At 58.9% G+C, this 55,856-nt stretch carries 53 protein-coding genes (2 of these 53 cut by a window edge); 23 read left to right on the top strand and 30 right to left on the bottom strand.

Annotation, left to right across the window (positions count from 1 at the left end):
* The 5 genes from extJ to hcp form a co-directional block, all read right to left on the bottom strand.
* Positions 1-170: the 5' portion of a selenite/tellurite reduction operon protein ExtJ gene (gene extJ, locus ACZ46D_RS09675; RefSeq protein ID WP_464927233.1), read on the bottom strand. It extends 64 nt beyond the left edge of the window; only the first 170 of its 234 coding nucleotides appear in the window; the start codon lies at positions 168-170; the stop codon falls past the left edge of the window.
* Positions 171-289: 119 nt separating this feature from the next.
* A complete protein-coding gene (locus ACZ46D_RS09670) occupies positions 290-796 on the bottom strand; it encodes a TlpA disulfide reductase family protein (protein ID WP_464927232.1) in 507 nt (168 codons plus the stop codon).
* A gap of 123 nt (positions 797-919) precedes the next feature.
* Positions 920-1,678, bottom strand: coding sequence for an ATP-binding protein (locus ACZ46D_RS09665; RefSeq protein WP_464927231.1), 759 nt, complete (start codon positions 1,676-1,678; stop codon positions 920-922).
* A gap of 13 nt (positions 1,679-1,691) precedes the next feature.
* A complete protein-coding gene (locus ACZ46D_RS09660) occupies positions 1,692-2,423 on the bottom strand; it encodes an HD domain-containing protein (protein ID WP_464927230.1) in 732 nt (243 codons plus the stop codon).
* 61 nt (positions 2,424-2,484) lie between these two features.
* On the bottom strand, positions 2,485-4,116 hold the full coding sequence (gene hcp / locus ACZ46D_RS09655) for a hydroxylamine reductase (RefSeq protein WP_464927229.1): 1,632 nt from the start codon (positions 4,114-4,116) through the stop codon (positions 2,485-2,487).
* 398 nt (positions 4,117-4,514) lie between these two features.
* Between hcp and plsY the strand changes: the two genes are divergently transcribed.
* Both plsY and ACZ46D_RS09645 read left to right on the top strand, forming a co-directional pair.
* A complete protein-coding gene (gene plsY, locus ACZ46D_RS09650; protein ID WP_464927228.1) occupies positions 4,515-5,138 on the top strand; it encodes a glycerol-3-phosphate 1-O-acyltransferase PlsY in 624 nt (207 codons plus the stop codon).
* Positions 5,125-5,460 (top strand): DnaJ domain-containing protein, encoded by a 336-nt coding sequence (locus ACZ46D_RS09645; protein WP_464927227.1) that lies wholly within the window; start codon positions 5,125-5,127, stop codon positions 5,458-5,460. Before plsY ends, ACZ46D_RS09645 begins: the two co-directional genes overlap by 14 nt.
* 239 nt (positions 5,461-5,699) lie before the next feature.
* Here ACZ46D_RS09645 and ACZ46D_RS09640 read toward each other — a convergent pair whose 3' ends face one another.
* Both ACZ46D_RS09640 and polA read right to left on the bottom strand, forming a co-directional pair.
* The gene (locus ACZ46D_RS09640) at positions 5,700-7,592 is read right to left on the bottom strand and encodes a SurA N-terminal domain-containing protein (protein WP_464927226.1); all 1,893 of its coding nucleotides are present in this window, start codon (positions 7,590-7,592) and stop codon (positions 5,700-5,702) included.
* A 110-nt stretch (positions 7,593-7,702) separates the two neighbouring features.
* On the bottom strand, positions 7,703-10,381 hold the full coding sequence (gene polA, locus ACZ46D_RS09635) for a DNA polymerase I (RefSeq protein WP_464927225.1): 2,679 nt from the start codon (positions 10,379-10,381) through the stop codon (positions 7,703-7,705).
* A gap of 305 nt (positions 10,382-10,686) precedes the next feature.
* Here polA and flgM point away from each other — a divergent pair, with 305 nt between their 5' ends.
* The gene (gene flgM / locus ACZ46D_RS09630; RefSeq protein ID WP_464927224.1) at positions 10,687-10,986 is read left to right on the top strand and encodes a flagellar biosynthesis anti-sigma factor FlgM; all 300 of its coding nucleotides are present in this window, start codon (positions 10,687-10,689) and stop codon (positions 10,984-10,986) included.
* A 136-nt stretch (positions 10,987-11,122) separates the two neighbouring features.
* Here flgM and fliW read toward each other — a convergent pair whose 3' ends face one another.
* The 12 genes from fliW to ACZ46D_RS09570 form a co-directional block, all read right to left on the bottom strand.
* Complete coding sequence (fliW, locus tag ACZ46D_RS09625) at positions 11,123-11,599, bottom strand: flagellar assembly protein FliW (protein ID WP_464927223.1); 477 nt, start codon at positions 11,597-11,599, stop codon at positions 11,123-11,125.
* A gap of 107 nt (positions 11,600-11,706) precedes the next feature.
* The gene (gene csrA, locus ACZ46D_RS09620) at positions 11,707-11,973 is read right to left on the bottom strand and encodes a carbon storage regulator CsrA (RefSeq protein ID WP_464927222.1); all 267 of its coding nucleotides are present in this window, start codon (positions 11,971-11,973) and stop codon (positions 11,707-11,709) included.
* Between the two features lie 95 nt (positions 11,974-12,068).
* Positions 12,069-14,015, bottom strand: coding sequence for a flagellin N-terminal helical domain-containing protein (locus tag ACZ46D_RS09615; RefSeq protein ID WP_464927221.1), 1,947 nt, complete (start codon positions 14,013-14,015; stop codon positions 12,069-12,071).
* Between the two features lie 10 nt (positions 14,016-14,025).
* Entirely contained in the window at positions 14,026-16,467 is a 2,442-nt protein-coding gene (gene flgK, locus ACZ46D_RS09610) for a flagellar hook-associated protein FlgK (protein ID WP_464927220.1), read from the bottom strand.
* 3 nt (positions 16,468-16,470) lie between these two features.
* Positions 16,471-16,992 carry a flagellar protein FlgN gene (locus ACZ46D_RS09605; protein ID WP_464927219.1) on the bottom strand — a complete coding sequence of 174 codons (522 nt, stop codon included), beginning with the start codon at positions 16,990-16,992 and terminating at the stop codon, positions 16,471-16,473.
* 3 nt (positions 16,993-16,995) lie between these two features.
* Positions 16,996-17,316, bottom strand: coding sequence for a rod-binding protein (locus ACZ46D_RS09600; protein ID WP_464927218.1), 321 nt, complete (start codon positions 17,314-17,316; stop codon positions 16,996-16,998).
* A gap of 20 nt (positions 17,317-17,336) precedes the next feature.
* Positions 17,337-18,458, bottom strand: a complete 1,122-nt coding sequence (locus ACZ46D_RS09595) for a flagellar basal body P-ring protein FlgI (protein WP_464927217.1) — start codon at positions 18,456-18,458, stop codon at positions 17,337-17,339.
* A gap of 174 nt (positions 18,459-18,632) precedes the next feature.
* Complete coding sequence (locus ACZ46D_RS09590; protein WP_464927216.1) at positions 18,633-19,331, bottom strand: flagellar basal body L-ring protein FlgH; 699 nt, start codon at positions 19,329-19,331, stop codon at positions 18,633-18,635.
* 32 nt (positions 19,332-19,363) lie between these two features.
* A complete protein-coding gene (gene flgA / locus ACZ46D_RS09585) occupies positions 19,364-20,101 on the bottom strand; it encodes a flagellar basal body P-ring formation chaperone FlgA (protein ID WP_464927215.1) in 738 nt (245 codons plus the stop codon).
* 7 nt (positions 20,102-20,108) lie between these two features.
* Positions 20,109-20,891, bottom strand: a complete 783-nt coding sequence (gene flgG, locus ACZ46D_RS09580; RefSeq protein WP_464927214.1) for a flagellar basal-body rod protein FlgG — start codon at positions 20,889-20,891, stop codon at positions 20,109-20,111.
* Between the two features lie 102 nt (positions 20,892-20,993).
* Positions 20,994-21,716, bottom strand: a complete 723-nt coding sequence (flgF, locus tag ACZ46D_RS09575; RefSeq protein ID WP_464927213.1) for a flagellar basal-body rod protein FlgF — start codon at positions 21,714-21,716, stop codon at positions 20,994-20,996.
* Positions 21,717-22,178: 462 nt separating this feature from the next.
* Entirely contained in the window at positions 22,179-22,457 is a 279-nt protein-coding gene (locus ACZ46D_RS09570; RefSeq protein WP_464927212.1) for an EscU/YscU/HrcU family type III secretion system export apparatus switch protein, read from the bottom strand.
* An 87-nt stretch (positions 22,458-22,544) separates the two neighbouring features.
* On the opposite strand from ACZ46D_RS09570, the gene sfsA reads away from it, so the two are divergent.
* From sfsA to glmS, 8 genes are all read left to right on the top strand, one after another.
* Entirely contained in the window at positions 22,545-23,243 is a 699-nt protein-coding gene (gene sfsA, locus ACZ46D_RS09565) for a DNA/RNA nuclease SfsA (RefSeq protein WP_464927211.1), read from the top strand.
* 149 nt (positions 23,244-23,392) lie between these two features.
* Positions 23,393-24,088 carry a 7-cyano-7-deazaguanine synthase QueC gene (gene queC / locus ACZ46D_RS09560; protein ID WP_464927210.1) on the top strand — a complete coding sequence of 232 codons (696 nt, stop codon included), beginning with the start codon at positions 23,393-23,395 and terminating at the stop codon, positions 24,086-24,088.
* A 23-nt stretch (positions 24,089-24,111) separates the two neighbouring features.
* The gene (gene nagZ, locus ACZ46D_RS09555) at positions 24,112-25,107 is read left to right on the top strand and encodes a beta-N-acetylhexosaminidase (RefSeq protein WP_464927209.1); all 996 of its coding nucleotides are present in this window, start codon (positions 24,112-24,114) and stop codon (positions 25,105-25,107) included.
* A gap of 91 nt (positions 25,108-25,198) precedes the next feature.
* On the top strand, positions 25,199-25,930 hold the full coding sequence (locus ACZ46D_RS09550) for an HNH endonuclease (protein ID WP_464927208.1): 732 nt from the start codon (positions 25,199-25,201) through the stop codon (positions 25,928-25,930).
* 465 nt (positions 25,931-26,395) lie between these two features.
* The gene (locus tag ACZ46D_RS09545; RefSeq protein WP_464927207.1) at positions 26,396-26,929 is read left to right on the top strand and encodes a cold shock domain-containing protein; all 534 of its coding nucleotides are present in this window, start codon (positions 26,396-26,398) and stop codon (positions 26,927-26,929) included.
* A gap of 149 nt (positions 26,930-27,078) precedes the next feature.
* Positions 27,079-28,170 (top strand): quinolinate synthase NadA, encoded by a 1,092-nt coding sequence (nadA, locus tag ACZ46D_RS09540; RefSeq protein ID WP_464927206.1) that lies wholly within the window; start codon positions 27,079-27,081, stop codon positions 28,168-28,170.
* Between the two features lie 2 nt (positions 28,171-28,172).
* Positions 28,173-29,321 (top strand): cysteine desulfurase family protein, encoded by a 1,149-nt coding sequence (locus ACZ46D_RS09535; RefSeq protein WP_464927205.1) that lies wholly within the window; start codon positions 28,173-28,175, stop codon positions 29,319-29,321.
* Positions 29,322-29,568: 247 nt separating this feature from the next.
* The gene (gene glmS / locus ACZ46D_RS09530) at positions 29,569-31,413 is read left to right on the top strand and encodes a glutamine--fructose-6-phosphate transaminase (isomerizing) (protein ID WP_464927204.1); all 1,845 of its coding nucleotides are present in this window, start codon (positions 29,569-29,571) and stop codon (positions 31,411-31,413) included.
* A 4-nt stretch (positions 31,414-31,417) separates the two neighbouring features.
* Here glmS and ACZ46D_RS09525 read toward each other — a convergent pair whose 3' ends face one another.
* On the bottom strand, positions 31,418-32,875 hold the full coding sequence (locus tag ACZ46D_RS09525; RefSeq protein ID WP_464927203.1) for a dihydrolipoyl dehydrogenase family protein: 1,458 nt from the start codon (positions 32,873-32,875) through the stop codon (positions 31,418-31,420).
* Between the two features lie 197 nt (positions 32,876-33,072).
* On the opposite strand from ACZ46D_RS09525, the gene gmd reads away from it, so the two are divergent.
* Genes gmd through bioD form a run of 6 tightly spaced genes read left to right on the top strand, consistent with a single transcriptional unit; the run spans position 33,073 to position 38,521 of the window.
* Positions 33,073-34,200, top strand: coding sequence for a GDP-mannose 4,6-dehydratase (gene gmd, locus ACZ46D_RS09520; RefSeq protein ID WP_464927202.1), 1,128 nt, complete (start codon positions 33,073-33,075; stop codon positions 34,198-34,200).
* Positions 34,201-34,218: 18 nt separating this feature from the next.
* A complete protein-coding gene (locus tag ACZ46D_RS09515) occupies positions 34,219-35,148 on the top strand; it encodes a GDP-L-fucose synthase family protein (protein WP_464927201.1) in 930 nt (309 codons plus the stop codon).
* Entirely contained in the window at positions 35,145-36,326 is a 1,182-nt protein-coding gene (locus tag ACZ46D_RS09510; protein ID WP_464927200.1) for a DegT/DnrJ/EryC1/StrS family aminotransferase, read from the top strand. The genes ACZ46D_RS09515 and ACZ46D_RS09510 overlap by 4 nt, the downstream gene beginning before the upstream one ends.
* Before the next feature lie 41 nt (positions 36,327-36,367).
* Positions 36,368-37,045: an alpha/beta fold hydrolase gene (locus ACZ46D_RS09505; RefSeq protein ID WP_464927199.1), complete on the top strand. Its 678-nt coding sequence runs from the start codon at positions 36,368-36,370 to the stop codon at positions 37,043-37,045.
* Positions 37,038-37,835 (top strand): methyltransferase domain-containing protein, encoded by a 798-nt coding sequence (locus tag ACZ46D_RS09500; protein ID WP_464927198.1) that lies wholly within the window; start codon positions 37,038-37,040, stop codon positions 37,833-37,835. The genes ACZ46D_RS09505 and ACZ46D_RS09500 overlap by 8 nt, the downstream gene beginning before the upstream one ends.
* A complete protein-coding gene (bioD, locus tag ACZ46D_RS09495; protein WP_464927197.1) occupies positions 37,832-38,521 on the top strand; it encodes a dethiobiotin synthase in 690 nt (229 codons plus the stop codon). The genes ACZ46D_RS09500 and bioD overlap by 4 nt, the downstream gene beginning before the upstream one ends.
* 11 nt (positions 38,522-38,532) lie before the next feature.
* On the opposite strand, the gene ACZ46D_RS09490 is transcribed toward bioD, so the two are convergent.
* From ACZ46D_RS09490 to ACZ46D_RS09465, 6 genes are all read right to left on the bottom strand, one after another.
* Positions 38,533-38,751: a YgaP family membrane protein gene (locus tag ACZ46D_RS09490; protein ID WP_464927196.1), complete on the bottom strand. Its 219-nt coding sequence runs from the start codon at positions 38,749-38,751 to the stop codon at positions 38,533-38,535.
* A 31-nt stretch (positions 38,752-38,782) separates the two neighbouring features.
* On the bottom strand, positions 38,783-39,070 hold the full coding sequence (locus ACZ46D_RS09485) for an ArsR/SmtB family transcription factor (protein WP_464927195.1): 288 nt from the start codon (positions 39,068-39,070) through the stop codon (positions 38,783-38,785).
* Between the two features lie 72 nt (positions 39,071-39,142).
* Complete coding sequence (locus ACZ46D_RS09480) at positions 39,143-39,955, bottom strand: SAM hydrolase/SAM-dependent halogenase family protein (protein ID WP_464927194.1); 813 nt, start codon at positions 39,953-39,955, stop codon at positions 39,143-39,145.
* An 11-nt stretch (positions 39,956-39,966) separates the two neighbouring features.
* Positions 39,967-40,935 carry a divergent polysaccharide deacetylase family protein gene (locus ACZ46D_RS09475; protein ID WP_464927193.1) on the bottom strand — a complete coding sequence of 323 codons (969 nt, stop codon included), beginning with the start codon at positions 40,933-40,935 and terminating at the stop codon, positions 39,967-39,969.
* 2 nt (positions 40,936-40,937) lie between these two features.
* Positions 40,938-41,918: a polyprenyl synthetase family protein gene (locus ACZ46D_RS09470; protein ID WP_464927192.1), complete on the bottom strand. Its 981-nt coding sequence runs from the start codon at positions 41,916-41,918 to the stop codon at positions 40,938-40,940.
* Positions 41,915-43,885: an ATP-dependent DNA helicase gene (locus ACZ46D_RS09465; RefSeq protein ID WP_464927191.1), complete on the bottom strand. Its 1,971-nt coding sequence runs from the start codon at positions 43,883-43,885 to the stop codon at positions 41,915-41,917. The genes ACZ46D_RS09470 and ACZ46D_RS09465 overlap by 4 nt, the downstream gene beginning before the upstream one ends.
* A gap of 161 nt (positions 43,886-44,046) precedes the next feature.
* Here ACZ46D_RS09465 and ACZ46D_RS09460 point away from each other — a divergent pair, with 161 nt between their 5' ends.
* The gene (locus ACZ46D_RS09460) at positions 44,047-44,493 is read left to right on the top strand and encodes a universal stress protein (RefSeq protein WP_464927190.1); all 447 of its coding nucleotides are present in this window, start codon (positions 44,047-44,049) and stop codon (positions 44,491-44,493) included.
* A 7-nt stretch (positions 44,494-44,500) separates the two neighbouring features.
* On the opposite strand, the gene ACZ46D_RS09455 is transcribed toward ACZ46D_RS09460, so the two are convergent.
* Positions 44,501-45,562, bottom strand: coding sequence for a hypothetical protein (locus ACZ46D_RS09455; RefSeq protein WP_464927189.1), 1,062 nt, complete (start codon positions 45,560-45,562; stop codon positions 44,501-44,503).
* Positions 45,563-45,640: 78 nt separating this feature from the next.
* Between ACZ46D_RS09455 and ACZ46D_RS09450 the strand changes: the two genes are divergently transcribed.
* Positions 45,641-45,937 carry a hypothetical protein gene (locus ACZ46D_RS09450; RefSeq protein WP_464927188.1) on the top strand — a complete coding sequence of 99 codons (297 nt, stop codon included), beginning with the start codon at positions 45,641-45,643 and terminating at the stop codon, positions 45,935-45,937.
* Here the strand turns inward: ACZ46D_RS09450 and ACZ46D_RS09445 are convergent.
* A complete protein-coding gene (locus ACZ46D_RS09445; RefSeq protein WP_464927187.1) occupies positions 45,934-46,731 on the bottom strand; it encodes an LbetaH domain-containing protein in 798 nt (265 codons plus the stop codon). The two genes, ACZ46D_RS09450 and ACZ46D_RS09445, sit on opposite strands and share 4 nt — an antisense overlap.
* Before the next feature lie 282 nt (positions 46,732-47,013).
* Between ACZ46D_RS09445 and lon the strand changes: the two genes are divergently transcribed.
* Both lon and mltG read left to right on the top strand, forming a co-directional pair.
* The gene (lon, locus tag ACZ46D_RS09440) at positions 47,014-49,371 is read left to right on the top strand and encodes an endopeptidase La (protein ID WP_464929280.1); all 2,358 of its coding nucleotides are present in this window, start codon (positions 47,014-47,016) and stop codon (positions 49,369-49,371) included.
* A gap of 86 nt (positions 49,372-49,457) precedes the next feature.
* Positions 49,458-50,513, top strand: a complete 1,056-nt coding sequence (gene mltG, locus ACZ46D_RS09435) for an endolytic transglycosylase MltG (protein WP_464927186.1) — start codon at positions 49,458-49,460, stop codon at positions 50,511-50,513.
* Between the two features lie 220 nt (positions 50,514-50,733).
* Here the strand turns inward: mltG and ACZ46D_RS09430 are convergent, their stop codons facing one another.
* Together ACZ46D_RS09430 and ACZ46D_RS09425 are read right to left on the bottom strand one after the other, a co-directional pair.
* Positions 50,734-52,713 carry an Rne/Rng family ribonuclease gene (locus ACZ46D_RS09430; RefSeq protein ID WP_464927185.1) on the bottom strand — a complete coding sequence of 660 codons (1,980 nt, stop codon included), beginning with the start codon at positions 52,711-52,713 and terminating at the stop codon, positions 50,734-50,736.
* The gene (locus tag ACZ46D_RS09425) at positions 52,682-53,614 is read right to left on the bottom strand and encodes a radical SAM protein (protein WP_464927184.1); all 933 of its coding nucleotides are present in this window, start codon (positions 53,612-53,614) and stop codon (positions 52,682-52,684) included. Before ACZ46D_RS09425 ends, ACZ46D_RS09430 begins: the two co-directional genes overlap by 32 nt.
* A gap of 255 nt (positions 53,615-53,869) precedes the next feature.
* Between ACZ46D_RS09425 and ilvD the strand changes: the two genes are divergently transcribed.
* Both ilvD and ACZ46D_RS09415 read left to right on the top strand, forming a co-directional pair.
* Entirely contained in the window at positions 53,870-55,558 is a 1,689-nt protein-coding gene (gene ilvD, locus ACZ46D_RS09420) for a dihydroxy-acid dehydratase (RefSeq protein WP_464929279.1), read from the top strand.
* Positions 55,558-55,856: the start of an LPS-assembly protein LptD gene (locus tag ACZ46D_RS09415; RefSeq protein WP_464927183.1), read on the top strand. Its footprint extends 2,134 nt past the window's final position; 299 of the gene's 2,433 nt are visible here — the first part of the coding sequence; its start codon is at positions 55,558-55,560; its stop codon lies beyond the right edge, outside the window. The genes ilvD and ACZ46D_RS09415 overlap by 1 nt, the downstream gene beginning before the upstream one ends.

The following is a 55,856-nucleotide window of genomic DNA, read 5'->3' as shown; positions in this document are numbered from 1 at the left end:
TTGTCGCCAACTTTAGCGGTGCCTTCTACCGTGGATACAGCGCCGGCGCAATCTACGGTTACCTTGGTGCCCGCAACTGCGGTTACGGTGCAGTCAGCAGCGAAAGATACCGCTGCGGTGCTTGCTACGAATGCAACTGCCATTGCCAGAGAAATCATTTTCTTGCTCATCTTCATCTCCTCCTAAGTGTTATTTGGGAATGTCCTGTTATTCGAAACAGGAAATAATGAATCACCGTTCAGCAAATATACGACAGGAGTACAGGATGTCAACCGGAAAGTTTGCCCGCTTATTTCAAGATGGCGTTGAGGTCGTTTACCAGGGTCTGATGGTCGACATAGCCATCATAGCGCTTGACCACATTGCCTTCCTTGTTCACCAAAAACGAGGTGGGAATGCCGAGGATGCCGCCGAAGGCCGTGGGGGTTTCCGAGTCGCTCAGCAGGACCGGGTAGTTGATCTCCATTTTCTGGGCGAATTTGTCAACCAAGCCCGCACCGCCTTGGTCGGTGGAGATGCCGATCACGGTGAAGCCCTTTGGCCCATACTCTTTCTGGAGCTGGATGAGCGAGGGGATTTCCTTGCGGCAGGGCGGACACCAGGTGGCGAAGAAATTGATGAGCATCGCCTGACCATGGTAGCCGCTGGCCTTGACCATGGCGCCATCCTTCACTGAAGGCAGGGTGAAGTTCGGCATCTTGGTGGCGGCCTGGGCAGCACCGGCCATCAGGGTGAAGAGGGCAAGGGTGATGGTGAGAAGGCGGGCTTTTGCCGCCAAGGATTTCATGATCTGCATCTGTTTCTCCTGAGTGAAGGTATGCCACCGGCACGGTCTGTAATCGTTTACCGAAATAGAGTCAATCTACCCTCTTTTTCAGGGAAACAAAAGGGGAATTATCGGGCCGGTGGCTCCAGAAATTCAGGAGGGCATGGCTCCCTGGCGAAAACGCTCCCCGCGGGCGGAGATTACCACCTCCTGCACCGGGATGGCCTGGCCGGAGCGGGAAAGGGCCTGGGTCACAATATGGCGCATGTTGCCGCAGCAGGGCACCTCCATAATGGCCATGGTGATGCTCTTGATCCCGGCTACGGCAAAGATTTCCGTGAACTTCTGGATGGCGCTTTCCACCTCGTCGAATTTCGGGCAGCCCAGCAGGACAACCTTGCCGCTCAGGAGATCGCGGTGAAAGTCCTGATAGGCCACGGGCACGCAGTCGGCCGCGATCAGCAGGTCGGCGCCTTTGAGAAAGGGCGCGGTGGGCGGCACCAACCGGATTTGCACCGGCCAGTGGCTCAGGGCGGAACCGGTTGCGGCGCCAAGGGAAGTCGGGGCATTGGCCGACTGGCAGGGGGTGGCTGCTGGGGCGAAGGTCTGCAATCTGGCCGAGGGGCAGCCGCCAACCGGCGGAGCGGGGTGGGCCTGTGCCGCTTCTCTTTTACTGAGCAGCTCTTCCACCGCCTCTTCGTCAAAATCCTCCGCTTCCCGCTCGATGATGCGCAGGGCGCCGGTGGGGCATTCGCCCAGGCAGGCACCCAGGCCGTCGCAATACTTTTCCGCCAGCATCCTTGCCTTGCCGTCCACGATCTGCAGGGCGCCTTCCGCGCAGGAAATAATGCACTGACCGCAGCCGTTGCATAAGGATTCGTCTATCTCGATGATTTTTCGCATTATCTTCATGGGTGTGCCTCCGTTATCCCTTGAGCAGCACCTTGGCGGCCAGGGCGGCTCCTGCCTTGGTGAGGAAGGAGCGGTCTATGATTTTTTGCAGATGGTCCGGCGGGGACACCACATCCTTCTGCTTTTCTTCCAAATTGGTGATCAGGTCCGCGTCGTAGAGCACCTTGAAGTTCATGGTCTCTTCTGGTCGCGGCACATGGTGGTGGCTGATAATGTCGCAGACCTCGTCGATGAGCGGCTGCGGCGCACCGAGGGCGATGAGAATCTCCCTGGCCACCGGCGGCCCCTCCACATGCTGGTATTTGGGCGACGAGCTGTTGTACTTGCGTTCCGCTTCCCGGATGCCGATGTCGTGGAGATAGGCGGTAATCTCCACCACCGCCGGATTGCACTCCTCCTTGGCGGCGATCTCCAAGGCATGGCGGGCCACCCGACTGGCGTGGCCGATGCGGCGAAAGTCGTCGCCAAAGTAGCGCTTCATCTCCACCGCCACCCGTTCCTTGAGCAATTCCTGTTTCTTGGCCAGCAGCTCCGGGGGCAGAGAGCCCAGACACTGCGCGGCATAGGGGCAATACGAGGCGCAGCCGAAGTCGTTGTTGGGGTTAAGCATCTTGGTGGAGCATTTGCTGCACTTACGGCTGACGTCGTCCTTGAAGAACTCGACATTGTTGCCGCATTTCGGGCAGCTTGCCTCGAATACGGCATTGGCGTCCCAGTAGCGGCTGTCCTGGCCGGGGCACTGCATGGCAATCTCCTTCTATAGTACGGGTCGGGCGGCAGAGGCCACCGCCCGACCCGTTTTTTTCTTATCCGAGAATGGTCTTCAGGTCCTCGGCCGGCGTGGTTACCGGCTTGATGGCGAAGTTCTGCACCAGCACATCCAGCACGTTGGGGGTGATGAAGGCGGGCAGGGTGGGTCCAAGACGGATGTTCTTGATGCCTAAGTTCAGCAGGGTCAGGAGGATAACCACCGCCTTCTGCTCGTACCAGGAAAGCACCAGGGAGAGCGGCAGGTCGTTGACCCCGCACTCAAAGGCCCCGGCAAGGGCCACGGCGATCTGGATGGCCGAGTAGGCATCGTTGCACTGGCCCACATCGAGCAGCCGGGGGATGCCGCCGATGTCGCCCAGCTTCTTGTCAAAGAAGCGGAACTTGCCGCAGGCCAGGGTTAGCACCATACAGTCCGTGGGGATCTGTTCCACCAGCTCGGTGTAGTAGTTGCGCCCGGGCTTGGCGCCGTCACAGCCGCCCACCAGGAAGAAGTGGCGGATGGCCTTAGATTTTACCGCGGCGATGACCTTGTCGGCCACGCCCAGGACGGTGTTCCTAGCAAATCCCACCAGGACCGAGTCCTTGTCCAGGGTATCGGTGAAGCCGGGCAGGGCCAGGGCTCGGTTGATCACCGGGCTGAAATCCTTGTTCTCGCCGATATGAGCCACTTCGGGCCAACCGACCAGGCCGGTGGTGAAGACGTTGGCCTTGTAGGAATCAAGAGGCTTCTGGATGCAGTTGGTGGTAAAGAGGATGGCCCCGGGAAATTCGGGCATCTCCTTATGCTGGTTCTGCCAAGCCGTGCCGAAGTGGCCGTAAAAGTGGGGGTACTTTTTCAGCTCCGGATAGCCATGGGTGGGCAGCATCTCGCCATGGGTGTAGATGTTGATCCCCTTGCCCTTGGTCTGCTCGAGGAGCATGGCCAGGTCCTTGAGGTCATGGCCGGTGACCAGGATACACTTGCCGGGGATATGCCCCAGTGGTACCGGGGTGGGGACCGGATGGCCGTAGGTGCCGGTGTTGCCCGCATCGAGCAGCTCCATGGCCTTGAGGTTTACTTCGCCGCACTTCAGGGCGAGGGCCACCAGCTGGTCAAGACCCAGATCCTTGCGGGTCAGATCACCCATGGCCTCATGGATGTAGGCATAGACCGTATCGTCTTCCTTGCCGAGGATGGCGGCGTGGTCGGTATAGGCGGCAAGGCCGCGCAGGCCGTACATGGTGATCTGCTTCAAGGATTGCAGGTCCGGGTTGGCGTCCAGGGTGTTGATGAAGTTCAGGGCCGCGCCCTGCGCTTCCAGACCGGCCAGGGAGTCGGCCGGGGCAAAGGTGACTGCCGGGGCGGTGGAATCAACCTTGCCGCCTGCGGCCAGGACCTTTTTCTTTAAAGATTCGCGCAGCTCGACGGTCTTGCGGATCAGGACCTCAAAGCGGCTCGGGTCAAAATCCACATTGGTGAGGCAGGAAAAAATTGCCTCGCAGGTGAAGCGGTCAATGGCGTTGTCCACAACCCCGACCTTGCGGCCGGCGGTGGCTACCAGGCTCAAGCCCTGGACAGCATGGGTCAGCAGGTCTTCCAATCCAGCGAGGGGCTCGGTTTTTCCACAGACTCCCATGACGGTACATCCGGTTCCCTTGGCGGTTTGTTCACATTGGTTGCAAAACATGGCGATTCTCCTTGGTTGTGATGTAAAGGTTGTTGCAATCGCAGATAAGCGCAGACTTCGACAAGTCGCGATTACAACGGTTATTCCTTTATAACGCGTTGAATTTCTGTTACGGACCTGTGGCTTTTTCCCTTTTCGCGAGTTCATCAAGATTGATGTAAGCCGTATTGGTGCCTTTGTTAAGGAGACTATAGCGATAATTATCCCCCCGGGCGTTGACTTAAATCAAGAAGAAAGATATTTCTTGTCCGGTTTGATTTTTTCCATTCACCGGCTGTGGCTGAAGGCTGAAAGCCAGCGGTTGAGAGCAAAAAAATAAGCATGAAAAATGTTGCCTTGCGGTTTAGAGTGACGGGCGTATCATCTTTTTTCCTTATTCATAATGTGGCAGGGGTGGCATGGAATATCTCTTGGTTATAGGTTCATATCTCATCGGCTCAATACCGTTTGGCCTGGTCTTGGGGAAAGTGGCCGGCGTTGACGTGCGCGCCGCGGGCAGCGGCAACATCGGCGCCACCAATGTCGCTCGGCTGGTCGGAAAAAAACTCGGGGGGATCACCCTGGTCTGCGATGCGCTCAAGGCCATTGTGCCGATGCTGGTCGCGGCTTGGCTGCTTGAGCATGACAGCCAGCGGGAACTCTGGGTGGCGCTCTGTGGCGGCGCGGCTTTTTTGGGCCATCTCTACCCATTGTATCTGAAGTTTCGGGGCGGCAAAGGCGTGGCAACGGCGCTGGGCATCTTTCTCTATCTTGCGCCGGTGGCCGCAGTTATCGACCTGCTGATCTTTGTCGGGGTGGTCTACAACTGGGGCTATGTTTCCCTGGGCTCGCTCACTGCCGCCCTGATGATGCCGGGGTTGGTCTGGCTGCTGACCGGCTCGGTGAGCAACTCCGTGTTGGCCTTCGGGATCGGCGTGTTGATCTGGGTCAAGCACCGGGACAACATCATGCGGCTCATGAAGCACGAGGAAAAGAGCTGGCGGAAAGAGACGCCGGGTCAGGACGCGCATGACCAACGATGAATGGAAAAAAATCGTGGCGGCCAAGACTCTCTTGGGGTTGCCGGATCAGGCGACCCTGGCGGAGATAAAAAAGGCCTACCGCCGACTCTCCAAGGAGCACCATCCCGATCTTGCCCGACACAGAGAAAAGGGGGCAACAGGGCAAGAAGGACTGCAACTGGAAATGCATAGCCTCACCGAGGCGTGCCAGATTCTGTTGGAATATGGGAAAAAGTACAAAATCCCCTTGGTGCCGGGGGAGGATCAGCCCCTTGAGGGGGAAGACTGGTGGATGGAGCGCTTCGGGGATGATCCGCTCTGGAGCCCTGGCCGCGGCAAGTAATCGCCAGCGACCACAGGGCGGCACATCTGCTTCGCAGTCTCGCTACGCTCGCTTAGCTGTCATCGGCCTGTCCGCATACCGGGTGTTTAGAGCCCCTGCCCGAGAACCGGGCATAGGGGCTTTTATCCAGCTTGACTGGGGATGGCGAACAGGTCTCTTCCGCGCATCTGCACCACCCAGTGATCGCTGGCTGACCAAGGGCTTGCCTCTCTTGCCGCTTGGCGCGGCTGGGCAATTCCCTACTCCATGAATTTCTTGTCGGTGGTGATCTTGGCCCGGCTTTGCAGATACGCGAGCCAGGAGCCCATGACCTGCATCTGTTTTTCCTGGGTCAGCATCTTTCTCAGCGCTTCTTTCTGGCTGGCAAATGCTTCCTCGCTTGCCGGTTTGTCTTCCTTGAAATGGAGGACATAGAAAGTGGTGCCGTTCTCTGCGACCTCGGCGGGATAGGGTGAGGCACCGCTGAGTTTCAACCCTTGCGCGGCAACGGGGGCGGGCAGGCCGCTGGTCGCCTGCTGGCTTCTCGTGAAAAAAGAAGTTTCCAGGACGCGGCTTTTTGTTTTTTCCGCCTCGGTGACAAGGGAGCCTTCTTTCTTTGCCTGGGCCAACAGGGCCATGGCGGCATCCTTGGCCTTGGCCTGGGCCTGATCGTCAAGGAAATCCTTTTCCACTCGGGCGCGAACCTCAGCCAACGGCGGAACTTGGGGCTCCTTCACCTCGTCAATGTACACAATGGCGTAGCCGCCTTTGATCTCAAGCAGCGAACTTAGTTCGCCCTTTTTCAGGGTGAAAATGGTTTTGAGCAGCGCGGGCTGTCCTGCCAATGCCGAGGGAGGGGTGGCCTGGGTGAAGTAATCGGTGGTCTGCACCGGCGTCGCCGCGCCGGCTGCATATTTATCCAGGCTACCGGCCTGGATAATTCCCTCGTAGGCCTGGTTTGCCAGCTGGAAAGTAACGTCCTTCCCGCGCTGGGCCTTGAGCTCAGCGATGATCTGTTCCCGCGCCGCAGCTAAGGTGGTTACAGTTGCCGGTTTGATTTTTTCAAGCTTGATCAGGTGGAGGCCGAACTGGGTTTCCACGATGGTGCTGATCTCTCCTTCTTTGAGGGCAAAGGCAGCTTCGGCAAAGGGCGGAACCATCTGTCCCTTGCTGAAAAACCCAAGGTCGCCGCCGTTTTTCCCGCTTGAATCCTCGGAGTTCTCCTTGGCCAGTTGGCTGAAATCCTTGCCTGCCTTGGCCAGCGCCAGGATGGTTTCCAGTTTTTTGCGTTTGGCCGCCCGCAGCTCACCGCTGTCCTTGGCGTCGGAGCGGAGCAGGATGTGCCGGGCCTGGCGCTGCTCGGGGGTGGAAAACCTGTCCGGGTTCATTTTATAGTACTGCTCAATTTCCTGGTCGCTAACTTGGGTCCCGGCCATGGCCTGTTCATTGAGAAAGGTAATGTAGCGGAGCTTGACCTGCGGTTCGGTCAGGTAAGCTTGCTTGCGGCCTTCGAAAAAGAGATTCAGCGCCTCATCACCAACCGGGCCTGAACTCCGGAAACCGTCCGCGCTGAAGGCGACATATTCGAGCTTGAGCTGATCGTTGTCAAAGGCGAAACGGTCTTTGAGTTCGCTGTCGGATATCCGGGCGAACCGGGAGAGATGGGTAAGAATTTTGGTGTGGAGGAGATCGTTGCGTACATTGTTTTCAAAATCGGTGGTGGTCATTTTTGAGGAGGCCAGCAGCTTTTTGTAGCGGTCGAGCTTGAAGATCCCTTCCTCCCGGAAGGCGTCCATATTCTGGATAACCTTGCGCACTTCGTCGCTGCCCACTATCAGGCCTGCTTCCTTGGCGCCCTGCTGCATGACCTGCTCTTGGATCATCTGGTTCAGCACCTGCTGTTTCAGGTTCAGGGCTTCAAGGAGCCCCGAGGGGAGGGTGCCGCCGAACTGTTCTTGATACCGATTGATGGTCTGATTGTAGGCCCGTTGATACTGCTGCGCGGAAATATTTTGGCCATTGACCGTGGCAATGGCGTCGGGGCCGCCTTTCTGGCTTTTCCCCACCCCCCAGAAGACAAAAACCAGGACAATGATGAGGATGGTGGCCTGGATATAGGTCGATTGGGCCTTGCGGCGCATGAAGTCGAGCATGTGTCACCTGTGTAAAAATGAAAAGGCTGTTTTGTTTGAAATTCAGGAAGTTATCCTAATTTTTTTCGTAAAGACAGTCAACCGATTTAAGCAGCATGGGGGGAGGCCCCTTACACCTTGGCCAGGTTTTCCCCCACCACCGTGTTCACCACCAGGGGGACGTCAAGGTGCATGACCCCTTCCATGGCTTCCTTGACCACGATCCCGGTGGCTTCGATTTCCTGGGTTGGAACCTCAAAAACCAACTCATCGTGGATCTGGAGCAGGAGCTTGGCGCTAAGACCTTCCTCGCTGAGCCTCCGGGTGGCGGCGATGGTGGCCAGCTTGATGATGTCGGCGGCTGTGCCCTGGATGGGGGTGTTGATCGCGGTGCGTTCGGCGAATTCGCGGCTGGCCTTGTTGCTGCTGTTGATGTCGGGCAACAGGCGGCGTCGGTTGAGCAGGGTGGTGACAAAGCCGTCCTGCCGGGCCTTTTCGACAACCTCCTCCATGAAGCGTTTCACCCCGGCATAGTGGGCAAAGTAGCGTTCGATGAAGGTGGCGGCCTCCTTGCGGCTCAGGCTGAGTTGGGCGGCAAGGCCGAAGGCGCTTATCCCGTAAATGATGCCGAAGTTGATGGTCTTTGCCACTCTCCGCATCTCCGGCGAGATAAAGGCCGGGTTGACCCGGAAGATCTCGGCCGCGGTCTGGTTGTGCACGTCCTGGCCGGCGCGGAAGGCGGCAAGCAGGGCCGGATCTTGGGCATAATGGGCCATGACCCGCAGGTCGATCTGCGAATAATCCGCCGATAAAAAGAGCTGCCCCGGTGCGGCCACGAAAGCGGCCCGGATTTTTTGGCCCTCTGGGGTGCGGATCGGGATGTTTTGCAGGTTGGGATTGCTGCTGCTCAGCCGGCCGGTGGCGGTGACTGCCTGGTTGAAGGAGGTGTGGACCCGCCCGGTTTTGGGGTGGATGAGTTCCGGCAGCTTGTCCACATAGGTGTTCTTGAGTTTGCTTAAGTTGCGGTGGGCCATGATCGCCGCGGGCAGATCATGCTGCCGGGCCAGGCTTTCCAGCACCTTGACATCGGTGGAATAGCCAGTTTTGGTCTTCCGCCCCTGGGGTAACCCCAGTTTGGCAAAGAGGATCTCGCCGAGCTGGCGGGTGGAATTGATGTTGAATTCCTCTCCGGCCAGGGCGTAGATGGTTTTTTCCAATTCGGCCAGTTGCTGGCCGAAATCCTCGGACAACCGGTGGAGCTGGGCTTGGTCCACGGTGATCCCGGTCTGTTCCATCTGGACCAGAATGGGCACCAGCGCCATTTCCAGACCGGAGAAAAGCTCCCACAGCCCAAGCTGTTCCAGTTTGGGCTGGAACTGTTTCCAGAGGAGAAAGGCCCCTGCCACATCCTCGCAGGAATAATCCTTGGCCGCCTCCGGCGCAACATAGGCAAAGCTGTCCGGTCGTTTGTCGCCCGCGGTGACCTCGCCGAAGCTGGTCAACCGTTTGCCGAGCATCTCCAGGCACAGGTCGTCGAGCTTCTGGGAACGGCGAGAGGGGTCAAGGAGGTACGAGGCGATCATGGTGTCCCACAGGGGGCCGGCCAGGGCAAGGCCGTGTCTCTCCAGGATGGGCAGATCGAATTTGAGGTTGTGGCCGAGTTTGGGCAGGCGGGGGTCGGAAAAAAGCGGGGTCAGGTTTTTTTGGACCAGGGCCAGGGGCAGCTGGTCGGCCACGAGGTTCCCGTCCCCGTCCCGATGGCCAATGGGCAGGTAATAGGCTTCCTCGGCGGTGGTGCAGAGCGAGATGCCCACGAGTTCGGCCACCAGCGGGTCCAGGGAGGTGGTTTCCGTGTCCAGCACCAGAAGGGGGGCCTTGGTCAGCTGTTGGCAGACATCCTGGAGCCGGCTTTCCGTGGTGATCAGCAGGAAGCCCTTGGTCTCAAGGGCAACGGCAGCAGAGGTCGGGGCCTTCAGCAACCGGCTGAAATCGAGGAAGGTGTAGAGTTCCTGGAGTTTTTCCTCGTTGGCTTCAGGCGTCGCGTATTCATTCAGCTCCGGGGTGGCAAGATCCTCCTTGAGGGCGATGAGCTGGCGGGAGAGAAAGGCGTTCTCTTTGCTGGTCAGAAGTTTTTCTTTGAGCTTTGCCTGGGAGATGGTCTCGATATTCTGGTAAAGGCCTTCCAGCGAACCGTATTGATTGATGAGTTTTTCCGCGGTTTTCGGGCCGATGCCAGCCACGCCCGGCACGTTGTCCGAGCTGTCGCCCACCAGGGCGAAAAAATCCAGGAGCTGTTGCGGCGGGATATTGTATTTTTTCTGCACCGCGGCGGGGTTCATGAATACATCCCGCATGGGATCCCAGACGGTGATGGTCTCTGAAACCAGTTGCAGCAGATCTTTGTCCCCGGAGACCAGGATTACCGGGTGTCCTTGGGCCGCGAGTTTTTTGGCCGCCGAGGCCAGCAGGTCGTCGGCCTCGTAGCCTTGGCGTTCCAGGCTGGCGAAATTGTGGGCGGCGACGATCTCCTTGATATAGGGGATCTGGCAGGCAAGGTCGTCGGGCATGGATGGCCGATGTGCCTTGTAGGCCTGGTACATCTCGTGGCGGAAATTCGGCCCCCGCGCATCAAAGGCGATGCCGATAAATTTGGGCGATTTCTCACGCAAAACCCGGAGCAGGATATTGGTGAACCCGTACACCGCATGGGTGGGCAGGCCGCTCTTGTTGGTGAGCGGGGCGATGGCGTGGTAGGCCCGGTAGATATAGGCGCTGGCGTCGATGAGGTAAACAGGTTCTTGCTGGATCATGGGGCATGATACTACCAGCCGCATGGTGGTTTGGCAACACCGTCCCGTGTCCTGTTGCGCAACATACGTGGCCGGAAGCGTGCCTTGTCGAGGAAAAAATGGTCGGGAGCCCAGTGGTGGATGCTTGGTTTCCGGTTGAATTACGGTGTTTTTTTGCGGAGGGTTTTTTTTACTTTAAGTTTGTCATCAAAAGGCCGATATGATAATTACAAAGGTATGGGTGCGTGGGGGGACAAAGGGTCTCCTCGGAGCCTCAATCTCTATGAGCAGCTGCAGATAAACTGCAGAGAAGCAAGGATTTGGTCATGAAATTAACAGGCATTTTCCCTTCGATCAAAACAGACAAGGTTCAGGGGAAGAAATCTGAAGGCTCTGCCCCGGCCAAGGCTGACAACACGGCCCAGCCAACGGATCGCGTGGTGCTGTCTGCCGGTTCCCAGGACGTGCAGAAGGCCAGGGCTATTCTTGAGCAGACTCCGGAAGTTCGTGCGGACAGGGTGCTGGCGCTCAAGGAAGAAATTGCCCGCGGCGAATACCAGATTGATCCTTACCAGCTTGCCGATAAAATGATGGGCAGCCTGCTCTCCGAGACCTCGGTGGAGTAACGCTCCGCCGCTTTTCCTTTCGTTTTCTTCTTCGCCTTTCCTCGCCACAGAGCCTTTTGCCAGAAAACCATCTTGACTCCGGCTTTCGCCGGGGTGTCGGTTTTCCCCCTCGATTCTTGTCGCTTGCCGCATATCATTACTCTGCCGGGTCCATGGTGAAAACGGGCCAACAGGCATCGTAGCGCATGGGATCCTGCAAGACCTGTTTGGCCAGACGCTTCTGGGGGTTGATCGCCACCGGGCCGAGCAGGTTGGCCGTCATCCCGTCGGGGTTATCTTTGGGGATGGTCAGGATGAGCAGAATTTCCAGCGGTTGATCCGGCGAGTCTTGCAGTTCCTGCCGGGTCAGACTGGAAATTTCCGGCTGGTATTGCGGGATCAGGAGCGCGGCCTGAATGGCCACAAAGGCGAGCTTCGGGTCATCCAGGGATTGGAGCCAGAGAAACGGCGACTCTTCCCCGTGCGGCTTGACCATGAACCGTTTTGAATCAGGGAAGCCCAGAAAGGGAGAGGTCATGGTGATGATCTTCTCCGGGTTTACTGACAGTTGGCCAAAACGGCTGGTGGATACCGTGATTTCCCCCTGTTTTTCCGTGCGGGTTGTTGTGGTCATGGCGAGCATCATCCTTTCCTCCCTCGGAGCTGAAGAGCGGTGGAGACGGCGGGTGTTTGTTTCCATCTTGTTCCATCCCCGTCTGAATTTTCTCTTGTCCGTGTCTTTTATTTGCCGTCTTTTGGCGGCGGTTTGCTGCGTGTCTTGTCTCCGCCAAAAACAGAGGCAAGGGAAGAAAGATCAGCAGGAGCCTCCGCTGCTGCCCGGATATTTTCCTCCACAATGCGGAGGTAAATCTCTTCGCGGTGGACCATGATCTCGGTCGGGGCCTCGACCCCGATCTTCACCTGTCCGCCCTTTATCTCCAGAACTCGAATCTTTATGCCATCGCCAATGGCAATGGCTTCTCCTGGTTTTCTGGCAAGTATGAGCATTGTTTTCGCCCTCCCTGGCTTGAGTTGATGACGGGGTACGCTCTTCCCTGAACGTATTCTCCCTTTTTTACAAAGAAAAAACAATGTCCACTTGACTACTTAAGGAAGTCCACCAGACTCAGCTGCATGGTTTTGGCGGCGGCCGCCAAGGCCGCTTCGTAGGCCGTTTCTTTGCTTTTGAGTTCTAGTACGGCCTTTGTCATGTCAGTGTCTTCTTTTTCCGAAAGATTTGCCGTGGTGGACAGCTCAAGTTTTGAATAAATTTGCTGTTGGACAATGATTCGGTTCGCCCGGGCGCCAAAATCGGAAATTTGGGTGGACAGATTGTCCATCACCGTGTCGGAGTTAGCAACTGCCTGGTTGATGGCCTGAACCTGCATGGTATCATTGGTAATGCCCGACAGCTCAAGGAAGTTGCTGGTGTCCGTATAGGTGAAGGTGTATCGCTCGGGGTCGGTGGTTTCCAACTTCAGCTGGCCATCGGTATTCCAGGAGGCGGTCATGCCGGGGATGCCGTTTATTCGGGCGGCAATATCATCCAGGCTGTCTGTGGCGGGATTTACTCCGATATCCATTATGCGATTCGTGGACGGAGATGTGGAGTGGTCAGTCACCGTAAAGGCGATTATGCCAGGGGTAAAAGGTTTGTCTTGCTGCTCAAGGCCGGTGTTGCCGCTGTCAAGCCTGGCGGTCGTATCCGTGGCTTTGTTCATGCCGGTAACGGAGCTGAATTTCTGGCCGAGCAGGCTGTCTTCCAATTTTTTGAGCATGGCAAAAATGCCGGTGTCCGAAACAGCGGCTTTGCCGTTTTTGGAAACCTCCAGGGTACTTCTTCTGCCAATCTTGACTGCCAGGCCATGATCAGGGTCCCCGGCATAACGGACGTTGCCCTCTTTTTGCTGGACGGTGATCACCGTTAACAGGCCATCCCCGCCGCTATCGTTGACTTCATTGGTGATGGCGGAGCCCCCATCCAGACCGAGAGCAACGAGGCCCGGTTCAGCGCCAGAGGTGGTTGTCAGGCTGAAGGGCCGATCCGAGGAGAGCTGCACTGTGCCGAAGGAGACTCTGCCTCCTGCTACCACTGCACCGTTGAGGTGGGTGACGGCTTCCCCATTGAGGTTTGTTTCGATCCGGATATTGCTTCCATCTACCGCGGTCAGAGACAGTTTGCCACTGCTGTCACGGGAGGCGATAACGCCGGTTGAGCCGGATTTTGCGCTGATCGCGTTGAACAGGGCGTTGTCCGAGTCGCCGCCAACGATGGCAGCCCCCAAGGGATAAGTTGCGGCATCAAAAATATTCACCCCGTTAATCAATAGATCGCCTGAAGCCATGGTTCCAGCCGTTACCGCCGCGCCAGCAGTTCTGCTGGCCACAGTGAAATCCGCCGTAACCCCGGTGTCAGTACTCTTGGCATTGATGGCCGTCACCTTGGCTGTTGCCGAGCCGTCACCGGCTGTGCCGGCAATGGGAATACCATTGATGGTCAGATCTCCTGCGGCCAGATCGTATTGCGGTAGGGTGGTAAAGTCAACGGCGGCCAATGCCTTGCCGTTGACACGATACCCGCTTACCCGGTCGGCGATAAAAGGCTCCGGTTCGGTTTCCGTGTAGCCGGTGCTTCGGTAGCCGCCGAAGACGTATTTGCCGTTCACATCGCTGTTGGCAAGGGAAATAGCCTCCTCCCAAAGATGCCGGACCTCTTCTGCCGCACTGGCCCGGTTTTCTGGGCTGACCGAGGCATTTGCCTGTTGCAGCCCCAAGACCTTGGCGCGCAGGGAGATATCCTTCATCTGGGTGAGGGCGTTTTCCGCGGCGGTGATGGTCTTGTCGCCGAAGGTGAGATTGTCCTGGTAGCTGGTGATCTGGGTGAGGCTGCTTCTGAGCCCCAGGGCAGTCACCAGATTAACCGGATCATCGGAGATCGTTGCCATCTGCTTGCCCGAGGAAATCTGGGAATTGATCCGGCCCATATCCGTGGTGAGCTTGTCGAGATTCGTCAGGATATTTTTATGGATGGACTGCATGGTAATTCGCATGGCTTTTCTCCTATCGTACCGCATCAAGCAGGGTCTGCAGCATTTCGTCCGACATGGTGATGAGGCGGGTGGCGGCGGTGTAGGCGTGCTGGTATTTGATCAGATTCGCCATTTCCTCGTCCAAGGAAACGCCGGAGACCGAATCGCGCATTTCGCTCACCTGTTTGTTGACCAGCACACTGGAATCGTAGGAGTGGCTGATGGTGCGGGTGGTGTTGGCAACCTTGCCGACCAGGATATTGTAAAAGCCATCCAGGGTGTTCTGGGCACCACCGGTGAAGCTAACATACTCATCGTGCTGGGTGTTCGTGATCTTGAGAGAATTGGTGTTGTCCCCGCGAAATATTTGCCCTTGTGAACCAACGGTGGCGGCGGCCAGATTGTTGAGGTCGCCGGTAATCACACTGTTCAGACCGATACTTGCCGCGCTGCTGCCGGAGAAAAAGGTATTGAGCCCGGCAACCTGGAGAAAGTTTGAGGTGTCATTGGCAAAGGCGAACTGGTGGCTGGCATCCGGGGTGAGACGCAGGCTGTTGCCGGAGTTTGAGGCCGTCACCCAGGATGCGGCGCCGGCGTTGGTCATGGCGGTATTGACGGCAGTGACCACATCACTCAGGTTGTAGGCCCCTCTCAGGGAGACGGTCACCGGCTGGGGCATGGCCAGTGAGCCATCGTTGTTGTAAATCCACATATCGAAACTGCCGCTGGTGTCGAGTGTGTCAAAATAATCGTATCCGGTGAGCAGGGGGCCCTGGTTGTCGAATTGCGGGCCAAAGGTGATGGTGCCATCGCCGGATTGTGTGTCAGCGGGGACGGCGTCCAGACCAAGCTGGGCCAGGACGTAATCATTCGGCCCGGCATTGAGGGTGAAGGAGCTGGTGGAAAACAGGGTGATTTCGCCGGTGTTGTGGGTGGCGTCGGCGCTTTGCGCTCCAAGCGCAAAATTGACGTTTGTTCCTGTTGTCCCGGCGCTGAATGCGGTGACATCAATGGTTGAGCTGTCGCCCTCTTCGGCATTTTGTAAAATAAGGGTATCGGTTGCTGCGCCGTTGCTGTTGGTGCCAATTGTGGCAACCACGCCGGTTTGGTCTTTTACTGCAAACACTGCGGCAGCAAAGTTCGCATTGACGACGGCGATTGAATCCCCTGCCGTGACCGGGACGGTAATCGAGACGCCGTTCAAGGTCATGGTGATATTGCTTGTTCCTGTGGCGGCAGTGGTTGCGGCAGAGGAAGAGGTAAGCGTGGTGAGTTCCGCTGTGATCCCTGGTTCCGCCGCTTTGATGGCGGTCACGGTGTTGTATGCCTTGGCCATGGCCAGGCCATTCACCGCTAAGCCGCCGAGAATTTCGCCGACAGGTCGGTCGTTGATGGTGATGGTGCCCGCGGGGATGGTTACGTTTGCACTGGCTGGGTCCACGGTGGAGGTGAGGCGGGCGACATTTTTCGCCTGTTCCGCGCCGGTCAGGGTGTCGCCGAACATGGTGAGCCCGACTCCTTGGGTATGCTGCTGGTTGATCTCGCGGATCAGGGAGTTGGCAAAAGCGTCCAGGCGGCCCATAAAATTGTTGGGATCGCCTTCGACCAGATTGCCGCGCACCTCGAGCCAGCCCCCGATCTTGCCGCCCAGTTCAGCCCCTCCGCCAATGGCGCGGCGCGTCTCGCCGCCATTAGCGTCTTTGTTTACCCAGATGAGTTGGTTGTTTTGCCAGTCCACCTGCCAGGCTTGATTGCTTTCCACCAGGGTGTGACCATCGGCCATGAGCACGGTGTAGGCGCCGTTTTTATCTTCGAAAAAAGATACGTCCAACAGTTGGGAAAGATCCTGGACCAGGGTATCTCTTTTGTCGCGCATGTCGTTCGCTTGGCCTGCCGCGGATTCCGCCCCGGAAATCTGCACGTTGAGATCGGCGATCTGGCTGACAATGGAGTTCACGTCGCCGATGGCCGTGTCAAGGCTGACACCGATATCGAATTTGGCCTGGGTCATTTCGCTGCTCATGGAGTGCAACTGATCGATGATCAGCTGGGAAGACTGGACCACCGCCTGTCTGGTCGCGGATACGTCCGGATTGTCGGCCAGCTCTTGCCAGGAGTTCCAGAACTGATTCATCAGGTCGTTGATGGCAAGGCCCGGCGCTTCATTGAACACCGTTTCCACCAGCTTCATGGATTCCTGCTGCGCCTGGAGATTGCCCAGATTTGATTCCTGGTTGGCAAGCCGTTGTACCATGAACTGGTCGTAGTTTCTTAGAATGGTTGTGCCCTTCACGCCACCGCCCAGCATACCGGAGCTGATGGGGGTCGCTGCGTTGGTTTCCAGTTGCAGCGATTGTCTGGTGTAGCCGGGGGTATCAACGTTGGCGATATTGTGCGACGCCACCTGGATTGAAAGTTGGTGGGTGAGGAGTGCCTCCTTGGCAATGCTCAGCACATGAGAGATGCCGGCCATGGTCTAGACCGCCCTGCTGATTAAGGAAGGTTGGCTCAGCGAGGGCTTTCTGCTGAGGCCGGTGAGGCCATACATGGGACGCTCTGCTATCCCACTGGTGATCAGGGAAATTGCGTCGTTCAGGTATGTTTTTACATCCTCGGCAAAATGTCTGTTGACTTGGTTGTGGCTGAGGATATCTTCCCGCAGTCCTGTCAGTTTTTTCCGATACTGACTGAGTTTTTCCCCTTCCTCCGGGTTGAGCAGAGGAATGAGGGCGGTAAGTCTTGCTGTTTTCCCGTTTGCGGCCGGGCAAAGCTCTGCGGCCAGGTCGGTGAGCAGGGAGTCCAGGGCCTGGATGCGGGTTAGCCGGTTTTCCTTCTTGCCGCTCAGGTGGATGAGGGCCTGCATGTCCATGGCCACCAGGGCTTTTTGTTCTGCCTGAAGAATGGCGAGCATGTCCTGGGAAAGAAGGACTTCCTGTTCCAGGGTTTCGAAGAATCTGGCGGGCAGGGAGCGTTGTTCGGTCATTTCTGTGTGCTGCATGGTCTATTTCTCCTTGCTCTGTGGGCTCGGTGGGACATGGGCTTGCGACAGTTGCCGGTAGAGCATGTCGCCAAAACCGAGACCTTTGCTTCCCGCCATTTTCTGGGCTATCTGGTCATCGTGGATGGATTGGAACATTTCCTCGCCATAGCCGCCGTCAAGCAGGCCGCTCTTGGGAACGCTTTGGTGGGCCAGGGTCAGAATCTGCTTGAGCATCAGGGCCTCAAATCCGGCACAGGCCTCGCGGAGTTTCCCCTTCTTGAGCGTATCGGTCGAATTGGTGTTTCCCTTGAGTCCGGTTGTTGCTTCGCTGATAATATCCATGGTGCTTCGGCCTTCTGGTCCTAAATGATTTCCAGTTCCGCCTGGAGGGCGCCCGCAGCCTTGATGGCCTGAAAGATGGCGATGAGTTCGCGGGGGGCGACTCCCACCGAGTTCAGGGCTCGGACCATCTCGCCCAGGGTCACGCCCGGTTGCAGGGTCACGACCTTTTGGCCGATTTTGATGGGGTCAGCCGGGGAGTTGGCCGGAGCGCCGGGCTGGGGCGGGGGCTTGACCTGCAGGCTCAGGTTTCCGTGGGAAAGGGCAAACTGGTTGATCGTGACATTGTCGCCCATGACCACCGTGCCGGTCCGTTCATTCAGCACTACTCTGGCCCGATGTTCCGGGTTGATCTCGATGTTTTCCAGAGCCGCCAGCAGGGCAACCTCCTGGGCCTTGTATTTTGCCGGGACCGCGACATCCACCGAGGCCCCGTCCTTGGCGGTGGCGTAGGCTCCGCCCAGATAGGTGTCAATGGCGGTTTTCATCAGGGAGATGGTGGTGAAATCCGGCGAGGCCAGGCTGATGGTGATGCTCTCCTTGTTGGCAAAGCTCATCGGCACTTCTCGCTCCACCGAGGCGCCGTTGGTAATCCGGGCCACGGTCAGGTGATTTGTTTGCCGAGCCGTGGCCCGGGCATTGGGGTCGGGTCCGCCCCCGGTGCTGATGGGGCCTTGGGCCATGGCATAGACGTTATTGTCCAGACCTTTGAGCGGGGTGACCAGCAGGGTGCCGCCTTGCAAGGAAGTGGCGTCGCCCACCGAAGAAATGGTCACGTCGATTTTTTGTCCCACCTTGAAAAAAGGTGGGAGGGTGGCGGTCACCATGACGGAGGCGATGTTTCTCACCTTGGTGCTGTCCGGGTCCACCTTGACCCCGAGATTGTTGAGCATATTGGCGAGTTCCTGGCCGGTAAAGGCGGCCTTGTTGCCGTCGCCGGTGCCATTTAAGCCGACGACAATGCCGTAGCCCACCAGCTGGTTGTTTCGTACCCCTTTCACCGAGGCCAGGTCTTTGAGGCGGACGGCATGGGCAAGTCCGGCGTTGAAGAGAAGTCCGAGCAGCAACGCGCCGACAAAAAGCAGCGTGGTGCGCCGCATCGTCTGCGTGGGGTTGTTTTTGGGTTTTACGGTTGTCGTCTGCATGGAGCTGTCCTCGGCTTTTATTCTGCGGAGCCTGTACCTTGATATCTTAGCAAGCAATGTGCCACGGGAAAGACAGGTGTTGTAATGTGCCATTTTTAAAGGGAATATTCTTTTTTTCATGAAATCACCCTGTGAGTGAAAGGAATATTTTGCCTAGTGCCCTGCTCTGTCATCCTAAAACGGCCAGACGCTGTCCAGGACCCTGGCCATCCATCCCGGTCGTTGCTTGTCGCCGAGAGCCCCCTGGCCGCTGTATTCTATTCGGGCGTCGGCAACATGGGTCGAGAGGACGGAGTTATCCTGGGCAACATCCTGCGGACGGATGAGGCCGGAAAGAATGATGTGCTGGGTTTCGTCGTTGACCTTCACTTCCTGGTATCCGCGGATATTCAGGTTGCCGTCGGTGGTGATGTCGATGACCCTGGCGGAGATGGTGGCGGTCACGTTGCTTTTCCGGTCGGTTTTTCCCTTGCCCTCAAAATCATTGGTCAGGCCGGCCTGCAGCTCGGTGAGCGAGGGGACAAATCGGTGGTTGTTGTCCGCCAGCCAGGTCTCCAGACCGAACAGGGTTGAAATGCCACCGGTGGCGGTGGAGGTCCGTTGGGTTTTGGTATTGGCTTCCTTGTTGGCCTTGGAAGTTTCCACGATGCGGACCAGGACGATATCGCCGATCCTTTTCGCCCGGCTGTCGGCATAGAGGTCAAGGCTGTTGCTGGCCCCGTAGATTGTTCCCTCGGCTTGGACTTGCGGGGCTTTGGGCGGGGTGGGCAGGGTGTAACGCTCCGGCAGGGCTTGCTGGTTGCCTGTGCCGGCGCAGCCGGAAAGGCCAGCGAGCAGGAGGATGAAAAAGGTGGTGTGGAGTGTGGTGCGCATAATCTTCTCCTTTAATGGCTGGGGCATGTGTCTCAGAATTCGGCTTCCACGACGCCAGCACCCATAACCCGGGCCTGGATCTCGCGACGGCTGGTGAGGTTTTTGACCCGGACCATTTCGCCGAGTGCCCCGGAATTTCTAGCCTCTCCGGGCGTGGTTATCTGGATTGCTTGCGATTTCGCCATGATGGTCACCCGCTCGCCTCGGTTTACCAGGGGAGGGGTATCAATGGACTGGGTATAGAGGATGGCCCCGGCCGGTAGCGAGACTTTGAGCTTTTGCCCGACCGCCTGTTTGGGGTCTTGGATGAGACCTGCGTCCAGCATGGAGATGTCCTGTCGCCTTGTAGTGACGTCCTCGCTGCCGATGATCTCGTTGCGGCTCAACCGTTTTGTCGCGTTGACCACCGTGCCGAAAAGCCTCAGGTCTCCGCTCATATTCACCTGGCCCTGCTCCTTGCCATCTTTCAGGATGGCGGCGCTGACATTTTTCTTGCCGGGCCGGGAGTCATTTGGTTTCTGGGTGATCCGGTAGTCAAAACCGCCCACTGGCAGGGACATGGCCAGGGGGCGGACGCTGAAATTGTCGATCTGGAGATCCTCTCTGGGCCAGGGGGAATTCTGGAGCACAACCTCGCTGAAGATATTTTTCAGCACGGCAAGTTCCGGGGCCGCAATTTTGTCCGCCGTTTGTCCGGGAGAAGGACAGGCAAGGCAAAACAGCACGGCAACCATGAACAGGCGCGCCAGGCGCAGCGGCATTTTAGGCATTTTCCTCCTAGCGGACCAGGGTGTTCGCCACTTCCAGCAGTTTGTCCGCTGTGGTGACCGACTTGGAGTTGACCTCGTAGGCCCGCTGGGTGATGATCATGTTGACCAGCTCCTCGGTTACATCCACGTTGGAGACCTCTATGAAGCGCTGCTGGATGGTGCCGAGGCCATCCTTGCCGGGGTTGGCCTCGGTTGGGGCGCCGGAGGCTTGGGTTTCCTGGAAAAGATTGGCGCCGAGACTGCGCAGGCCGCCGGGATTGATGAAGCTGTGCAGGGTGATCTGGACTGTGGCGAGAACCTGCTGCTGGGCATCCTTGGCGGTGAGCAGCCCATTGTTATCGATGCCGATGGAGGTTGTCCCCTGGGGGACGGTAAATTCAGGCTGGAGCCGGTCGCCGTTTTGGGTGACCACATTGCCGTTGGAATCAAGGCTGAAGGCGCCGGATCGGGTAAAATAATCCTGGCCGTCGCGGAGCACCTTGAAAAAACCGGCGCCCTCAATGGCCCAGTCCAGGTCGTTGCCCGTTTCGGTGAGGCTGCCCTGGGTGAAGATCTTCTGCACCGAGGTGGGGCGGACACCGAGGCCGACCTGAATGCCGGACGGCACCCTGCCGCCATCGGCGGTTTCCGTGCCCATGGCCCGGATTTCCTGGTAGTAGAGATCCTCGAACTGGGCCCGGCTTTTTTTGAAGCCGGCGGTGTTGACGTTGGCCAGGTTGTTGGCGATGGTGTCCAGTTGCAATTGCTGGCCGGTCATGCCGGTGCGTCCCGAGAATAATGCGCGGATCATGCTGGTCCCCTTGTGTTGGATGTTTAGGAGCCATTCGGCTCCTTACGCCGCTATCGCTGCTGTCGTTAGTGGCAATCAGGCCGCAACCTTTCGTGGCAACGGCTATCCCAGACTGCCAACCTTGCTCACGGCAAGGGTGTCCAGGGCGTCCACGGCCTGGATCATTTTCTGCTGCCCTTCATAGGCGCGGTACAGGTCGATCATTTCCGTCATTTCCGTGACGGTGTTGACGTTTGATTTTTCCAGATGTCCTTGCAGGAGCTGGAAATTCGGCGAGGCTTCTTCCGCTGCCCCATCCGCAAGGCGAAACAGGTTCTCGCCCTCCTTTTTCAGGGCTGTCGGGTCAGCGGTGACCACAGTCAGGCGGTTGGTCTGAGTGCCATCGACAAAAAGGCGACCGTCGCTGGCCACATCTACCTTGGTGCCGGTAATGGTGACGGGGCCGGCCTCGCCGAGCACAGGGTAGCCATTGGCCGTGACCAGCAGACCTTCGTTGTTGCGTTGGAAGTTCCCGGCCCTGGTATAGCGGACGCCGGCCGGGGTCTGGGCCCGGAAAAAACCATCCCCGGAAATGGCCAGATCAAGGGGGGCGTCAGTTTTTTGAACAGCGCCCTGCTGGTGGATCGTGTTGATGCGCAGTCCTTTGCCGACCCTCTGGCGGGAGCGGTTGGCCTGGTAAAGCATCTCGTCAAAGGTGACGGTTTCCTTCTTGAACCCAGGCGTATCAACATTTGCCAGGTTGTTTGACACCTGGTTGAGCCGTTGCTCTTGGTTGATTAGGGTTTCAACGCTTTCCAGTAATCCAAGCCTGTTGTGGATGAACATGGCATACCTCTCGTGAGTTTGTGTTCTATCTTTGCAAGAGGCGTGCCGGGATTGTTTGTGGCTGGAGGTGGAGGCGTCGGTGTTGGTATAAAGATAATGAATACAATGAGATGTGAAATTGATGGTCGGCGGATGGGGCGGAGAGGTGGGTGTCAAAAAAATGGAAGCGTTCGTGGGGTGGCCGGTATATTTTTCCTAGCGGTGCTGGGCGTAATGGTTTGTTCATTTCTTTGCTTGCCCAAAGAAACGAACCAAAGAAAGGGCCCCCTGTGTCTCTTGTCCCGCCGCAGGCGGGATGCCCTGCGCTCCTCGATGCTGCCGGGGCTTTGCAAACTCGGCTGCGCCTCAAACAGTGCAAAGCCCTTTTTCGGCAGCCTCTCCGGTGCTCGGCTGCGGGCCAATGGGATTTTGGTGGCGAGGAGGCATGATGGTCTGTCGGGATTGCTTGGGAAGCAGAAGTTTTTATGAGGGCGTCATCTTGGTGTTGGCTCGGTAGATAAAGGCGAGGATTTCTGCCACCACCAGATAGGTGTCCGGGGGGATGTCGGCATTGAGGTTCAGCTTGGCCAAAATCTCGACCAGATCGGCATCCTCCTGGATGGGGATGCCATGTTCCTTGGCCAGGGCGATGATTTTTTCAGCCAGCTCCCCCGCGCCCTTGGCGACCACCTTGGGCGCGGCATCCCGGCTTCTATCGTAACGGAGGGCAACAGCCTTTTTTTTTGTTGGGGTATCTGGCATTATGGGTGCTTTCTGGTTGCGTGAGTGCGTGGTCAAGAGGCCATTGCCTGCAATTATACCCGACAACAATCGGAGCGGATGAAAAAAATGCAATTCGGACAAACCTTGCAGTCGGGAAGGCTGGTTTTGCGGTACAAGCGGTTTCTCGCCGACGTGGCCATGGACGATGGCCGGCTGCTCACCGTGCATTGCCCAAATTCCGGCAGTATGTCGGGCTGCAAGGAGCCTGGCAGCCCGGTGCTCATCTCCCTGGCGGACAACCCCAAGCGCAAATATCCCCATACCTTGGAGATGGTGCGGGTCGGCGCAACCTGGGTGGGGATCAACACCGCGCGCACCAATGGGTTGGTCGCCGAGGCCATCAGCTCCGGGGTGGTGGCGGAGCTGGCCGGGATCGAGACGATCCGGCCCGAGGTCAAGGTGTCGGATAAGAGCCGCTTGGATTTTCTCCTCACCTGCGGGGAGGAGCAGATCTACGTGGAGGTGAAAAACTGCAGCCTGGCTCTGGGCCGGGCTGCCATGTTTCCCGATGCCGTGACCGTGCGGGGGGCGAAGCATCTCCAAGAGCTGTTAACCCTGCGCCAAACCGGCTGCCGGGCCGTGGTCTTTTTCTGCGTCCAGCGGGCGGATGTGGACTATTTTGCTCCGGCCGCGCACATCGATCCTGGGTATGCTAAAGCGTTGCGGGAGGTGGCGGCCCAGGGAGTGGAGGTGCTGGCCTATGGGGCGGCCTTGAGCCCGGAGGCGATCACTGTTGCGCGAAAGCTGCCGGTGCGTCTGGGCTGAGACGCGAAAATGGTTTGCCGCCAGGCTTTTGCTTCCCCTCCCTCGACGGGAGGGGGCTTTATTGCACAATGAGAACTTGCTTCGCCGCAACCCTTGCAATAAAGTAGTGGGAACAGAAAACGGCCGCATGGCGCGGCCAGGAGATATATATGATGCAGGAAAAACCAAAAGCCGTGGTGTTACTCAGTGGCGGGCTCGATTCGGCCACGGTCCTGGCCATGGCCATGGCCGAGGGCTATGAATGCTGCTGCCTGAGCTTTGCCTACGGTCAGCGCCAGCAGGTGGAGCTGGAGCGGGCCAAGGCCAATGTCGCCCGCAGGGGGATTAAAAAGCACCTCATCCTCCGCCTGGACCTCGACGCCATCGGCGGCTCGGCCCTGACTACGGATACCGCAGTGCCCAAGGGCCGCAGCCAGGCGGAGATGAACGCCTCCATCCCCATCACCTATGTGCCGGGCCGCAACACCATCTTCCTCTCCTATGCCATGGCCTGGGCCGAGGTGCTGGGCGCGGGCGATGTTTTTCTCGGGGTCAATGTCATGGATTACAGCGGCTACCCCGACTGCCGCCCGGAATTTCTCGAGGCCTTTGAAAAGATGGCCAATCTGGCTACCAGGACCGGGGTGGAGGGGGAAACCCGTTTCCGGGTCCATGCCCCGCTTCTCAAATTGACCAAGAGAGAGATCATCGAAAAGGGGTTCGAACTCGGGGTGGATTACGGCCTGACCCACAGTTGTTATGACCCGGACAAACAGGGGCGGGCTTGCGGGGCTTGCGATAGTTGCCTGTTGCGGCTCAAGGGGTTTGCCGAGGCCGGGCGGGTTGATCCGGTGGAGTATCAGTAATAATGCACAATGGAGAGGGAATCATGAAGAATGCGTTGGGCGGCCTGTTCATGGTCGGCCTGCCAGGGACGGAGCTGGATGATTCCACCCGTGACCTTATTAATGTATACGGGATCAATAATTTTATCCTCTTCAAGAGAAACGCAGAGAATCCGGAACAGATCCGCACCCTCTGTCTGGGGCTGGCCGATGCCTGTCGCGCCGCCGGGCTGGGTGCGCCGCTGATCTCCATCGATCAGGAGGGCGGCACCGTGGCCCGACTCAAGGGGCCGCATTTTACTGAGTTTCCCGATGCCAGGGCGCTGGCGGAAAGCGACCGGGGTGAGGAGCTGTTGGCCGATTATGCCCGGACCTGTGCCAAGGAGTTGCTGGCGGTGGGGATCAATATGAACTTGGCCCCGGTGCTGGATGTGAGCCCGACTGGGCTTGGTTTGTTCATGGAAAGGCGGAGTCTGGGCGGGACGCCGGAGCAGGTGGCCCGGCTGGGCGCGCTGGTGATTACGACCATGCAGGAGAACGGCCTGGCTGCCTGCGCCAAGCATTTTCCCGGCTTGGGCGGAGCAACCCTGGACCCGCACAAGGTGCTGCCCGTGGTGGACCGTTCGCTTGCGGAGCTGCGCGGGTGCGATCTGGTGCCGTTTGGTGCGGCGATCCGGGCTGGGGTGGCCGGGGTGATGACCTCCCACACTGTGTACCCGCAGCTTGATCCCGAGTTTCCCGCCACCCTGTCGCCGCGGATTTTGGGCGGAGTGCTCCGTGAGGAGCTGGGCTATGATGGGATGGTGGTTACCGATGACCTGGAGATGGGGGCCATTGAGAATGAAGGCACCGTGGCGGAGGCCGCCCTTGTCGCTTTTATGGCCGGGGCGGATATGTTGTTGATCTGCCATGAGCATCCGAAGATTATTGCGGCTTATGAGTTATTGGATAAGGCCGTGGGCGGGGAAGTTTCCGAGGAACGGGTGCGGAAGTCGTTGGGGCGGATTGGTGAGGTGCGGAGGCGGTTTGCTGGGGGGTGAGGCACGGGGGGGTGCGAATATTTCTGGCTAGCATGATTTTTGGTGTGATGGGCAGAAATTACAGAATAACTTGTTCGGTTGCAAAAATAATATGAGCAAAAAGTACAAAAACAAAATTTGTGTTTATTGTGCTGAAACCCTGGCGACAACAGGTGACCATGTCTTTGCTCGGGAATTCTTTCTTCTAAACGAACGAGACAATTTGCCCAAGGTCCCTGCATGCACAAAATGCAATAATGAAAAGGCAGAGTTAGAACATTATTTAACCGCTATATTGCCATTTGGGGGCCGCCATGAGAGTGCGAAGGAAAATTTATCGACCATGGTTCCTAGGAGACTCGCAAGAAATAGAAAGCTTCATAAAGAACTGCATGAAAAAAGGGGCCACACTTTAAGTGTTGAGCCTGAAGGCCCTGAATCGAAATGTATGACATTGCCGATAGATGGCCAAAAATTGTTGGACCTTTTTTCATTCATCACTAAAGGCCTTATCTGGGACCATTGGGGAACACTCTTACCCGACGAATTTTCGGTTGTAACAACTGCCCTGACCAAATTTGGGGAATCTTTTTTTGAAAAGCATTTTTTGTCCCTCAACTCGAAACAGAGAGTTGAAAATATAATAGGCAGAAAAACATTTGCCTATATCGGCTTACAAGCTGTCGATGTCCCCCAAATTACTGTTTGGCTGTATACCATTTACAATGGGCTTAAATTAACTGAGACCACTGGGAACTTTTCAGAAGTGTCGACAATCATCGGTGCATTGACCGGACCAACCGAGTTGATCGACAGCTATAAAGAAATACTAAGAGCAACTTAACAAATTATTCCAATCGAAAATGGGGCCGGATTTATTTCCCTGCTTACCACGCAACCTCAGCAGCCAGAGGGATACGCTTCATCCTCCTGTACTTTTTCTTTGCTTGCCCAAAGAAAAAGTACCAAAAAGAAAAGGCAACCCGCCACTTGTCCCGCCGTTGGCGGGATGCCCTGTGCTCCTCAATGCTGCCGGGGCTTTGCAAACTCGGCTGCGCCTCAGACAGTGCAAAGCCCTTTTTTCGGCAGCCTCTCCGGTGCTCGGCTGCGTGACAATGGGAGAGATAGTCCCATAAAAAACGGCCTGACAGTGGGGCGAATTCCGCCTCTCCCACCCTGTATTTTTTCTTGCACCTCCCATGAAGAGAAGCTGTTTTTTGCCCGGCATCGTGGTAGAATACAATCGAAAGCTCTCCAATCGGCTGCCCCCTGCGGGCGCCAGTTTAATCACTTGTGATGGAGGAACTGCATGGAACTACAAGTTGAAGGACGGAACCTGGAAATTCGTAAGGCTTGGCAGGAAAAAATCGAAGAGGAGAAGGGGCGCCTTGATCGCCACCACCCTGGGCTTGTTCATCATCTGCGCATCTCCATTGAGGAGACCGCCGGGCATAAAGCGGGCGGTCATGAGGTTCGCGTGGTTGCTTCCGTTCCTAATGACACCGTGGTTGTGAAAAGAAAAGGGGAGGCGGTGCGGCCCCTGCTGGTGGAGGCGTTTGACACCTTGGGCCTCCAGTTGAAGGAAATGCAGCGCAAGCGTCGGCAGAACGGCAAGGAGCCGGAGGCTGCGGCTGCCGGACCGGCCATGGGCACCATCAAGAGTCTGTTTCCCTATGAGTCCTACGGGTTTCTCATGACCCTGGACGGCCAGGAGGTGTATTTTCACGAGAACGCCCTCAAGGACGTGACCATGGCCCAGTTGGCCGAAGGCGACGAGGTTCGTTTTGGCGAAGGGGAAGGGGACAAGGGGCCGACTGCGGCTTGGGTAAAGCTGGTTAAATAACAAGAGAGGCAAACGCACTTGACGTCATTCCGACGGAAGCCGGAGGTAAGCGAGCGGAGCGAGACTCCGATCCAGAAACTTCGGCACATGTGCTGCTCTGGACCCCGGCTTTCGCCGGGGTGACTTATCTGGGAGTGAAGGATAGACCGATGACCGTGTTGCAGCAGGTTGAGCTTGGCTCGGAATACCTGCAGGAAAATGAAGAAATAATCTGTCAAAAGATTGCCGCCCGCAAGAAAGAGTTGGGCGGCAATCTTTTAATTTTAGGGCACCACTACCAGCAGGAGGCGACCTTTCAGTTCGCCGACCTGACCGGGGATTCCCTCAAGCTTGCCCGCAATGCCGCCGAGGCCAAGGACAGTAAGTACATTGTCTTTTGCGGCGTGCATTTCATGGCGGAATCCGCCGACATCCTGACCGCGCCGGACCAGGTGGTTATCCTGCCCGATCTGCGGGCCGGCTGCCCCATGGCCGACATGGCCACCAGCGAAGCGGTGGCCTGGGCCTGGGAGGATTTGGCCAAGGTGACCACCGGTCGGGTTATCCCCGTGACCTATGTGAACTCCTCCGCCCTGCTCAAGGCCTTTGTCGGCAGGCACGGCGGCTCGGTTTGCACCTCTTCCAACGCCGAGCGGGTGCTGACCTGGGCCCTGGCCGAAGGCGACAAGGTTTTCTTTTTTCCGGACGAGCATCTGGGCCGCAACTCCGCCAGTGCTTTGGGTATTGCCGAAGATGAGGTGGTGTTGTGGCAGCGCGACAAGCCTTTGGGCGGCAATACCCCGGCCCAGTTGCAGAAGGCAAAAGTAATCCTCTGGGACGGCTACTGCACGGTGCACATGCAGTTCACCGCCGCCCATGTGGCCGCCTGGCGGGCGCGCGACCCCGAGGTTCGGATCATCGTCCACCCGGAATGCCGCAACGAGGTGGTGAGCCGGGCCGACCAGTACGGCTCCACCGAGGCGATCATCACCGCGGTGCGCGAATCCCCGGTGGGCAGCAAGTGGGCCATCGGCACCGAGATCAATCTGGTGAACCGGCTCAAGCGCCAGTACCCGGACCGGGAGATCCATTCGCTCTCCCCTTTCCAGTGCCTGTGCTCCACCATGTACCGGATCAAGCCCGGTTACCTGCTGTGGGTGCTTGACAACCTGGCCCAGGGGCGGGTGGTCAACCGGATCACCGTTCCTCCCGAGGTGGCGGCCGAGGCCAAACTTTCTCTCGACAGGATGCTGCGGATTTGACCATGCAATCCATCTATTTCGACAACAACGCCTCCACCCCGCTGGCCCCTGAGGTGCGGGAGGCCATGGCCCCCTATCTGGCCGAATGGTTCGGCAATCCGGCCAGCTCCCACCGTTTCGGCGAGGCTGCCCGACGTGGCCTGGATCTGGCCCGGGAGCAGGTGGCCGGGCTGCTCGGCTGCCATCCGGGTCGGATTGTTTTGAACAGCGGCGGCACCGAAGGCAACAACACCGCCATCTTGAGCGCGGTTTGGGGTAATCCCGGCAAGAAGCACATCATCTCCTCCCAGGTCGAACACGGCTCGGTTCTGGCACCGTTGGAGTTTCTCGCCAGCCAGGGCTACGAGGTGGAGCTGCTGGGGGTGGATGAAAACGGCGGCCTTGATCTGGAGACGCTCAAGGGTGCGATTCGGTCGGACACCGCCCTGGTCTCCCTCATGGGGGCGAACAACGAAACCGGGGTGATCTGGCCCATGGCCGAGATCGGTGGTATCTGCCGGGAACGGGGCGTGCTGTTTCACTGCGACGCCATCCAGTTGGCGGGTAAGGCGATCCTCTCGGCGGAAGCGCTGGAGGTGGATTATCTCACCATCGCCGGACATAAGCTGCATGGGCCGAAAGGGGCAGGGGCGCTCTATGTTCGGCGCACCGTCCCCTTCACCCCGTTGATCATGGGTTCCGGTCAGGAACATGGCCGGAGGTCCGGCACCGAGAACGTGCCCGGCCTGGTTGGCCTCGGCGCAGCCTGTGCGCTGGCCATGGCTGTGGACGAGGCGGCGCATCAGCGGCTGGCCGCGCTGCGGGATCATCTTGAGGCGGGGATTATCGCGGCGATCCCCGAGGTGCGGATCAACGGTGCTGCCTCGCCCAGGCTGGTCAACACCATCAATGTGAGTTTTCGGCATGCGGCCTCGGCCGGGCTTATCCAGGATCTCGATGCAGGCGGTATCGCCGTTTCGGCCCATGCCGCCTGCGAGAGTGGTGATCTTGACCCCTCGCATGTGCTGCGGGCGATGCGGGTTCCGGAACCCTTTTTGCACGGAACCCTGCGGATCAGTCTCAGTCGTTACAATACCGAGGCAGAGGTTGCGGCCCTGTTGGCCCTTTTGCCGCAAGCGGTGGCAAGATCCAGGCAGGGTTTCGCCCTCTAGTACCTTGTAACTCTTAATATTTCTGAAAAACTCCCCTCCCCTTGCGGGAGGGGTTGGGGGTGGGGGTAGCTACAACCTGCTGAGATAATGGCAACTTCCCCCTCTCCCTAACCCTCCCCCGCAAGGGGGGAGGGAATTAATTTGATGTCGATTAAAAAGTTCCAAGGTACTAGGACAGTCTCCTGGAAAAGAGAAACGGAGTACGAGGCAGTTTTAAAACTGCAATCGTTTACGAAAGGAACAGAGTATGTGCGGAATAGTAGGTTATGTGGGGCAGCGTCATGTGCTGCCCATTCTTCTTGAAGGCTTGAAGCGGTTGGAGTACCGGGGTTATGATTCTGCCGGGGTGGTGTATGTCCACGGCGGCAAGCTCCAGAAACACCGGGCCGCGGGCAAGCTCGGCAAGCTCGAAGAGCTGCTGGAATCGGTGCGCGACCGCGATAGCCACATCGGCCTGGGGCATACCCGTTGGGCCACCCACGGTGCGCCTTCCGAGGTCAATGCCCACCCGCACTGCGATTGCAGCGGCGACCTGGTGGTGGTCCATAACGGGATCATCGAGAATTATCATACCCTCCGGGAAGAGCTGAAGGGACGCGGGCATGTTTTTTGTTCGGAAACCGACACCGAGGTTCTGGCCCACCTCATTGAGGAACACCTCGCCTCCGGTGATCTGGTCAAGGCGGTGCGCCAGGCCCTGAAAAAGGTCGAAGGCTCTTACGCCATCGGGGTTTTGTGGGCCGGTCAGCCGGACCGTTTGGTGGCGGTGAGACATCAGAGCCCCCTGGTTCTGGGAATCACCGAGGGGGGCGGTTGTCTGATGGCCTCGGATATCCCGGCCCTGCTCCCCTATACCAATCAGGTGGTTTTCCTGGAGGATGGGGAGCTTGCCGTCCTCAAGCAGGGGGAATGGCAGGTGATGAGTCTGGCCAACGGCCGGAAGGTGGTCAAGAAGATCAAGACCATCGAGTGGAACGCGGCCATGGCCGAGAAGGGCGGGTATCGGCATTTCATGCTCAAGGAGATCTTCGAGCAGCCCCAGGCCATTCTCAACACCTTCCGGGGGCGGCTCGATCCGGAAACCGGCAGGGTGCAGCTGCCGGAGATAGGCTTGAGCAGCGCGGAGCTGCAGAAGATCAGCCGCATCTCCCTGGTGGCTTGCGGCACCTCCTGGCACGCGGCCCTGGTGGCCAAATACTGGCTGGAAAAATGGGTGGGTATTCCGGTGGAGGTGGATATTGCCTCGGAGTTCCGCTATCGCCGCCTGCTGCTTGACGACACCGTGATGGTGGTGCCCATCTCCCAGTCCGGCGAAACCGCCGACACCCTGGCTGGCCTACGGCTGGCCAAGAAGATGGGGGCCAAGGTCATCGCCATCTGCAACGTGCTGGGCAGCACCATCACCCGGGAGTCCCACGGCACCATTTACACCCATGCCGGTCCGGAGATCGGGGTGGCCTCCACCAAGGCCTTCACCTGCCAGCTCACGGCCCTGCTGCTGCTCACCCTTTTTCTCGGCGAGATCCGCAAGACCATGACGGCCAAGGAGCGCAAGGGGATCGGCCAGGCCCTCCTCGATTTGCCCGCCCTCATGGAGCAGGAGCTGCCCCGCTTGCAGGAGGAAACGGCCCGCATTGCCGAGGCCTTTGCCCACAGCCGGGATTTTCTCTATCTGGGTCGGGGGAGCAATTTCCCCATTGCCCTGGAAGGTGCCTTGAAGCTGAAAGAAATATCGTACATCCACGCCGAAGGCTATGCGGCAGGCGAACTCAAGCACGGCCCTATCGCCCTCATCGACCGGGATATGCCGGTGCTGGCCCTGGCCCCCAAGGACAGCGTCTATGAAAAGGTCATTTCCAACGTGGAAGAGGTCAAGGCCAGAAGCGGCAGGATCATTCTCGTTGCCAATGCGGGGGACAAAAACTGCAAGCGCATCGCCGAGCAGGTGATCACGGTGCCGGTCTGCCATGAGGAGTTGAACCCGATCCTCTTTGTGCTGCCCCTACAGCTGCTGGCCTATGAGATCGCGGTTTTGCGCGGCTGTGATGTGGATCAGCCCCGCAACCTGGCCAAGAGCGTTACGGTGGAATAGGGGATTATTTCCCCTCTCCGCAGGCGCGGCCTCTGAGGCCGAAAAAAAATCGGAGCCCCTTGCGCACCGGTGCGGAGAAAAGCTTTTTGGCAAAAACCGCGCCTGCCACCCGTTTGTTGATCTCGCCCAAGGTAGGGTAGGGGTGGATGGCCGAGGCAATCTTAGCCAGTCCCACCCCGCCGTTCATCACCGCCACCCACTCGCCCAGAAGCTCCCCGGCCTGGGGGCCGAGAATCTGCACGCCGAGCGGCCGCTCCCTGCGGTCCAGCAGCAGCTTGATCCTCCCGACACTTTCTCCCTCGGCCAATCGTCGGTCGTTATTGCTGAACTCCTCGCTCCAGACCGTGTAGTCGATCCCGGCTTTTTGGGCGCGATTTTCGTTCAGGCCGATGCTGGCGAGGCCTGGCTGGGTATAGGTGCACCATGGCACCAGGCTGTAATCGGCTTTTTTGGGCAGATGAAACACGGCATTACTCAACACCACACTGCCTTCATACCCGGCAACATGGGTGAATTGGTAGCCGCCGATGACGTCGCCGGCTCCATAGATATGGCGGTGGCTGGTCCGCAGATGGCTGTCCACGGTGAGCCCTTTATGATCGAAAGGGATGCCGATTTTTTCGAGACCAAGGCCGGCCGAGTTGGCGGAGCGGCCTTGGGCGACCAGGATCGCCTTGCCCCGGAGGGTCACGGTCTCGCCCGCCGCATTTTTCACCACCACCTCCCGCTCCCTTCCCAGATCCCCCACCCGGACCACCGTGGTGTTCAGCAAAAAGGTGACGCCTTCCTCCTCCAGCGCTTGCTGGACGATTTCTGTCATGTCCCGATCTTCCTTGCTTAATATCTGGCCGCTGCGCTGGATCACCGTTACCTTGGTGCCCAGGCGGCAGAAGGCCTGCGCCATCTCCACCCCAATGGGGCCGCAGCCGAGGATGATCAGCGAGGCGGGCAGTGTCTCCAGCGAGAAGAGATCGCGGTTGGTCAGATAGGGGGTGGTCGCCAGGCCTTCGATGGGAGGAATTTCCGGGGACGAGCCGGTGGCGATGACCCAGGCACGGGCGGAGATGGTTTTGCCGCCCAGAGTAACGGCGTGTTCGTCGGTGAATACCGGGTTGCCGAATTCGACCCTGGCGCCGAGTTTGCAAAACCGCGCCACCGAATCATGCTCCTGAATGGCATCTATCACCGACCTGATCCGGGCGGCAACCTGCCGGAAATCCACCCCGGGTGGGGTAATGGCCGGCAGGCCGAATCGCGGCCCGTTTTTCATGAGGTGATAGACATGGGCGGTTTTGAGCAGGGTTTTGCTCGGCACGCAGCCGTAGTGGAGGCAATCTCCGCCCAGCTCCGTTTCTTTTTCCACCAGCAAGGTCTTGGCCCCGAGTTGCGCCGCGCCGGAGGCCACCGTGAGCCCTGCGGCGCCGCCGCCGATGATGCCAAGGTCATAATCGTAGTTGGCCATGCTGTTTTTTCTCCGTCTTGTCTGGTTTATGGCAGCGTTGGCTTGAGAATTTGCTCCTTCCATAGTAGGATGTGCCCCAGAATAGATACGGCGAGCAGCGTGCGCGCTATGGATTCGGGATAAGTATACAGCATTATTCTGCCGCCAGGCCAAGGCAAAATCAACTGGGCTTGCAGCGGGGTGCATCAGGAGCGAAGATGAAGAAAAAAGCATTGATTACCGGGGTGACAGGGCAGGACGGCGCCTATCTGGCGGAATTTCTTCTGGAAAAAGGCTACGAGGTCCATGGCCTGAAACGGCGGACCTCGCTCTTTAATACGGACCGCATCGACCATATCTTTCAGGACCCCCATGAAACAAACGTCGCCTTTATCCTGCATCACGGCGATATGACCGATTCCAGCAGCCTGATCCGGATCATCCAGAAGGTGCAGCCCGATGAGGTGTACAACTTGGCTGCCCAGAGTCATGTGGCGGTTTCTTTTGAGGAGCCGGAATACACCGCGGATTCGGACGCCCTCGGCGCTTTGCGGATTCTGGAGGCGATCCGAATCTTGGGGCTGGAGAAAAAGACCAGATTCTATCAGGCCTCGACCTCGGAGCTGTTCGGCAAGGTGCAGGAGACCCCGCAGCGGGAAACCACCCCGTTTTACCCCCGGTCCCCCTACGCGGTGGCCAAGCTCTATGCCTACTGGATAACGGTGAATTACCGGGAGGCCTATGGGATCTATGGCTGCAACGGGATTCTTTTCAACCACGAATCCCCGATCCGCGGCGAAACCTTTGTCACCAGAAAGATCACCCGGGGCCTGGCCCGGATCGGTGTCGGTCTGCAGAGTTGCATCTATCTCGGCAACATGAATGCCCTGCGGGACTGGGGACATGCTAAGGATTTCGTCGAGATGCAGTGGCTCATGCTCCAGCAGGAGAGCCCGGAGGATTTCGTGATCGCCACGGGCGAACAGCACAGTGTGCGGGAGTTTGTCGAGGTGGCGGCCGGGGAGCTTGGGGTTCGGCTCCGCTGGGAGGGTGAAGGGGTTGAAGAGATCGGCATCGTGGCTTCGCTGGCCGATGCCCCGGAAGGCACTGGATTCACGGTGGGGCAGGTCATTGTCCGGGTGGATGCTCGCTACTTCCGGCCCACGGAGGTGGAAACCCTGCTGGGCGACCCGACTAAGGCCAAGGAAAAATTGGGCTGGTTCCCGAAGATCACCTTTGCCCAACTGGTAACCGAGATGGTGCGCGAGGATCTTGAAATCGCCCGGCGGGATAAAATGTGCCAGCAGAGCGGGTTTAAGGTTTTCAACCGGCACGAGCAGCCGTAACCTCCCTTGGCGATGAAGATGAAGGTTCTGATAACCGGCGGCAATGGCTTGGTCGGGCGCAATTTCCGGGAGCATCCGGCAATGGACGGGTTCGAGATTTTGGCCCCCTCCAGCCGTGCGCTCAACCTGCTCGATTACGGCCAGGTCGCCCAGTATCTCGCCGCCCACCGGCCCGAGGTGATCATCCACGCGGCGGGCCGGGTTGGGGGGATCGAGGCGAATGTGCGGGAGCCGGTCCGTTTTTTTCTCGATAATCTCGACATGGGCCGCAATCTGGTTTGGGCAGCGCGCCAACAGGGTGCGCCCCGCCTTATCAATCTCGGCAGCTCCTGCATGTATCCGCGCAACGCCGCCAATCCCCTGCGGGAGGAGATGATCCTTCAAGGGGAGCTGGAGCCGACCAACGAAGGCTATGCCCTGGCCAAGATCGCCACGGCCCGCCTCTGCCAGTACATCGCCCGAGAAGACAGCGGCTATGCCTATAAAACCCTGATTCCCTGCAACCTCTACGGCCGTCATGACAATTTCGACCCGGCCAGCTCCCATCTTATCCCGGCGGTTATCCACAAGATGTACCGGGCCAAAGAGGAGAACCGGGAGACGGTGGAAATCTGGGGCGACGGCCTTGCCCGGCGGGAGTTCATGTATGCCGGCGACCTGGCCGATTGCCTGGTCAGGGCGGTGTGTTCGTATGACACCCTGCCGGAGATGATGAACGTGGGGATAGGGCAGGATTGCACCATCCTTGAATATTACCGGACGGTTGCCGAGGTGGTCGGTTTCCGGGGCACCTTTGTGCACAATCTGGCCAAGCCCGTGGGCATGCAGCGCAAACTCGTCGATGTGGCACGGGCTGCTGCCTGGGGCTGGACCGCCCAAACCTCGCTTAAGCAAGGCATCGGGCAGGCGTACGACTATTACTTGCAACAGCAGGAGCACCAAGCATGAGCAGATATCCCTTGGCATGTACCTCCTGGGACGAGGCGGAATATGAGGCCATGGCCCAGGTTGTTCAATCCGGCAGATTTTCCATGGGCGAGCATGTCGCTGGCTTTGAGCAGGAGTTTGCCCGCCATTTCGGTTCGCGCTTCTGCGTTATGGTCAATTCCGGCTCCTCGGCGAACCTGCTCATGGTGGCCGCCCTCTTTTACCGGGAAAACAAGGCAGAGCGGCTGGCGGCTGGGGATGAGGTCATTGTGCCCGCGGTTTCCTGGAGCACCACCTATTTTCCTCTGCATCAGTACGGCTTGAAACTGAAGTTTGTGGATATCGATCCTGCCACCCTGAACTATGACCTTGCCCAGCTTGCCGACGCCGTAAACGAGCGGACCAGGCTGGTCATGGCCGTCAATCTCCTGGGGAATCCCAACGATTTCGCCGCGATTCAGACGATCCTGGCGGGCAAGGGCGTTATCCTCATCGAGGACAACTGCGAGTCCATGGGTGCGGCCTTTGACGGGAAGATGGCCGGAACCTTCGGCCTCATGGGCAGTTTCAGCTCGTTTTTCAGCCACCACATCTCCACCATGGAAGGGGGGATGATCCTCACCGATGACGAGGAATTGTTTCATATCCTGCTCAGTCTCCGGGCCCACGGCTGGACCAGGAATCTGCCCAAGGTGAACAAGGTCTGCGGCGTGAAGGGGGATAATCCTTTCGAGGAGTCTTTCCGTTTCGTGCTGCCCGGCTACAACGTGCGTCCTCTCGAACTCAGCGGCGCCCTGGGGACGACCCAGATCCGCAAGCTCCCGGAGTTCGTAAAGGTGCGCCGGGAGAATGGTGCCAAATTCCTCCGCCTCATGGAACCCTTCCCGCAGTTTCAGGTCCAGCGCGAGATCGGGGCAAGCAGCTGGTTTGGCTTCAGTCTGGTGGTGCGGGAGGAGGCGGGGTTTTCCCGGGAGGATGTGGTCCGGACCCTGGACAGCCACGGGATTGAGTGCCGTCCCATCGTGGCGGGTAATTTTGCCCGCTGCGAGGCGGTGCGCTGGCTCGATGCCACGAACCACGGCGCTCTTGCCCAGGCGGACTGGATTGACCGCAACGGTCTTTTCATCGGCAATCACCATTATCCGTTGGATGAACAGTTTGCGCTTCTCGGCGAGGCGCTCAGAAAATTACCCGGTTGAAGGGCCCTGGTTTCTTGCCCCAACAGGCCTCCGTTGCCATTATGAAAATAATCTGGTCCGCTCCCCCGCAAGAGTCCTTGCCGGACAAAAAAAACCCGGTCCTTTTCCTGCCCGGTTGGGGATTTTCCGGGCAGGTGGTGGATCTGGCGGAAAGGTGCTACCCCTGGGCACGACCGGCTGTCCCGCTGGACCCGGCCACTGCCCAGGCGGAGATTTTGACGTTTCTTACCGAACACCATCTTGAAACCATTCAACTGGTCGGCTGGTCCCTGGGCGCCTTTCTGGCTTATGATTTTGCCTGTGCCTTTCCTGAAAAAGTGGCCAGCCTGACCCTGTTGGGCATGCGGGCTTCCTGGCCGTCCTCGGAGATCATCGCCATCCGCCAGAGCCTTGCGACCGATCCCGTGGAATTTATGCGGGATTTTTACCGGAAAAGCCTGCTGGGCTACAAAAAAGAATCGCGGCGTTTTGTGGCGGAACAACAGGAGGCGCTCATGGCATCCCTCAACGTGCAGGTTCTTGGCCGGGGCCTCGACTATCTGGCCCAATGGCGTCTTCCTGCCCAAGTCCCGCCATGCCCGGTTTTCTGTTGGCACGGGCGGCGGGATATCATCGCGCCGGTGGCGGAGCAGGCCGTGATCCCAGGAGCCCGCACCACCATCATCGAACATGGCGGACACGCCCTTTTTCTCGACCGGGAGTTTGCCCCAGGTGAGTGAATCCAGGAAACAAAGAATCCGGCAACGGTTTTCCCGCGCCGCCGGAACCTATGACGCCCATGCCGAGGTGCAGAAGGAGCTGGCGACCCGCTTATTGCGAGAGCTTCCCGAGGGCAGCGGGTCGGAGCGTAGCGAAGGTGTCGGGCGCATCCTGGAGATCGGCTGCGGCACCGGATGTTTCACCGCCCTGCTTGCCGAACGCTACCCGGAGGCGCGGATCACTGCCCTGGATTTTGCCGAAGGCATGGTGCACTTGGCCAGAAAACGGCTGGGAGACAAGGGCAATGTCTCCGTGCTCTGCGAGGATGGGGAACGGTTTCTGGCCGCCTGCTCCACCACCTTTGATTTGATCTGTGCCAATTCCACCCTGCAATGGTTTGATGACCTCGGGGCGGCCCTGGGGCAAATCGGCCGGTTGCTCTCCGACCAAGGTCGTTTTGTTGGGGTGCTGTTCGGCCCCCGGACCTTCAGCGAGCTGGCCCAGGGATTGAGTGAGGTCTTTGGCCAGGAGGTGCGCTTGCCGCCCCATGGCTTTCCCTCCGGGGAAAAACTCCAGGACATGCTCCGGGGGATTTTCCCGCGCTTTGTCGTGCAGGAAGAGGTCAAGGTGAGAAACTATGGGTCGCTTCTTGCCTTGCTGGACCATATCCGCAAGACCGGCACCGGCGGCGGCCAGCTGCCTGGGGCGTTAACCCGGGGGCGGCTGCACCGGCTGGATGCCTGGTTTCAGGCAATCCATGGCGGGTATCCTGCCACCTATCAGGCCTTTGTCGTCAGGGGTGAGAAATGAGTGCGATCTTTGTGGCTGGCACGGACACCAATGTGGGCAAGACCCATGTCTGCGGGTTGCTCCTTGATTTTTTGCGAAGAAACGGGAGCGATGCCGGTTACCAGAAATGGGTGGCCACCGGGCCGGAATCTCCGCCTGCTGATTTGGCAGCCTGCCTGCGCATGGCGGGTCTTCCCCTTGAGCTGGAGCTGGTCAGCAGTCAGGTGGTCTATCATTTTGCTCTGCCCGCCTCACCCCACCTCGCTGCCGAGCAACAAGGAGTGGTTGTTGATCCGGCCTTGATCCGCGCCCGCTATCAGGAGATGCGAGCCCGCCATGAGTTGCTCATTGTCGAGGGGGTTGGTGGGCTGATGGTGCCACTCAACCGGGAGTTGCTGCTGGTGGATTTGTTGAAGGAGTTGCGGATCCCCACCCTGATTGTGGCGAGGAGCGGCCTTGGCACAATCAACCACACCCTGCTGACCCTGGATGCCCTGCGCCACAGGGATATCCCGGTTCTGGGGGTAGTGTTTTCCGATGCCGCGCTTGCTGAAGATGATCTGCTGGTGGAGGACAATATGCGCACCATCGCCGAAATGGGACGGGTGCAAGTCTTTGGCCGCCTGCGGCGTTGTGGCGATCCTGCTCAGGCCCGGTTAGATTTTGTTCCGGTTGGCAAGGCGATTGCCGAGGCGTTGAGGCTGTAATTGCGGGAGACTTACTTCTGGCCGCAACCGTGGATGGAGCGGCTTTCCGGCACCCCGAGTTTTTTGAGGATGGTGGCCAGCGGGCAGAACTTGCTGAAACCGTACTGGAAGAGATTCGCCCCGACAAAGGCGGTGAAGAAATACCAATAGGGGTGTACCCAAGTGCCCAAGGCCAGGCTGGTCAGGATGAGGGTGCCGGCAACAACATGAACCCAGTCCGTGATGATCATGGGGGAATCTCCTTGGTAGTGTGGTCGGAAATCAGGGAACCTGGCAGAAGAGTTCCCGCATGGTTTTGATCAATTCGGTCACCCTCCCTTCCGCGATCCGGTTGAAGATGAAGTTGGCATCCTTGCGGTAGGCGATTATCCCCTGGTTGCGGAGGATGGAGAGATGCTGGGAGACATTGGCATTGGTGGTGTGCACTTCCTTGTGGATATCGCCCACGGTCATTTCCTTGTCCTGCAGTAAGCAGAGAATCTTCAGGCGGATGGGGTGCGACATGGTCTTGAGGAGTTTGGCGATATCCTCGATATGGTTGTCATGCATGGAGCTGTTTCCTTACCTGAAGTTAAGCTGCTACTCTAATCCTGGGCCATCTTGTCTGTAAACAGAAAAAGATTACCCTTCCTTTCCTCGAGTCACCCGTACCGGATCATCCACCTCTGCCCCAAGAATTCTGGCGGCATTTCCATTGGTTACGGCCAGTTCAAGGTAGCCGCGGCTGCCGATGAGCGCCAGAACCTGTCCGTTTGCCCCCGAGGCGTAAGCACTGGCCAGTCCGGTCACTTGTTGTTTCTTATGAAAGATCTGGATGGAAGCCGGATCAGCTGTCAACCCGGCAAGATCATCCTGGTGGATATTCGTGGTCAGGTTGCCGAAATGGTCGATGTGGATCACGGACCCGGCTATGTTGCCATGAATCCGGTCAATTTGCAAGGTGGGGGATGCAAGTTTTATAAGATTTTCCTTAAGCGCCTGGGTGCCGAGGGAGGAGAGCCCGGTGCCATTGGCCAGGGCTGCCGCGACTGGGGCGAGAATATCGCGACCATGGAAGGTGGTGCTCAGCGGCTGGCGGTAAAGATGCGGGCAGTCAAGGACAATAGCCTCTGCAAAGAGATAGTCCTGCAGCAAGGGGGTGAGGATGCCGTTGTCCGGCCCCAGAAAAATCTGGCCCATGGCCCGGACCGCCAGAAGCCGCCTATCCGTGCCCACTCCCGGATCGACCACGGCCAGATGGATGGTCTCTTTTGGAAAATACGGGGCTGCCGCCTGAAGAATAAAGGAGGCCTGCCGGATATCCTGGGGCCGGATGGTGTGGCAGAGGTCGATGAGCCGCGCCTGCGGGGCCAGGCCGATAATGACCCCTTTGATTACGCCGAGGTATTCATCCTCCAGGCCGAAATCCGTGGTCAGGGTTATCATGGGAGGCATGGCTTCACCCCTCAATGGACAAGGCGGGAGACCCCGACCATCTCGGTGCGGGTGCGCAGCTGGGTTTGGTACCGGCGCAGGGCCTCCACCGTGGCCGGGTGGGGGTGGCCGATGCCCACGGCCTGGCCATGCTCCCCGGCGAGCCGGACCAGGAGGTCAAGCTGGGCCATGATCTTGTCCGGGTTCTGGTCGTTGTCGAGAAAAACGGTGCGGCGTTCCGCCTTGACGCCCATCTCCAGGGCAAGATCATAGGCAACGCTTTCGGAGGCAGTCACGCTGTCTAGGAAAAAAAGGTTGCGCGTCCGCACCAGGGTCAGCAGGGTCCGCATGGCCTGTGGGTTGGCGGTGAAGCGGGAACCCATGTGGTTGCTGATCCCAATGGCTTTGGGAACCGCTTGCAGGTCAGCGGAGAAGAGGGAGGTCATGGTTTTCGCGTCCATGGCCGTGGTGAGCGCGCCTTGACCGGGATTCCATTTTGGGTCCACGGGCTCAAGGGGCAGGTGGAGGAGGATGTCGCGCCCCTTGGACTGGGCCTCCTGTTGCAGCTCTTCGGAAAAGGGGGTGAAGGGCAGGAAGGCGAAGGAGAGGGGCAGATCCAGGGCGAGGAGGGCCTTGCCGGTGTTCTGCCGGTAACCCATATCGTCGATGACGATGGCCACAAGGGGCAGGCCGGTAAGAGGCCTTTTCGCCGCCTTCTTGGGGCGGGTTGCAACCGGTGGTGCCTGGTGGGGCAGGGCAGGTTCTTCGTAGAGCGGGGCAGGCAGCGATTCGGCCTCCCGGGGCAGGGGCTTGTTCTTGGATTGCCCGCTCAGCAGGGGCAGCGGGCCTTGCGGCGGTTTGCCTGGATAGAGCACCATGAAATAGAATCCGGCGGCCAGGGTCGCGGCCACAAAGAGAAAGAGGCAGAAGAGGCCAAAGCGGCGTGCTCCTTTCTTTTTGGCGGTTTTCCGGGCGGGTTTTTTCGGGGGAACCTGAGACATGCTTACTTGTCCCGGCTCAGGACATAATGGGCCAGACCGGTCAGGGGCTCTTTTGCCGGCGCTTCGCCAAAGATGGCAAGCCCGGCCAGGGCTTCTTTGAGCAGCGACTCAGCCTGCGCCCTGGCCAAGGAAAAGCCCTGATATTTTTCTATGATGGTGTGGGCCAAGGCCAGTTGCCGGCTGCGTTCCTGTGGCGTTGCCTTGAGCAGTCCGATCAGGGTCTCGCGATCCTCGACTGTTGCCCGCGCAAGGCTTTTGATCAGGGGCAGGGTCATCTTGCCCTCCTGAAAATCGTTGCCCACTGCCTTGCCGGTTTTTGCCGGGTCGCCGAGATAATCCAGCAGGTCGTCCACGATCTGGAAGGCCAACCCCAGGTTGGTCCCATAGGTGCGCAGGGCGAGCCGTTGCTCAGGAGAGCCCTGGTTGTGACCAATGCCCGCCTCGCAGGCCGCGGCAATGAGGGCGGCGGTTTTGCCCATCAGAACCTGAAAATATTTTTCCTCGGAGATGAGGATCTCTTGGGCGTTGTGCATCTGCATAAATTCCGACTCGACCATGGCCGCGGTCGCCCCGCCGATCAGGGCCATGGCCGCGGGGCCACCCACCTCGCTGGCCAGGGCCATGGCATGGGCATGCAGATAATCTCCGGCCAGGATAACCGGCTCCATGCCCCAGATGGTGTTGGCGGTTTCCGCACCCCGCCGCAGGGTGGCATGGTCGATGACATCATCGTGCAAGAGGCTGGCCGCGTGGAGATACTCAAAGGAAATGGCCAACCGCGCCGTGTCGGCGGGCGGCGTTCCGACCAGGCTTGCGGCCAGCAGGGTGAGCAGGGGGCGGATGCGCTTGCCGCCCTGGAAGATGGCATGGCGGATGATCTGGGCCAGGAGCGGGCTTTCGATGATGGCCAGGTCCTGTTCCATTACCGCGTCGATCGCCACGGACTTTTCTTTAAATACCGCAAGCAGCTCACCGTTGTTCATGATCTTTCCTCCTGGAAAAAATCCCGCACCGCCCCGAGTTCGCGGCAGATCGGGCTCTGGGGCAGGCTTTTCAGGAAGAGTCTGCCGTACTGCTTGGTAAAGAGGCGGACATCGCAGATGGCCAGGACCCCCCGATCGGTGGAGCTGCGCATCAACCGGCCTACGCCTTGGCGCAGGGTCAGGATGGCGCGGGGGATCTGGAAATCGTAGAAGGGGTTGCCGCCCTCATTTTTGATCCGTTCCATGCGGGCCATAATAACAGGGTCCGAGGGGACTTCAAACGGAAGTTTGTCGATGATCACGCAGCTGAGCGATTCGCCCACCACATCCACCCCCTCCCAGAAGCTGGCCACTGCCAGCAGCACCGAATGGGTCTGGTCCCGGAACTGTTCCAGCAGCTTGGCCTTGGGCGCCTCCCCCTGCATCAGCACGGGAAAGGGCAACCGGGCGAGAAGAACCTCGTGGGCACCGCGCATGGCGCTGATGCTGGTGAACAGCAGCAGGGTGCGGCCATTGGCGGCCAGGGTCAGCTCCTGCATCAGGCGCTGGGTTGCCGCCGGGAACTCCCGGTCCGCAGGCTCTGGAAACCCTTTGCCCGGCACGAACAACAGGGTGCGCTTTTCGTAATCAAAGGGGGTGGCCAGGGTCAGGGTCGGGGTGTCGGAAGGCAGGCCGAGGCGGCTGAAAAAATAGCTGAAGGTGTTGTCCGTGGTAAGCGTAGCCGAGGTGAAGATCACGTTGCGGGTCTGGGCGTAGAGAAAGTCCTGCAGCTCGTCGGCGATGTCGATGGGCGAGGCGGAGAGGGCCACGGTTTTCTCCCGCCGCTCGTACCAGTAAACCGCGGAGGGGTCCTGCGCCTCGGTGATGGTGGTGAAGGCAGCGAGCATCTCCTCCGCCCGCCGCTGCATGCCCAACCAGGATTCCCCGCCCATGGCCGCCTTGGTCAGTTGATTGCACAAGCCCTTGATCTGGTCGGCGAACCGCTGCCGCTCTTCCTCCCAGCCCGGGAAACGCTCGATGAACTGCAACAGGGAAAAGCGGCCCCGTTCCCTGGGGAAGAGCTCGGCAAAGAGATCGATCTGCTTGGCCAGTGCTCGAGCGGTCTGCACCACCCCTTCCTTGGCGCGGCCGACCAGATCGGCCTGGGCCGCGGTCTCCAGATCCTTGACCAGATCGATCACCTGATAATGGCTGAAGGAGGTGCCGAAGTACTGGGTTGCCACCCCTTCCAGATGGTGGGCCTCGTCGAAGATCACCGATTCGTAGCGGGGCAGGACCTCGGCATGTCCGAAACGGCGCAGGGCCAGGTCGGAAAAGAAGAGGTGGTGGTTGACCACCAGCAGCTGGGCTTGGCCTGCCTTTTTGCGCAGCCGGGTGATAAAGCAGGAGGACCCGTCCGGGCAGTTGGAGCCCAGGCATTGGCTGGCCGAGGCGGTGATTGCCTGCCAGAGCGGGGCATTGTCCGCCAGCCAGGAGAGTTCGCTCCGGTCGCCGGTTTCGGTTTCTTCCAGCCAGTCGACGACCCGTTGGGCGTCGCGGTCGTCGGCCAGGATATGGCGCTGGGGTGAGACGAGGAATTGCTGCCAGCGGTAGAGGCAGAGGTAGTTCTGTCTGCCCTTGATGCAGAGGGCGTTCAGCCGCGGGGCCAGGTGTTTTTTGATGAAGGGAATTTCCTTGGTGAGAATCTGGTCCTGGAGGTTCAGGGTGTTGGTGGAAACCACCACCTTTTGGCCGCTCAAGATGGCCGGGACCAGGTAGGCCAAGGTCTTGCCGGTGCCGGTGCCAGCCTCGACCGCCAGCATCCCCGGCTGGCCCGGCTTTTCTTCTTCCGACAGCTCCAGGATGGCAGCAATGGCTTCGGCCATGCGCAATTGGCTCGGGCGCGATTCGTAGCCGGGCAGCCTTTGGGCCAGGATGCCGTCTGCAGCAAAGATATCGGCCATGGCCTCGGACAGGGAAGTGGACATCGGGCTTTTACTCTGCGTGCGGATTCAAGGGGGGTGTCTCTCCTGTTGACAAGGGGAAAAGCATTCTGCTAGCCTGATCATGGAGAGAAGATAACGCGTCCTGGTTCGGCCCAAGTCGCGATCGTGGCTAAAGCTTGACATCTATACCATAAGGAGGGGAAATGAAAGAAATTAAAAAAATCCTGGTTCCCGTGGATTTTTCAGAGAATTCGCAGAAGGTTCTCCGTACTGCCGCAGACGTTGCCGGCAGATTCAAGGCGGAGCTGATTGTTGTTTTTGTGGTGCAGAGCTTTGACGATTATTCCGGTTTTTTCGTGCCCCATATCCCCATCATCCAGCTTGAGGAAGAGATGGTCAAGAGCGCCAAGGAAAAAATGAAGAGTTTCGCGGCGGAAACCCTCAATGGTTCTGTGCCGCATACCTCGGCGGTCCTGGTCGGCGATGTGGTCGAGGAGATCAATCGCTTTGCCGGGGAAGAGAAGGCGGACATGATTGTCATGGGCACCCATGGCTACAAGGGATTGGACAAGATTCTCTTCGGCAGCGTGGCCGAGAAGATCGTCAAGACCGCGCCCTGCCCGGTGCTGACCATCAACCCTTACCGATAAGGGGCAATCAGCTCAGAACCGCGAGAAGCCCGGTGGCGGTTCCCGTGGTTTTCAGCGGTTCGCCGCAGAGGCTGGCAAAAAGATCGCCAAGCGAGGTTCCCTCGTAGGCGTAAAAGCTGATGGCCTTTTCGCTGGGGCTGCCTTTCAGGAAAGGAAGGGCTGCCCGGTTCAGGTCGTTTCCCGCCCCCTGCAGTGCCGTCAGCCGCTCGGCTGAGATCGTTGCGCTTGCGGCAACTTCGAGCAGCATCCCGTTGAAATGCTCTCTGGGCGCCCCGGTGGCCGCTCTGAATTTTTTCGCCAGCCCACCATCTTCCTCGCTCTCTGTCTGGGTCGGCAGGGCGAGACTGACCAGCTGCCTGGGGAGCCTATCGGTGAGAGCCTGGTAAGTCTCGGCGAGCAAGCCCTGGAGTTCTTCGTGGGTCGTGACCAGCAGGGGGAATTCAGCTGCTCGTGCATCGCGGAGGTAGAGATGACCCCAGGCCTTGGCCAGTCGGGTTAGGTTGAGCGTTGGCCCGCCCGGCGGCCTGGCTGCGGCAAGCTCCCGCAGGGCCTGTGCTTCTTCCTCGTCCTCCTCTTCCGCTTCTGTCTCTTCGCCCCGGATAGCGGCAAAAAGTTCGGCCTCTTTGCCCGAGATGGCCAGGAACCCCTGGGCTATTTCCCGTTCCTCTTCCCGGAACATCTCCGCCAGTTTCAGGCTGAGCATGGCCTGCCAGAGTATTTCGTTTTCAGCCTTCTGAGGATCGGCAGGTTTTGCGCCGGAACGCAGGCGAGAGGCCAGCGATCCCACCGAGGCCTCGTCCCGGTCACCATGACCGGCAGAAAGAGAGGCCAGGAGTCCGCCATGGAATTCAGCCTCATGGCCCTTGAGTTCCTTGGCCAGGGATTGAAAACGGGCCTCTTCGTCTCCGGAAAGACGCACCGGCGTGTATCCTGTCCCCGGGTCCTGTTGTTCGGCCTTGCCCGGCAAGGCATAAAAAAAGAGCGCGTCGCACAGGAGGCGGAAGGGTTGCAGGTCCGCGGGATGGGGGCTGGTTTCCGGAGAAAAAAGGGCGGTGAGCGATTGTGTCATTTGTAATTCCTGTTACAATGGGCCGAAATTCTCCCCGGGTTGGGGATCATCTGAAAAAAATTTAAAAACAGGCTGCGCATGCAAAGAATACGGGAGCGGATTTCCCTGGCTATCCTGGTTGTCGTCTATCTGCTGGCCAGTGTCCGGTATTTTCCCGGGCGGGTCATGCATTCACTGGTGGAAACCTTGATCCATGTGCTGTCCGTGGCGCCGATCAACTTGGGTGCCACGCTGGTGATTGTTGCTGTTCTGCAGCGGTTGGTCAAGGACCGGTTGCCGTTCAGCAGAACGCTGCGCCTCTTTCTCGCGGTGGCCATTTGCCTGGAGTTTATCCTCGGGCTTGCCCACTTTTTTGAGATAAACGGGGCTGTTTAGCGGATCAGCGAGTTGTTGGTGTGCCAGCCGGAAGGCGCGGTGGTGTTGGGCAGGACAATGGATTTTCTGCCAAGCACCGTGCCGGGATTGGTCACCGCGTTGCAGCCGGTCTGGGCCTTGTCGCCAAATATTGCCCCGAACTTGCGCAACCCCGAACTGATGGGGCCGTCCGGGGTTTTTACCAGGACGTCCCCGCCGGTGAAGCGCAGGTTGGCCAGCTTGGTGCCCGCCCCCAGGTTCACCTCGTTGCCCAGGATGCTGTCGCCCAGATAGGCGAAATGGCCGGCCTTGGCATCGTCGAGGAAGATGGCATGCTTGACCTCGGTGACATGACCGACCACGCAACGGGCCCCCACCAGGCAATGGCCGCGGAGATAGGCGCCCTGCCGGATCTCGCTCTGGTCGCCGATGATCACCGGCCCCTTGATAAAGGCCCCGGATTCAACCAACACCCCCTTACCGATACTGAGCGGCCCGCCGGCCAACACCACCCCGGCCATGAGAACGCTGGCCCCTTCGAGCAGCGTGCCGTTCTTGAACACCTTGAGTTTGCCCTTGGTGGCATCGCCGAATTCGATGGTGCAATCTCCGGCCTCCATCAGCATCGTTTCGTGGAGAACCAAGGTAGCCGGGAGCGGGCCCGGGGTCTGCGGCCAGGCTATTTGCGGCCAGGGGTATTCCGCCAGATAGTTCTTCAGCCGGGCCAGTGCCTGCCAGGGGTATTCCTCCGCCACGAAAAGAGAGGCGTGGGCATAGCGGCTCAGATCAAAAAAAGAAGCGTTTGTAAGGTTCATCGGGATCGGTTGCCGGTTGTTTTTTGTTTGCCGTCATGGCATGATTATATAAATGATGTCTTTGTCCCGGGCTGGACGTTCTGCCGGTTGCAGGCCTACTATGGTGCAAAACATCGATTTCTTCAAGCATATTTCAGGACTGGTGCCGCCTGCGGATATCGTCTTGACTTCACGGAGAGGGGTGCTTATGTTGCCACCACACTTAAACCCTTGTTCTTTCCGGCAAGGCCGGTTTGCCGATAAAATATAACCTGGAGGCATGTTGTGGATATTAATGATTCCATGACCTCAGAGTTGAACGATTTTCATGATTCCGAAGGGCAGGAGATCCCCGGAGAATTGCCGCTCATGGCGGTGCGTGATGTGGTTATCTTCAATTATATGATCATCCCCCTCTTTGTCGGGCGGCCTGCTTCGGTGGGTGCGGTCAACGACGCCATGAGCAAAGACAAGCTCCTCATGCTCGTTACCCAGAAGGACGCCTCCCTGGACGAGCCGCAATCCGAGGATATGTATGAGGTGGGCATGGTCTGCATGATCATGCGCACCCTCAAGCTGCCCGACGGCCGCCTCAAGGTGCTGGTTCAGGCCCTGCGCAAGGCGCGGGTCGTCTCCTTTGTTCAGGAAGAGCCCCACCATATCGCCCGGATCGAGCTGATCGAGGATGAAGAGCAGGAAGAGGTCTCGGTGGAGATGGAGGCGCTGATGCGCAATGTCCGTGAGCAGACGGAGAAGATTCTCTCGCTCAAGGGCATCATGTCTTCCGACCTCATGGTTATCTTGAACAACGTGGAGGAGCCGGGGAGGCTTGCCGATCTGGTGGTCTCCAACCTGCAGTTGCGGGTTTCCGAGTCCCAGTCGGTGCTGGAAACCTTTGACCCGGCCCTGCGGTTGAAAAAGGTGGCCGAGTACCTGCAAAAAGAGCTGGAAGTCTCCACCATGCAGGCCAAGATCCAGTCCGAGGCCAAGGAGGAGATGAGCCGCACTCAGCGGGAATATTACCTGCGCGAGCAGTTGCAGGCCTTGAAAAAAGAGCTGGGCGATATCGACGATCGTTCCCAGGAGATGGATGAGCTGCGGGACAAACTGGCCAAATGCCGGATGCCGCCCGAGGTCAAGAAAGAGGCGACCAAACAGCTGAAAAGGCTGGAGACCATGCATCCCGATGCCTCCGAGGCCTCCATTGTCCGAACCTATATCGACTGGATTTTAGACCTGCCCTGGCGCAAGGGCACCAAGGATCGAATTGATCTCAAGGTCGCCAAGGCGGTGCTGGACGAGGATCATTACGGGTTGGAAAAGGTCAAGGAACGCATCCTCGAATACCTGGCCGTGCGCTCGCTCAACAAGACGACCAAAGGGCCGATCCTCTGTTTTGTCGGCCCCCCCGGGGTGGGCAAAACATCGTTGGGGCAATCCATCGCCCGGGCCATGGGGCGCAAATTTCATCGTCTTTCCCTGGGCGGCATGCACGATGAAGCCGAGATCCGCGGCCATCGCCGCACCTATATCGGCGCCATGCCGGGGCGGATCATCCAGGGATTGAAAACTGTGGGGGCCAACAACCCGGTCTTCATGTTCGACGAGATCGACAAGGTCGGCGCCGACTACCGGGGCGACCCCTCCTCCGCCTTGCTGGAGGTGTTGGACCCGGCCCAGAACACGGATTTCACTGATCATTACCTCAATATGCCCTTTGATCTTTCCAAGGTCATGTTTATCACCACCGCCAACATGGCGGATACCATCCCCGCCCCGCTCTACGACCGGATGGAGGTAATCCGTCTGGCCGGCTACACTCTGGAAGAGAAGATCGAGATCGCCCGCCGCTATCTGGTGCCCCGGCAAATTGAGGAGAATGGCATCACCTCCAAGCATGTCCAGTTCGACGATGTGGTGCTGGGCAAGATCATCAGCAATTATACCAGGGAAGCGGGGGTGCGAAACCTGGAACGGGAGATCGGCACCATCTGCCGGAAAAATGCCCGTAAGGTGGCAGAAGGCAACAAGGGGCCGTTCCCCCTCACGGACCGGACCTTAAGCAAGTATCTCGGCCCGCCCAAGTACACGCCTGAGTCGGAAACCGAGATCATCGACCAGCCGGGCATGGCCACCGGCCTTGCCTGGACCGAGGTGGGCGGAGAGATCCTCTATATCGAGATTTCCATCTTGAAGGGCCGTGGCAACCTGACCATGACCGGCCAGTTGGGTGAGGTGATGAAGGAATCGGCCCAGGCCGCCTTAAGCTTCTGCCGCTCCCGGATCAAGAAGCTCAAGCTTGCCGACAATTACTTCGAGGAGATCGACATCCACGTGCATGTGCCGGCCGGTGCCATCCCCAAGGACGGCCCGTCCGCCGGGGTGACCATCGCCACCGCGATGTATTCGGCGCTTTCCCGGAAAAAGGTGCGCCAGGATGTGGCCATGACCGGGGAGATCACCTTGCGGGGCCGGGTGCTGCCCATCGGCGGCCTCAAGGAGAAGGCCCTGGCCGCTCTGCGGGCCGGGATCACCACCGTGATCATCCCGGAACAGAATAAGAAGGATCTGGTGGAGATTCCTGAGGATCTCCGCAAGAAGATCAAATTTGTGCCGGTGAAGAATATGGATCGGATTCTTTCCATAATTTTTACGGATTGAGGTAAGAAGAAACTCGTAGCGCGCTTGTCTCCGCCGTTTGTGCGGGGGCAAGCGCCGCTTGTAAAAATACGCAGGAGACGACGTTTTTGGGCCAGGCAAGGGGGTTCCGCAAAAAAAGCCAACACCGGCCCAGTATCATCCTGCGCCTTGTTGCCTGGCTCTGTGCCTTTGCCTTTCTGGGCGCGGCCGGGTTCGGGCTCTGGCTTTGGTCCTATGCCGTAACCCCGGTGAGCATCGCCGGGGCCAATCTGCAGGTCCTGATTCCTCCCAAAACAAGCCTTGCCGGGATAGAAAAGATTCTTGCCGAAAACGGGGTGATCCCGCCGGGGCGCGGATTTTATTGTCTCGCCAGGGTCTCCCGACTCAGCCAGCGGTTGCAGGCAGGGGAGTATCTCTTCAGCCCCGGGCAAACCCCGTATCAAATTCTCCGTATCCTTGCGACCGGCTCCACCCTGCGCTGGTCGGTCACCATCCCCGAAGGCGCCAGCATCTATCAGCTTGCCGATATCCTGGCCCAGGGCGGCTGGGGGGAGCGGGAGCTTTTTCTCGAACTGGTGCGCGATCCGGAGATTATTGCCCGGCACGGGGTGCAGGCCACAAGCCTGGAGGGCTACCTATTTCCGGACACCTATCAGCTGGTGCGCGGCCAGAACCCGAGGGAGATCATCGACCTCATGGTTGAACGGGGCATCCAGGTGCGGCAGGAGCTGGGCGATTTAAGCAACAACCCCCTGGGTCTTTCTCCCCATGAGGTGCTTACCTTGGCTTCCATCGTGGAAAAGGAAACCGCCGCCCCGGAAGAGCGGCCCCTCATCGCCCAGGTCTTTTTAAATCGTTTGCGGCAGAGGATGCGGTTGCAGACCGATCCCACCGTGATCTACGGCATCGCCGATTTTGACGGCAATCTCACCCGGAAAGACTTGGAAACAGCAACCCCGTACAACACCTATCTGATCAACGGCCTGCCTCCGGGCCCCATCGCCAATCCGGGCCGCGCCGCCATTGCCGCAGTGCTGCACCCCGCCTCGGAATCCTATCTCTATTTCGTTTCAAAAAATGACGGGACCCATTATTTTTCCCGCGATCTGGCCGAGCATAACCGGGCTGTCTGCAAGTATCAGAAGCGCGGAAACAATCGCTGATTCCATCGAGCCGATGATTTGGCGGAAACGCCGGTAGCAGATGCAGCTATTGAGGCATGGTCGCGGCTTTCTTTCGCCAAGTTCCTCAGGCAAATGGAGAGTTGGGCAATTCGGTTTTTCGCGTTTCGTGTGTGGTTGCTTCGAGGGCTGCAGGCGGGAGAGGGAGTGCGTATTGCAGAGCCGAGGCGCATCCCAGTGGCATGCGCCTCGGCGGTGAAGGCTATTCCTTGAGGAAATCGATCTTGCTCTCGTTGGGCGGCATGGTCGCTTCCGGAATAATACTGATCTCGACCTGATGTTCCTGCTCCAGCTCCATCAGATCCTGACGTTTTTTGTTCAGGATGTAGTGGGCAACCTCCATGGGCAAACGGCAAACTACCCGCTTGATCTCCTTTCTGGTCACCCCGGTCTGGATATGCCTGATATGCACCAGAGCCTGGGTTTCCACGGAACGGACCATGCCTCGTCCCTGACAATGGGGGCAGAGCCGGTAGCTGCCCACCGACACCGGGGCGGCCATCTTCTGCCGGGAGATCTGCATGAGGCCGAATTTGGAAATCTTGGAGAAATCCACCTTGGCCTTGTCGCGCTTCATGCAGTCGCGGACCTTTTTTTCCACCTCGCGGATGTGTTTGGAATCGCGCATGTCAATGAAATCCACGACGATGAGGCCGCCGAGATCGCGGAGCCTCAGCTGGCGCGACAATTCCTCGGCCGCCTCCATGTTGGCGAGAAAGATGGCGTCTTCAAAGCTCTTGTCCTTGCCGGTGCGGCCGGAATTGACATCAATGGCGACCAGGGCCTCGGTGGGATTGATGACAATGGAGCCGCCGGAGGGCAGGGGTACGGTGGGCTGGTAGATCTGCTCGATCTGTTTTTCCACATGGTATTGATGGAACAGGGGCTGGATGCCCTTGTGCAGCTTGGCCACGGTTGATTTGCGCTGGGCCGCGGGCAGCAGCTCGAGGAAGTTGTTGACCTGGGCCAGGGCCTCGTCGGCGTCGACCAGGATCTCCGTGATCTCGGAGGTGAAATGGTCGCGCAGGAAACGGGAGACGATGTTCTGCTCCTTGTGCAGCAGGGCCGGGGCCTTCTCGGTCTGGCCCTTCTTTTTGATTTCCTTCCAGAGGTTGAGCAGGTAGCGGACATCCTGGGCCAGCGCGGTTTTGGTGATCTCCTGGCTGGCGGTGCGGACGATGTAGCCGATGCCTTCGGGGATGCTGACGCTTTCTATCATCTCCCGCAGCTTGTTGCGTTCTTCCTCGGACTCGATCTTGCGGGAAATCCCGGTGCTGTCGCTGCCGGGCATGAGCACCAGGTACCGTCCCGGCAGGGAGAGATAGGTGGTCAGGGTCGCGCCCTTGTTGCCGGTGGCCTCCTTGACCACCTCAACCAGCACCTCCTGCCCCTTGCTCAAGACATCCTGGATGGGCAGATCCTTCCAGTGGGTGTCCGCGGCAACCTCGTTGGCGTAATATTCGGGATGGATGTCGCCGAAGGGCAGAAAACCGTTTTTTTCCGTGCCGTAATCGACAAAGGCTGCCTGCAAGTTGGCCTCCACTGCGGTGACCCTCCCCTTGTAGATGTTGCCCTTGGTCTGCGCCTGGCTGACGGTTTCCACGTAAAAGGATTCCACCCTGCCGCCTTCCAGCAGAACCAGACGGCATTCTTCCGGTTCATCGGTGTTGATCAACAGCTTCAGGGTGGTATCGCCCTTGGCCACCGGTCTGCTTTCGGCGGGCTTGGTGGCGACTTCCTTGCCGTGTTCCGCCTCTTTCCGGGGCCGGGGCGGGCGCTGCCGCGGTGGTCTGGCCGGGGCGGCACTCTTCTCTTTTGTTATTGTTGCGGCCGGGGGCAGGACGGGTTGCTCCCCCTCGGCGGTTGGCTCTGCCTGCTGGCCTTCCGGGCGGGTGGATTTCCCCCGTCTCCGGGGCGGTCTTTTGCGGCGGCGGGGTCTGCCACCCGTGGGGGAGGCTGATTCACCCTCGGGCCGGGGGGCTCCGCCGGAAGCCGGCGCGGACTCTGCCGGGCCTGAAGCCGGGGCTGCCTGGCGGGAGGCCTGGCCTTCTTCTTCGCCCGGTTTGCCTGGTTTCTTCAACCATTTGCTCACCCGCGAGAGGATTGAGCGCTCTTCCCCGTTGTTTTCGCTGCCTTGGCCGTTTGGCCGTTCATCTGCTGGTTTGGTAGTATTGTTTGTCATCGTGTGTCGTCTCTATGATGCGGCCGCTGGCGGCCAATTGTTGTAAGATGCTCTGCGTGGTGTCCGGGTCCAGATTGAGGGCCTCGCTGACATCGTTGGTCGTGCAGGGTCTTCTTTTTAGCATTTCGATAATTTCGTCTTCGGAAAGGTTGCGGAATTTTTCCCGATCCCGGGTGGTGAAGTCAACCAGAATCTCCACCTCCCCCGGAATCTGCCGAGCCACACCTTCCAGTTCCGCCTGGGTCAGGGGCTTGGCGAAACTTTCCAGGGGCGGCCGGGCCACGGTGTTGAGCTGCACCTTGTCCGGCCTGATTTTTTCCACTGCGGCAACGAGGGCGGCGATGTCCTCGGGGCTGTCGTTGATCTTACTGGCCAGGAGGATTTCCAGCCAGAATTTTCCGGAAAATTCCTTCCGAAAGGTAATGAGTCCTTCGATCAACTCGGCCAGGGGTGAGCAGGCGGCTGGCCGGTTGATGCGGCGGTAGCTTTCCTCCCTGGCCGAATCAAGGGAGGGGATGACGATATCCGCTGCCATCAGGTCCTGGCGCACTTCCGGGAGATGGAGCAGGGAGCCGTTGGTCAGGACCACCACCGGCTTGTCGGACTTTTCCTTGAGGTAGCGGATTACCTGGCCGATGCCGCTGTGCAGGGTGGGCTCCCCGCTGGCGGTGATGGTAAAAACATCAAGGTGGGCCATGAGTTCCCGGTCGGCCAGCACCATGTCGATCTCCGCCAGCAGCTCGGGGAGCGGGATATACTCCTTGCGGGTACAGGTGTGGGTGGTGGTGGCGCCGATCTCGCAATAGATGCAGTTGAAATTGCATATCTTGGGGGGGACGAGATCAATGCCTTGTGAAATTCCCAGACGGCGGGAATTGACCGGGCCAAATACATATTTCATGGAGTTTTACGGGTCCGAGGCGAAACGGCTGAGGATAGAGGTCTGAGCGTCAAGGGTCGCAGGAGTATTTCCCTCCGCTGGTAGGAAGCCTTCTTCATTAATGGCCAAAGTAAAGCAATCTGCTGCTCTTGGCAAGCCAAATTTGGCCCCAGGAGACTTTTGCCTTGACAGAAGACGGCGGCCTGCTAGTATTTACCTTCTTATTGAAGACATGAAAAAATCAGGACAATCGACGGGAATCGACCTATGAAAAAAATGCGCAGTGATGCAATACGCAAAGGGGTGGAGCGGGCGCCGCATCGTTCCCTGCTCAAGGCCATGGGCTACACCGACGAGGAAATCCGGCGGCCGTTGATCGGTATTGCGCACGCCCACAACGAGATCATTCCCGGCCATATCCATCTTGACAAGATTCTGGAAGCGGTGAAAACCGGGGTCCGTATCGCCGGGGGCACTCCCATCGCCTTCGGGACCATCGGGGTTTGCGACGGCCTGGCCATGAACCATATGGGCATGAAGTATTCCCTGGCAAGCCGTGAGATCATCGCCGACTCGGTGGAGATCATGGCCATGGCCCACCCCTTTGACGCCCTGGTGATGATTCCCAACTGCGACAAGGTGACGCCCGGCATGCTCATGGCCATGCTGCGGGTCAATATCCCGGCCATCATGGTGAGCGGTGGGCCCATGCTCACCGGGCGTTTCCGCGGTAAGGACGTGCATCTGATCAGCGTGTTCGAAGGGGTTGGCCGGGTGAAGGCCGAAACCATGAGCCTGGAAGAACTGGCCGAACTCGAAGACCATGCCTGCCCCGGTTGCGGTTCCTGCGCCGGGATGTTCACTGCCAATTCGATGAATTGCCTCACCGAGGCCATCGGCCTCGGCCTGCCGGGCAACGGCACCATTCCGGCGGTGGCTGCGGCCCGGATCAGGCTGGCCAAGGAGGCGGGCATGGCGGTGATGCGGCTGCTGGCCGAGGACATCCGCCCCCGGGATATCGCCACCCGCGCCGCCTTTGAAAACGCCATGGCCATCGACATGGCCCTGGGCTGCTCCACCAACACCGTCCTCCATGTGCCCGCCATCGCCAAGGAAGCAGGGGTGGATCTGCCCCTGGCCCTGTTCAACGAGGTGAGCGAGCGGGTGCCCCATCTCTGCAGTCTGATCCCCGGCGGGCCGCACAGCCTGCAGCAGTTGGACGAGGCTGGGGGAGTGCCGGCGGTGATGAGCGAACTGCTCAACACCGAGGCGGGCCTGAATTTGGATGTCATGACCGTTACCGGCAAGACCCTGCGCGAAAATCTGGAAAAGGTTCAGGTGCGGGATGCCGACATCATCCGGCCCGTGGATGAGCCCTACCATGCCTTTGGCGGCATCGCCGTGCTTTACGGAAATCTGGCCCCGGACGGCTGCGTGGTCAAGCAGTCGGCGGTGGCCGAAGAGATGCTCAAGCACAGCGGCCCGGCCCGGGTGTTCGAATCCGAGAACGAGGCCCAGGCCGCTATCTTAGGCGGCAAGATCAAGGCCGGCGATGTGGTGGTCATCCGCTACTGCGGTCCCAAGGGCGGGCCCGGCATGCCGGAGATGCTCTCCCCGACCTCGGCCATTGTCGGCATGGGGCTTGGTAAGAGCGTGGCCCTGATCACCGACGGGCGTTTCAGCGGCGGAACCCAGGGGGCCTGTATCGGTCATGTCTCGCCGGAAGCGGCGGATGGCGGTCCCATTGCCTTTGTCGAGGAAGGTGACCGGATCACCATTGATATCCGGCACAAGTCGATCGAACTGGTTCTGGCGGAAGGGATTCTGACCCAGCGACAGCACAACTGGCAGCCGCCCGCGCCGAAGATCACCACCGGCTACATGGCCCGTTATGCCAGGATGGTGACCTCCGGCAGCACCGGCGCCGTTATGAGAGATGATGCCTGCAACCGGCAGGCGGATTGATGGCAAGAACAGAGCGTGGGGTTGCAATGCAACCCCCGCCCCGCATCACGCCTGACGGGGAAGACATGGCAGAGAGACGGATAACTCCAGGCGGCATCCTGTGGTGCAGCATCGTGGTGACCTTGGCCGCCCTTGTCGGCTTCGGGCCTGATCAGGCGTCGGCCCGGCCCATTCCCTGGGAGATCACGGCGGATAGCCTCGTGCATCTCAATGACCCGGACAGTATTCTGGCCGAGGGCAATGTTGTTGTGGTCCGGCCCAAGAGCCAGGGGCCTGGCGGCATGTTCATCCGGGCGGA

It is taken from the genome of Thiovibrio sp. Mzg5 (genome assembly GCF_055379285.1).
Note: the sequence above shows the minus strand (reverse complement) of the source record. Positions and strands in the feature narration are given on the sequence as shown.

Bases quoted from the DNA above. Each gene is read 5' to 3' on its own strand.
- nadA (WP_464927206.1), top strand. From the start codon at position 27,079: ATGACCGTGTTGCAGCAGGTTGAGCTTGGCTCGGAATACCTGCAGGAA.
- ACZ46D_RS09430 (WP_464927185.1), bottom strand. From the start codon at position 52,713: ATGACAAACAATACTACCAAACCAGCAGATGAACGGCCAAACGGCCAA.
- ACZ46D_RS09525 (WP_464927203.1), bottom strand. From the start codon at position 32,875: ATGGCCAACTACGATTATGACCTTGGCATCATCGGCGGCGGCGCCGCA.
- ACZ46D_RS09480 (WP_464927194.1), bottom strand. From the start codon at position 39,955: ATGCCTCCCATGATAACCCTGACCACGGATTTCGGCCTGGAGGATGAA.
- ACZ46D_RS09490 (WP_464927196.1), bottom strand. From the start codon at position 38,751: ATGATCATCACGGACTGGGTTCATGTTGTTGCCGGCACCCTCATCCTG.
- ACZ46D_RS09640 (WP_464927226.1), bottom strand. From the start codon at position 7,592: ATGCTCGACTTCATGCGCCGCAAGGCCCAATCGACCTATATCCAGGCC.
- ilvD (WP_464929279.1), top strand. From the start codon at position 53,870: ATGCGCAGTGATGCAATACGCAAAGGGGTGGAGCGGGCGCCGCATCGT.
- ACZ46D_RS09595 (WP_464927217.1), bottom strand. From the start codon at position 18,458: ATGCAGACGACAACCGTAAAACCCAAAAACAACCCCACGCAGACGATG.
- ACZ46D_RS09670 (WP_464927232.1), bottom strand. From the start codon at position 796: ATGCAGATCATGAAATCCTTGGCGGCAAAAGCCCGCCTTCTCACCATC.
- ACZ46D_RS09510 (WP_464927200.1), top strand. From the start codon at position 35,145: ATGAGCAGATATCCCTTGGCATGTACCTCCTGGGACGAGGCGGAATAT.
- flgF (WP_464927213.1), bottom strand. From the start codon at position 21,716: ATGTTCATCCACAACAGGCTTGGATTACTGGAAAGCGTTGAAACCCTA.
- nagZ (WP_464927209.1), top strand. From the start codon at position 24,112: ATGAAGAATGCGTTGGGCGGCCTGTTCATGGTCGGCCTGCCAGGGACG.
- queC (WP_464927210.1), top strand. From the start codon at position 23,393: ATGATGCAGGAAAAACCAAAAGCCGTGGTGTTACTCAGTGGCGGGCTC.
- ACZ46D_RS09455 (WP_464927189.1), bottom strand. From the start codon at position 45,562: ATGACACAATCGCTCACCGCCCTTTTTTCTCCGGAAACCAGCCCCCAT.
- glmS (WP_464927204.1), top strand. From the start codon at position 29,569: ATGTGCGGAATAGTAGGTTATGTGGGGCAGCGTCATGTGCTGCCCATT.
- ACZ46D_RS09485 (WP_464927195.1), bottom strand. From the start codon at position 39,070: ATGCATGACAACCATATCGAGGATATCGCCAAACTCCTCAAGACCATG.
- hcp (WP_464927229.1), bottom strand. From the start codon at position 4,116: ATGTTTTGCAACCAATGTGAACAAACCGCCAAGGGAACCGGATGTACC.
- ACZ46D_RS09590 (WP_464927216.1), bottom strand. From the start codon at position 19,331: ATGCGCACCACACTCCACACCACCTTTTTCATCCTCCTGCTCGCTGGC.
- ACZ46D_RS09550 (WP_464927208.1), top strand. From the start codon at position 25,199: ATGAGCAAAAAGTACAAAAACAAAATTTGTGTTTATTGTGCTGAAACC.
- ACZ46D_RS09450 (WP_464927188.1), top strand. From the start codon at position 45,641: ATGCAAAGAATACGGGAGCGGATTTCCCTGGCTATCCTGGTTGTCGTC.
- ACZ46D_RS09470 (WP_464927192.1), bottom strand. From the start codon at position 41,918: ATGAACAACGGTGAGCTGCTTGCGGTATTTAAAGAAAAGTCCGTGGCG.
- ACZ46D_RS09660 (WP_464927230.1), bottom strand. From the start codon at position 2,423: ATGCAGTGCCCCGGCCAGGACAGCCGCTACTGGGACGCCAATGCCGTA.
- ACZ46D_RS09535 (WP_464927205.1), top strand. From the start codon at position 28,173: ATGCAATCCATCTATTTCGACAACAACGCCTCCACCCCGCTGGCCCCT.
- gmd (WP_464927202.1), top strand. From the start codon at position 33,073: ATGAAGAAAAAAGCATTGATTACCGGGGTGACAGGGCAGGACGGCGCC.
- ACZ46D_RS09570 (WP_464927212.1), bottom strand. From the start codon at position 22,457: ATGCCAGATACCCCAACAAAAAAAAAGGCTGTTGCCCTCCGTTACGAT.
- ACZ46D_RS09645 (WP_464927227.1), top strand. From the start codon at position 5,125: ATGACCAACGATGAATGGAAAAAAATCGTGGCGGCCAAGACTCTCTTG.
- flgG (WP_464927214.1), bottom strand. From the start codon at position 20,891: ATGATCCGCGCATTATTCTCGGGACGCACCGGCATGACCGGCCAGCAA.
- ACZ46D_RS09615 (WP_464927221.1), bottom strand. From the start codon at position 14,015: ATGCGAATTACCATGCAGTCCATCCATAAAAATATCCTGACGAATCTC.
- ACZ46D_RS09445 (WP_464927187.1), bottom strand. From the start codon at position 46,731: ATGAACCTTACAAACGCTTCTTTTTTTGATCTGAGCCGCTATGCCCAC.
- ACZ46D_RS09545 (WP_464927207.1), top strand. From the start codon at position 26,396: ATGGAACTACAAGTTGAAGGACGGAACCTGGAAATTCGTAAGGCTTGG.
- ACZ46D_RS09605 (WP_464927219.1), bottom strand. From the start codon at position 16,992: ATGCAGCACACAGAAATGACCGAACAACGCTCCCTGCCCGCCAGATTC.
- sfsA (WP_464927211.1), top strand. From the start codon at position 22,545: ATGCAATTCGGACAAACCTTGCAGTCGGGAAGGCTGGTTTTGCGGTAC.
- ACZ46D_RS09425 (WP_464927184.1), bottom strand. From the start codon at position 53,614: ATGAAATATGTATTTGGCCCGGTCAATTCCCGCCGTCTGGGAATTTCA.
- ACZ46D_RS09460 (WP_464927190.1), top strand. From the start codon at position 44,047: ATGAAAGAAATTAAAAAAATCCTGGTTCCCGTGGATTTTTCAGAGAAT.
- ACZ46D_RS09515 (WP_464927201.1), top strand. From the start codon at position 34,219: ATGAAGGTTCTGATAACCGGCGGCAATGGCTTGGTCGGGCGCAATTTC.
- ACZ46D_RS09665 (WP_464927231.1), bottom strand. From the start codon at position 1,678: ATGAAGATAATGCGAAAAATCATCGAGATAGACGAATCCTTATGCAAC.
- flgM (WP_464927224.1), top strand. From the start codon at position 10,687: ATGAAATTAACAGGCATTTTCCCTTCGATCAAAACAGACAAGGTTCAG.
- ACZ46D_RS09600 (WP_464927218.1), bottom strand. From the start codon at position 17,316: ATGGATATTATCAGCGAAGCAACAACCGGACTCAAGGGAAACACCAAT.
- plsY (WP_464927228.1), top strand. From the start codon at position 4,515: ATGGAATATCTCTTGGTTATAGGTTCATATCTCATCGGCTCAATACCG.
- flgK (WP_464927220.1), bottom strand. From the start codon at position 16,467: ATGGCCGGCATCTCTCATGTGCTGAGCATTGCCAAGGAGGCACTCCTC.
- flgA (WP_464927215.1), bottom strand. From the start codon at position 20,101: ATGCCTAAAATGCCGCTGCGCCTGGCGCGCCTGTTCATGGTTGCCGTG.
- fliW (WP_464927223.1), bottom strand. From the start codon at position 11,599: ATGACCACAACAACCCGCACGGAAAAACAGGGGGAAATCACGGTATCC.
- csrA (WP_464927222.1), bottom strand. From the start codon at position 11,973: ATGCTCATACTTGCCAGAAAACCAGGAGAAGCCATTGCCATTGGCGAT.
- bioD (WP_464927197.1), top strand. From the start codon at position 37,832: ATGAGTGCGATCTTTGTGGCTGGCACGGACACCAATGTGGGCAAGACC.
- lon (WP_464929280.1), top strand. From the start codon at position 47,014: ATGACCTCAGAGTTGAACGATTTTCATGATTCCGAAGGGCAGGAGATC.
- polA (WP_464927225.1), bottom strand. From the start codon at position 10,381: ATGATCCAGCAAGAACCTGTTTACCTCATCGACGCCAGCGCCTATATC.
- ACZ46D_RS09505 (WP_464927199.1), top strand. From the start codon at position 36,368: ATGAAAATAATCTGGTCCGCTCCCCCGCAAGAGTCCTTGCCGGACAAA.
- ACZ46D_RS09475 (WP_464927193.1), bottom strand. From the start codon at position 40,935: ATGTCTCAGGTTCCCCCGAAAAAACCCGCCCGGAAAACCGCCAAAAAG.
- ACZ46D_RS09465 (WP_464927191.1), bottom strand. From the start codon at position 43,885: ATGTCCACTTCCCTGTCCGAGGCCATGGCCGATATCTTTGCTGCAGAC.